We start from the raw sequence: 56,598 nt of genomic DNA on the forward strand, positions 1-56,598 counted from the left end.
CATCAATTTTCACCAAATCGAGCTGCTCATCGGCGTCCGGGAATTCGCCGGCAATCGCTTCAAAAACATCCAGCGGCGAAATCAGACCCTGCACATTGCCGAACTCATCAGACACCATCACCAGTGAGCCTTTTGAAGTGCGCAAAGTATTAATGGCGTCAATCACCTTCATTTTTTCAAAGATGTAGATTGGGCGGTGCTTCTTGATCAGGTCTTTCAGCTCCGCTTCATCATCCAGCACATCCAGCAGCTCTTTGGCGCGGACAATGCTGATGACTTTATCCATGCTGCCGCGGCAGACCGGAAATAGGCTGTGCGGCACAGAAAGCACCTGCTCGCGGATCTGCTCAGGCGTATCATTCAAGTTCACCCAGGAAATCTGGCTGCGCGGCGTCATAATCGAAGCCACCGAACGCTCGGCCAAAGTCAGCACGCCGCCAATCATATAGCGCTCTTCGTCCGCAAAAGCCTCCTGAGCCTGATGCTGGCCGTCTGCAGATTCAACCCTGCCGCCCATCAATTTCAAAATGCTGTCCGCGGTGCGGTGGCGCAGCGGAATTTTCGCTTCATGCTTCGCCATGTTGCGGCTGCGGAACTGGTTCAGCGCTTCCAGCAGGATCGCAACGCCAATGCCTGAGTAAATATAGCCTTTTGGAATATGGAAACCGAAGCCTTCGGCAATCAGGCTGATGCCGATCAGCATCAGGAAGCTTAAGCACAGAATCACCACAGTAGGATGGCGGTTCACAAAAGCCGTCAGCGGTTTGGATGCCAACAGCATCACAGCCATGGCAACGACCATTGCGGCCATCATTACATAGATGTTGTCCACCATGCCGATTGCGGTAATCACAGAGTCCAGCGAGAATACTGCATCCAGCACCACAATTTGCGCTACAACTGCAGTAAAGCCGGCATAAACCACATTCGCTGCAACCTTAACTTCAGGCTTGCCTTCCATTTTTTCATGCAGCTCGGCGACGGCTTTATACAGCAGGAATAATCCGCCGCCCAGCAAAATCAAGTCCCGCCCGGAGAAACTCAGGCCAAATATGTCAATCAGCGGCTTAGTCAAAGTGACCAGCCAAGAAATGGCGAACAGCAAGCCCAGGCGCATCACCAGCGCTAAAGACAGGCCAATAATGCGCGCTTTATCGCGCTGTTCAGGGGGAAGCTTTTCGGCCAAAATGGCGATAAAAACCAGGTTATCGATACCCAGTACAATTTCAAGGATAATTAAAGTAATTAAGCCGACCCACAAGCCGGGGTCTAATAAAAATTCCATCAGATGTTGTCTCCAAAACCATGTGTTTGAAGAGAATTAAGCAGATCTGCGCACGGCGACGGATCCATAAAAACAACCTTTACAGCCAAAGTTAATTTTATTATGCATAAACTGCGCATTTTGTAATGGATTTTTTGCATTTTTTAATAAATCCATGCATTTTTTTCAAAAATCCGGCAGATGCCGGCGAAAAGCATCTAACTATCGGCCAAAAGGCTGAAATTTTACAAATGCAGACTGCACAGTCATGCTCAGGTTTTAGCCCTTCAGTGCGCCAAATAAAGATCATAAGCAATTGTTTAACGTTAATATTTACTGAGTTCATGTGCGGCCTGCATTGCTTCAGGCACTTTATGGCCAGCCAGCCTGAAATCTTTCGCAATAAAACTGCGTTTTCAAATTTGAATTTTTCACTAAAATGAACCCATAGCCAAGATTGTCCATTCCGGCAATCTCTGGCTTAGTGCATATTCTCAGCCACCACGCTTAATTTGAAGCATTGGAAAGAAAATCTGAACGCAGGCTTCCTTTCTTTTATATATTTTAAAAATCTATTGATATTGGGCCATAATTTTTCATAAAATACTGAAACGCTCAAATAAAATTACAACAAAATCGGGGACCTCTCATGACGAAGAAATATTCAAAATTCTTGCCGGTAGGTGATAATTTCAGCTTGGAAAGCTTTCCCTATTATTGGGTGACGCAAGTGCATGCCCAGTACGTGCTGAACGTCGATCATGCATTGAAAAAATACGGCGTGGATAACTCTAGGCGCCGCATTTTGCTTGCGCTGAAATCCAAACCGAACGCAAGTGTCTCAGATTTATCTGAAATGATGGTTTCCAAGATGTCGACCACCACCAAAATCGTCTACCGGCTTAAGGATGAAGGCTTTGTTGACACCTATTCCTGCGAAGATGATGCCCGCATTACCCGGGTCATCCTCACTGAAAAAGGCCATCAGATGACGCAGAAAATTAACGACTTGACCAATGTGGTGCTTGAGCAGTCCTTTGAAGGCCTGACCCCGCTTCAGATTGAAAAAACCATGGAAAGCTTGAAGCATATCTTCAAAAACCTTTCACGTTAATTTGCAGCCAATATATCAATCGAAAAAATTCAGCTGGGGACTGATTTTTTCGATTTTTATTTTTGGCGCATGCAAGCATTCAAACTCATCTGCCGGAAAGCCCTCAACAAAGGGCTGAATATCCGGGCTGCTCCAGTTCAGCCATTCCGCCAAGCGCTGCTGCGGTATCACAATCACCGAACGCTTGACACTGCCCGGCGCATGGAACTCCTTCATCATGGGATGATCAATGGCATCCATAGTAATCATGCTGGCCGAACGGATGATTTCACCGCCTTTCTGGCAAATGTCATACAGCGCAGCGATATAGAACGCATTGCCGTCCTTGCGCCTGACGCCCCAGCGCTGCGGCTTATTGTCAATATATTTTGATTCATAAAACTCTGCAGCCGGCATGACGCCAAATTTGCATTTACTGACCGCGTTGACAAAGCTTGGCTTCTGCATCAGGGTTTCATTGCGGGCATTGTAGGTTTTCAGCGCAATTGATTTATCATCGGCCCATTTGGGAATCATGCCGAAATGCACTTTGCGCCATTCCAGCCCCTGCTGCGAATGAAACAGCAAAGGCAGTTCATAATTGGGATAGGCTTCATCCGCATATTCAAATTCTATCTCAGGCAAGCTCAACTGCTGCAGCTGCGCAATGGTCAGCGGTTTGAAATTAGCGCACATGGTTCAAGCCATTCAGAAAAGTACAAATCATCATAAGCACGCGCTGCTAAGAAGGTCAACTCAGCGCCGGATTAAGCGGGCTTCCGCCCGCTTGTGTGCACTCACAGCGGGAGCGTCATCCAGTGAGTGCGGGTGAATTCTTCAAAGATCCAGCGCCCATTGAACCGCCCTAGACCCGAGTTTCTCTCGCCGCCAAAAGGCGCATTGGCATGATCCGCCACGCTGATGCCGTTGATATGCGTCATGCCGGCATCCAGCTGGGCCGCAAAGCCGGCGCCGCGCTCCAGATCCCGGGTACACACCGCGCTGGACAGGCCGAAGCGCGTGCTGTTGGCCAGCTCTAAGGCATGCGCTTCATTTTCCGCCTGCAGAATAGGCAGGATCGGCCCAAAGCTTTCTTCCAGCGCCAGATCTGAAGAGGAATCGACATTGATAAAAATATGCGGCGCAACCAAATTGCCCTGAATCCCGCCATCATAAATCAGCTCTGCGCCCTGCTCTAGCGCAACTTGAATGATCTGCTGATGCTTTTTCACTTGCGCTGCATTGATAATCGGCCCGATCAATGTCGCAGGGTCATCCGGATCACCGACTGCAATCTGCCCGACTCGGGCCAGCAGCTTTTCAACATAAGCGTCATGAATCAAGACATCGGCAATCACCCGGTTGGTGCTCATGCAAATCTGCCCCTGATGCAGGAAGCGCCCCATGACGGTCAGCTCAACAGCCAAATCCAAGTCCGCGTCATCCAGAATCACCAAAGGCGCATTGCCGCCCAGCTCCAAAGCCAGCCGCTTCAAGCGTTCCCCGCCCACCGCCTTGGCCCCGACCCGCTGGCCGATTTCAGTGGAGCCGGTAAAGGAAATCATTTTAGGCACAGCATGCTCGGCAAAGTAATCGCCGATTTCACTGCCCGAACCGGCGACCACGCTGAGAACGCCTGCTGGCAATCCCGCTTCTTCAAACAGTTTCCCCAGCAGTGTTCCGCCGGTGACAGGCGTCTCGCTGGCCGGCTTGAGCACAACTGTGTTGGCGCAGGCAATCGCCGTCACCACTGAACGCATCGACAGGTGAAACGGAAAGTTCCAGGGGCTGATTACCGCAATCACGCCCAAAGGCTTGCGCAAAAATAAACTGCGCTTCTGCAGATCTTTACTTTCCAGTTCTTCTGCAAGCATTTGATCTGGAAAAGCGCCGGCTTCCTGAATAATGCCCAGCGCGGCGTCGACTTCTATATTGGCCTTAAGGCGCGTGCTGCCGGATTCGCGAATCAGCCAGCCGACAATCTCATCCCGCCTGGCGCGGATCAGGTCCTGCAACTTCTGAATCACCGATTTCCGCAGTTCAGCGGATTGAATCAGCTGGCCATGAAATGCCTTTTCCGCAGCGGCATAGGCGCTGTCGACATCGACAATGCTGGCGCCCTGCAGTGCAAAAATAAGCTGCTGTGTGTATGGATTGAGATTATGTATTGTTTTAACCGAAGTGCCGGCCTGCCAATGGCCGCCAATCAGCTGCTGATCCAAACCCTGATATGCATCCATACACTCACCTGTTTTTTATTCATTCAGACCACTGTATCTGTTTGAACAGATCATTTCCAGCATTCCGGCGCGCCGGTAACGTTTCGCAATCAAAATACCGCGGCCGCTGATTTTCATCTAATGATGCTGTAAAGCCTGGCAATCCTGTGCGCCCAAAGCGCATGCTTGAGGTAATGCTGATCAGTTAAGAAGTTTATGGTGAAACTTCTTAATTTTGGGGGCTATTCACGGCGGAGTCTTACCGTTTTTAAATCGAATTTTTGGAGCTCGTTTTGTTCCTTTCGAAACAATGTTTCTCATTCGCCAAAAGAACCAAAAACATTTGTCATCCGCGAAACCTGTTCACTTTCTGCACTTAAACAGCTTTCGTCGCAAAAACAGTCCATTTCAAAGACCACCGCTTCGCCTTACGCTTCGAGCAAAAGCAGTGCTTTTACTCTTGCTCAGGTTGCGGATGACGCTTCCGCGTATCAAATAAAGTCTAGAATTTAAAAAGAAAAAGCCAGTCAGTTTCTTAACTGACTGGCTTTACCGCTACAGCGGGCTTTTTTGCAGATTTACAGCTGAGGATTAGTCACCTGTATAGCCTTTCAGCTTCAAGCGCGCCGCGTGAAGCAGAGGCTCAGTATAGCCAGAAGGCTGTTCGCCGCCTTTGAATACCAAGTCATAAGCTGCTTGGTAAGCATAGCCGTCAAAACCAGGCGCCATAGCGGTATATTCCGGATCATTGGCGTTCTGCTCATCCACAATTTTCGCCATGCGCTGCATCACTTCTTCAACCTGCGCTTTGCTGACAATGCCGTGGCGCAGCCAGTTTGCAACGTGCTGAGAAGAAATACGCAGTGTTGCGCGGTCTTCCATCAGGCCGACGTTGTTGATGTCAGGCACTTTAGAACAGCCTACACCCAAGTCTACCCAGCGAACCACATAACCCAAGATGCCTTGCAGGTTATTTTCCAGTTCTTTGGTTTTCTCTTCTTCAGTCCAGCTGGTGTCCGCCGCTAAAGGAGGCGTCAGCAAGTCATCCAGTGACAGCGGCTGAGTGTTCAATAATTCTTTTTGACGCTCAGATACGTTGCACTGATGGTAATGGATTGCGTGAATTACCGCGCCAGACGGAGACGGAACCCATGCGCAGCTTGCGCCCGCTTCCGGATGCTCAATCTTGGTTTTGTACATGTCTAAAAGCATGTCCGGCTTCGGCCACATGCCTTTGCCGATTTGCGCTTTGCCGCGCAGGCCAGCCCGCAGGCCGATCATTACGTTGCGGTTTTCATACGCCGGGAACCAGATTTGAGATTTCACTTCGCCTTTGCGGACGAATGGGCCAGCTTCCATGAAGGTATGGATTTCATCGCCTGTACGGTCCATGAAGCCAGTGTTGATGAAGATCGTGCGGTCTTTGGCTTGCGCAATACAGTTCTTCAGGTTGACTGAAGTGCGACGCTCTTCATCCATAATGCCGATTTTCAAAGTTTTCGCCGGCAGGCCAAGCGCCTGTTCAGAACGCTCAAACAGCTCCACTGCAAAAGCGACTTCTTCCGGGCCGTGCATTTTCGGCTTCACGATGTACATTGAGCCTTTGCGCGAGTTCTTAATGGTGTTTTCGCCTTTGATGTCTGCAAAAGACAGCAATGGAGTAATCAGCGCATCCATGATGCCTTCGTAGATTTCAGCGCCATCTACAAGGATTGCCGGATTGGTCATTAAGTGGCCAACGTTGCGCAGAAGCATCAGCGAGCGGCCGTGCAGCTTGGTTTCGCCGCCAATTAAGTTCTTATGCGTACGGTCTTGGCTCAATTTGCGGGTAACGGTTTTGCCGTTTTTCTCGATAGACTCTTCCAAAGTGCCTTTCATCAGGCCAAGCCAGTTGCGGTAGCCTTCAACTTTTTCTTCAGCGTCTACAGCAGCAATCGAATCTTCCAAGTCCTGAATTGTAGTCAATGCAGATTCAAGAACCAGGTCTTTTACGCCGGCTGCGTCTGTTTTGCCAATCGGGCTGTTCGCATTGATTTCAATGATCACGTGCAGGCCGTTGTTCAGCAGAACGATTTCAGTTGGCGCAGCTTCTTCGCCGTTAAAGCCGACGAATTGCGCTTCTTTGGCCAAAGCCGCTGTTGAGCCGTCTTTTAAAGTAACGGCTAATTTCTTGCCTTCAACCGCATATTTAACTGCATCGGCATGCGAGCCATGTGCAAGCGGGAAAGTTTCATTGAGGAAGTTTTTAGCGAATGCGATAACTTTTTCGCCGCGGACCGGGTTATAGCCCTTGCCTTTTTCCGCGCCGCCGTCTTCAGGGATCACGTCAAAGCCGTAAAGCGCGTCGTATAAAGAACCCCAGCGCGCGTTCGCAGCATTTAAGCAGTAGCGCGCATTGCGCACAGGCACAACCAGCTGCGAGCCTGCCAGCAGTGCAATTTCTTCGTCTACATTTTCAGTGGTAATTTGGAAATCTTCTACTTCTGGTACCAAGTAGCCAATTTCTGTAAGGAAAGCTTTGTAAGCTTCGAGTTCAAATTTGTTGTTGCGGTGCCATTCATCAATTTTCGCCTGAATGTCGTCACGCTTAGCCAATAGTGCTTTGTTCTTTGGGCTAAGATCGACAACGACTTGTTCAAAGTTTTTCCAGTATGTTTCACTGTCCAAACCAGAACCCGGAAGTGCTTCATTTTCGATGAAATCGTAAAGTTCTTTAGCAATCGCTAACTTGCCTTTTTGAATACGTGCAGTCATTGTCTTTCCTGATATTGCTACTTTTTATAACAAGAGATTCCAGTATACCTATTTATACTTAGCTGAATAGCACTATCACATTACTAAATAGCGATCATTTTCCATTAAACCAATACCCTTATTATTTAATGAAATGAAGATCAGAAATGCGACATCATCATCAGCTTGAATGCTCTCAAACAGTTTATAAAGTTTTTGAGATGCCGAAATTAGACTTAAGTGCAGAATTTTGCCTCAAAACTGTACAAAATATCCATTTTCAGTCTTAGGGAAACTAGATTAAGCCATGAAAAATGAGAAATGTCGATAAATTCGCCAGCCTATTTTGCATAAAAAAAGCGCCGGATTGCGGCGCTCATTTTGTGCAGTTTTTTTGCCTATTCAGCATTCTCAGGCGCATTAATCTGGCGGTGCGCCGCGTTCAGGTAATCATCCGACTGCATTTCCAGCAGGCGTGAACGCGTGCGTTCAATTTCAAAGGCTAATTTATCACCCTGATAAAGATCAACAATCGAATCTTCTGAGGTCAGCAGCAGCTTTACCCCGCGGTCATAGAATTCATCGACCAGATAAATAAAGCGGCGCGTGCCTTCAGACAGGTAATCGGTCAAATGCGGCACGTTGCTGACCAGCACGGTATTGTAAATATTGGCAATTTCAATAAAGTCCGCAGGGCTGCGCGGCTTCAGGCACAGCTCTGAATATTCGCACCACAGCACGTCTTCGGTATGGCCAATGGTTTCAACAATGCGCTTATTGATGATGATCGGCTCTTGCGACTGCAGCTGAGTCTGGGTCAATGCGCTGAAGCGCTGCGCCATCCAGACTTTATTTTCATGGGTTAAAGGCGACTTGAACAGCTGCGCCTGCTTCAGCACGCGCAGGCGGTAATCCACACCGGCATCGACATTCAGCACCGCGCAGTGCTTTTTCACCATTTCAATGGTTGGAATAAAGCGGTCACGGTGGATGCCGTTCCGATACAGGCCGTCCGGCGCAATGTTTGAGGTTGCCACCAAAGTCACGCCGCGGGCAAACAGCTTCTGGAACAAATCGCTCAGGATCATTGCGTCGGTGACGTTGGAAACAAAGAATTCATCAAAGCAGATCACCACGGCTTCTTTGTAAATCTGGTCCGCCACCATCTCCAGCGGATTGCGCTGGCCGGACAGCTTATTCAGTTCACGGTGCACATACTGCATAAAATGATGGAAATGCATGCGGGTTTTGCGGCGGAACGGCACAGATTCGTAGAACTGATCCATCAGCCAAGTTTTGCCGCGGCCGACGCCGCCCCACATATACACGCCGCGCGGCGAGCTTTGGCGGCGGAAACGGCGGAACGCTTTTTTAGAAGCCTTAAAGCGCTGCAGCAGCTCCTGCCAGACCCGGTCCAGCTCATGCACCGCCTGCGCCTGCGCGTCATCCGGCAAAAATTGTCCAGAAGCCAGCGCCTGCGCATAGCGCTCTGCCGGTGAAATTGGAGTAAAAGCGGTGCTGTGTGGAGATTGAAAGTCTGACATATCATTTAATACTATTTTAGGCTATAGAAAAGTATAGCGAAGATTGAACCGTAATATATAACACTTTGGCATTAATATGCTTAGGCTATTTTGTATATTGGCGCGGGCTTTGGCCAAACCAGCGCTTGAACGCATGGTTAAACGCCGCAGGCTCTGAGTAGCCTAGAAGTTCCGCAATCATCTCAATTGAATACTCCTTATATTCAATCAGGCGCAATGCCTTGTCCTTAATAATCTCTTCCCGGATCTGCTTGTAGCTGGTGTCCAGCTGCTGCAGCTGATGGCGCAAAGTGCGCTCCGGCATATTCAGCGCCTGCGCAGTTTCCGCCATGCTGGGCATCGCCCCGCTCTGCAGCTCCAGATAATCCTGAACCCGCTGCACCAGCGAAGGCGCATCTTCATCTGCCTTCAGGCGCTCCAGCTCGGCAATGCATTTAGATTCATACAGCTTGAAGGTCACCGGATCTGCCGAAGGGATTTTCACATCCAATACTGCCTGATCCAGCCCAAATGATGCAAACTGCGCGCCAAATTTGACCTGCACGCCGTAATAGCCGTGATAAACCGCCAGCTGCGCCGGATCTGCCGGCTGCAGGAACGGCAGTGCAATCTGCACTTGCGGCGCAGCCAAGCCCATCATTTTGTACAAATCGCGGATAAACTTGTAAGTGCCGGATATTTCAGCCTGCGCCAGCAGCAGGCCCAATGCAGTATGTATATCTTGAGGCTTGTAGCGCAGCGTGGCGCGGCGTTCAGAAAAATCCAGCGCCAAGCGCCCGGTTAAATGCGTCAGCTGCTGAAAGCGGATGCCCTGATCCAGCACGGTGCGGATGTCCGGACTGGTGACCAGCAGCATCAGCAAGGGGCCATAGCCCGCCAGCGCATAGTGCTGTCCAATAAACAGGCCCTGTTCCGGCGCCACGCCTTCACCAATGACTTTCAGCACATCCCATTCTAAACTGGGATGAATCACCGAAGCCGCGTCCAGCGCATCTATGCGCAGCCCAATGCCCTGCAGTTTTGAATCGACATCTATCCCTGCCTTGCGCATGCCCTGCACCAGATACATCAAGCTTAGAATAGATCGCTTCATAGCCGCACAAACCCATGAATATTTTTACCTTTTGTACTATAAAAAGCCGGGCTTGCAAATTGCCGTTTAGATCAATTTTCCTGTCAGGCGGATCATGGCGCTGCAGCGGCCGGCTGCTTTATGCTAGGCAGCATAAGGACAATAAGAGCTTAAAATCATGCACAGCGCACAGCAGCACCCCTCCATGCAAAAAAACCGGATTGCAATCATCGGCGGCGGCTTTGGCGGCATCGCCATGGCGATCCGCCTGCTGCAGAACAATATTCAGGATTTCATCATTTTAGAAAAAGCCGCCAGCTTTGGCGGCACATGGCGGGAAAACCGCTACCCCGGCGCGGCTTGCGATGTGCAGTCGCATATGTATTCGCTGTCTTTTGCCCCGAAAGCCGGCTGGTCAAGGCGCTATGCCGAAGCGCCTGAAATTTTCGATTACATTCAGGGCTTAATTGCTGACTTTGACTTAGCCCGGTATGCGCGGCTGCAGTGCGAGGCGCTTTCGGCGGCTTATTTGGAAGATGAATGCCAATGGCAGCTCACATTAAGCGATCAAAGCACCTTAATGGCGCAATATGTCATTTTTGCATCCGGCCCGCTGCATGTGCCGCAGATTCCGCAGATTGCTGGCATCGAAAAATTCAAAGGCAAAGTTTTCCATTCTTCGCAATGGGATCATCAATACGACTTGCATGGCAAAGCCGTCGCCTCGATTGGCACCGGCGCCAGCGCCATTCAGTACATTCCTGAAATTGCCCCGCAGGCCAGGCAGCTGTATGTATTCCAGCGCACCGCCGCTTGGGTGATTCCGCGCGATGAGCGCCTGTACAGCAGCATTGAAAAGCGCCTATTTGCAAAGTTTGACTGCCTCAGAAAGCTGCACCGCGCGCGCCTGTACTGGTCGAATGAATCCCGCGCTGTGCCGATTATGCAACCAATAATCATGAAATACGCGCAGAAACTGGCGGAAGCCTATATCCGCTTTCAGGTGAAAGATCCAGCTTTAGCCCAAAAACTCACGCCAGATTACCTTATGGGCTGCAAGCGGATTTTAGTTTCCAGCAAATACTTTCCTGCATTCAACCGCAGCAATGTGGAACTGGTGACGGAAGGCATTCAGGCCCTGACTGAACACAGCATTTTAACCCAAGACGGTAAAGAGCGGAAAATCGACTGCCTGATTTACGGCACAGGCTTCATTACCGACCCGCGCATTTATTTAAAGCCCTTTCACTGCACGGGGCTGCATGGTATTGAATTAAAGGATGCATGGAAGGACGGCGCGGAAAGCTACTATGGCATCAGCACAAAAGGCTTTCCCAACCTGTTCCAGCTGCTGGGCCCGAACACCGTGCTGGCGCATAACTCCGTGATTTTCATGATTGAAGCGCAAGTGGAATACATTCTGCAAATGATGCAGCTTGCCGAAAGAACCCAGACTCAAGCTATTATGGTGAAAGATCAGGTGCAAGAGCGCTTTAATCGGCAGATTCAGCAGATGCTCAGCGGAACAGTCTGGCAATCCGGCTGCGTGAGCTGGTATCAGCAGGATGGCGGCAGAAATTTTGCGCTTTGGCCAATCTATACCTGGAAATACTGGCTGAAAACCAGAAAACTGAACCCTGCGGACTATGTTCTTTTGTCTAAATCCAAAGCAGGCCGTGCAGCTTAAATCTGAACAGGTCATAATAGGCAGGTGTCCTTCACCTGCCTATATATGTTATGCAATCGCTTTGGCTGATTTTCCAACTTCTGTTTTGCCTTTTTCTCGGCTTCGCCCTGGCCCGCAGGCTGCCACAAAAAATTGAACAATTCTGCTTTAAAATCCTGCCCTATTTCACCTATGTGCTGCTGATTGCGATTGCCATCGAGTTTTCGCAGACACTGCACAGCATCAGCAGCCCTGCGCAGATTTTGCTCAGCGCGCTCAGCATTGCATTGGCAACTTCAGCAGGCGCTTTTCTCTGCTGCTATGCCCTATTCAAGGCGATTGGCTATCAGCCGATGCAGGGCAAAGTATCGGCAGATTTGCTGGCCGGCTCCCTGCTGAACATCAGCTACGCTTTTTTTGCGCTGGCGCTGGGCTACGGCATTGCGGAACTCTCCGCATATTTCTCCATCAGCTTCCATGTCAGCACATGGCACCTGCTTTTAGCCTTTATGTATTTGATCGGCTTAGATTTAGCCTATTCTCCGCTGGACCGCTCATGGCTGAACTGGAAGATTCTGCTGATCCCACTGGCCTGCATTATCGGCTCAACCTTAGGCGCGGCGGCGGTGTCTTTCTTCCTGAGCGAGATCAGCCTGAAAGATTTAATCATGCTGTCCCAAGGCTATGGCTTTTATTCCATGACCGGCATTGTGGTCACTGAGCTGAAAAATGCGCATCTCGGCAGCATCGCCTTAATTAATGATTTATTTAGAGAAATTTTTGCGATTTTATTTATGTATTTAATTGGCTGGCGCTATCCTCGCTCGGCGATTTCTTCTGCAGGCGCAACCGCCATGGATGTGACCTTGCCGATGGTCAAGCAGGCTTGCGGCAATGATTTCATCCCGCATGCCATGGTCAGCGGTTTTGTTTTATCTGTGCTGGCGCCGATTGCGGTGAGTGTGCTGGCGGCGCTTTAACCGCCACCACTTCAGCCCCCTTTCAAGAAGAGGGCTGAACAGAATTCATTCCGCCATAAAGATCCTCTCTCCCTCTGGAAGAGCGTTAAAGAGAGGGTGAAATTACAGCGATGCTAAAATATCTTTCAATGTTTGGCGCATATTTTCCGACTGCGTAATTGGGCGGCCAATCACCAAATGCGTAGAACCGTCCAGCATGGCCTGTTTCGGCGTGACAATGCGCTTTTGATCATCTGCGCTTGAACCCGCAGGGCGGATGCCCGGAGTCACCAAGGCAAAGTCCTGACCCAAAGCGTCACGCAGCATTTTCGCTTCCTGCGCAGAACACACCACGCCATCCAAGCCGCTGTCTTTAGTCAGTTTCGCAAGGCGCTGCACCTGTTCAAACGGCTCAATATCCAGGCCGATATCACGCAAGTCTTCACGGCCCATTGAGGTCAAAACCGTTACCGCGATCAGCTGAGTTGCATAGTTTCCAGCCTTCAAGCGCTCCACGCAGGTTTCCATCATCTTACGGCCGCCTGAGGCATGCACATTCACCATCCACACGCCCAAGTCCGCAGCTGCGCACACCGCCTGCGCCGTCGTGTTCGGAATATCATGGAATTTTAAATCCAGAAAAACTTCAAAGCCCCGGCCATGCAAGGCTTTCACCACGCTTGGGCCTTCATGGGTAAACAGCTCTTTGCCCACTTTTACTCGGCATAATGATGGATCAAGCTGATCTGCTATTGTTAAGGCGTCATATTGGCTTTTGGCATCCAAGGCAACAATAATACTCACGAATCTCAGTTCCATCCCATAAAAGTGGACCAATTATAAAGTGATTAACCAGATGAACAAAGCAGCAAAGCGCCGCTCATGAAAAAAACCTGATGATTTGATGCATCAATATGCGCTAGCGCTGTTCAGAAATTAAGATGGCGCGGGTATCAGGCTCCAGCGCCTCAAAAATATGCGCCTGATCTGCAGGATAAAAAATATAGTCCCCAGCATTCAGCAATGCCGGCTGGCTGGCCAAACCGACCTTGGCCTGCCCTTGCATGATGATAATATGCTCCGCACTGCCGATGGGATGCGGCTGGCTGCAGCGCGGCTCCCCGGGGTTGACCGTTAAAATATACACATCCCGCCTTGCGTTGGGCGGACACGCCGCCAGCAGCACCGCCTGATAATGGGCAATGTCTGAGGCGACTGCAGGCCCTTCCCCGTAGCGGATCACCTGCGCAGCCTGTATTTGCGTTTCCATCAGTTTTGCAAACGGGATATCCAGCGCAACGCATAAAGACCACAAGGTTTCCAGACTCGGATTTCCCTGCCCGGACTCCAGCTGCGAAAGTGTTGACTTCGCAATGCCTGCCCGACGCGACAGCTCCCCCAGAGATAAACCCGATTTATGCCTTTCTTTCTGCAAATTGCTTGCAATTATTTCAATAGGTAAACTCATCAATATCTCAAAATGCACAACTGTTCGATTTGACGAACAATACAAATACTATTACCATAAAAAACGTTCGTTCAATTTAAAAAACACCCTATCTGCAAAATACCGGCGCCATAAATGAACAGTGAAAAAATTAAAACACTTCCCAAAGCATTAATAAAGTCCATTTTAATGCTCTGCCTTGCCACCGCTGTAATCGGCGTTTCATTAGGCTCATTGGCCGCGGCCTATGAACTGCCCTTATGGATTCCTGTTCTGCTGGCAGCCACCGTGCTTGCCGGCGCAGCGGAATTCACATTTATAGGCATGATTGCTGCCGGCAGCAGCCCGGTAACAGCAGCGCTTGCCGGGCTTGTAATCAACCTCCGGCATTTGGCCTTCGGCTGCGCCATTTCAGGATTCATTGCGTCAAACCGGCTCAAATTCATCGCCTGCCACATTATGAATGATGAAAGCGTCCTCTTTGGCCTAAGCCAGCAATCCATAGAACTGAAAAGGGCGGCCTACTGGCTCTGCGGCATCGGCATTTTATTTGCCTGGCCGGCCGGGGTGATACTCGGCTATTTTCTAGGCAGCAGCCTGCCTTATGCAAAGGCGCTGGGCATTGATGCAATTTTTCCGGCGGTACTGTTTGCGCTCACTTTCAAAGCCTTGAAAAGGATGGAAACCCGCAAATCCGCAATCTCGGGCGCGCTGATCAGCATAGCGGCATTTCCGCTTCTGCCTGCAGGGCTGCCTGTATTGGCTTCATTGCTCGGCCTGTATATCGGCAGGAAATAAAATGAATCAGCAGCTTTTGATTTTTATCGGGATTTGTATTTTAGCCGCCGGCACCTATGCCATCCGCTTTGCCGGCTTGACGCTGACCCAGCATTTCATCCTCAGCCGGCAGCAGGAGCAGCGCCTGAGCGATGCCGCCACAACTTTGCTGTTTACCATTGCGGTGCTGGACACTTTATTCAGCGGTTCCGAATGGGCTGGCTTAAGCCGTTTATTGGGCGTCGGGGCGGCCCTATACTTGATTTGGAAAAACTATTCCTTATTGAGCATTATGGCTGCCGCTGCAGGCATCACCGCGCTAAGCCGTTTCTGCGGTTTCAGCTAGCGCGCAATCAATACGCTGAAAAAAAAGCTCTTTACTGCCAAAACAGTAAAGAGCTTTAGAAACAGCACAGCGATTACAGAGGGTGTGAATTCTTATCTTCCGGGTGGATATCCAAGACAGTTTTTTCATGCCTTGTATGCGCAGCGGCCTCAGCAGCGGCCAGTTGCGCCGCATGAATCTGCTCTTTGCGCAGGTGTTCAATGTCTTTACGCAGCCTTTTGATTTCCCAATTGTTTTGAAATACGCGGAATACCTGAACTGCAAGCAGCAGCCCCAGCACAATACCTAAAGCTAAAGTCAGCAGCAGCAGCAGGCCTAAGCGCATTGCAGGCACTTGAGTAAACAGCAAATCTACCGACAGTTCTGTTCCATTCTGCAAAACCAGGAACAGCGAATAGCCAAACAAAACAATAAGCAATACGACTAAAACGTAGCGCATAAACACCTCTGAATGAATCTTAAATTATTCTGAAGATTCGTTTACTGCATCACGCAGCGCTTTGCCAGGCTTAAAGTGAGGCACTGCTTTTGCAGCAACTTCAACCGATTTGCCGGTTTTCGGGTTACGGCCAACGCGCGGTTCACGGTGATGCAAGGCAAAACTGCCAAAACCACGAATCTCTATACGATTGTCTGATGAGAGCGCTTCAATCATCTGATCAATCATAATCTTAACAGCTTCTTCAACCAGCGGTTCTGCTAAATGCGGGTTTTTAAGAGAAATACGCTCTATTAAGTCTGACTTATTAAGTGCTTCAGTAGTCATCTGCGACCTCTTTAATTATCAAGCTACTTGGAATCGATTCCTAATAATAACCTGTTTAAATACAAAACGGTAGCGCAATAATGGCTTACTGCGCTACCGTTTACAGTAATTGTTCAAAAAGTATTGTTTAATTTACATTAACAATACAAATCAAATACTTACTTAGTGGTTCATTTGAGCTTTGATCAAGTCACCAATAGTCTTAGGACCATTGTCTTGAGAAGTAGCAGCTTGACGTAAGTTAGCTACAGCTTCTTTCTCTTCAGCTTCGTCTTTCGCTTTGATAGACAAGTTGATAGAGCGTGATTTGCGGTCAACGTTGATGATTTTCGCTTCAACTTCTTGGCCAACTTCTAAGAATTTAGTTGCATCTTCAACGCGGTCGCGGTTGATTTCAGATGCTTTCAGAGAAGCTTCAACTTCGTCAGCCAGCTTAACAGTCGCGCCTTTAGCGTCAACTGCAGTTACAGTGCCTTTAACCAGCGCACCGCGTTCGTTAGCAGCTAAGAAGTCATTGAACGGATCGCTGTTCAATTGCTTGATGCCAAGGCTGATACGGTTGCCTTCAGCGTCAACTGAAAGGATAACCGCTTCAACTGTGTCACCCTTCTTGTAACGGCGGATAGCGTCTTCGCCTTGCTCGTTCCAAGAAATGTCAGACAAGTGAACTAGGCCGTCGATGCCGCCTGGCAAGCCGATGAAGATACCGAAGTCAGTGATAGATTTGATCGTACCAGAAACTTTTTCGCCTTTGTCGTGGTCTTTAGCAAACTCTTCCCACGGGTTAGCGCGAGTTTGTTTGATACCCAAAGAAATACGGCGGCGTTCTTCGTCAACTTCAAGAACCATAACGTCAACTTCGTCACCGATCTGAACAACTTTAGACGGGTGGATGTTTTTGTTCGTGTGGTCCATTTCTGAAACGTGCACTAAGCCTTCAACGCCTTCAGCGATTTCAGCGAAGCAGCCGTAGTCAGTCAGGTTAGTAACGCGTGCTTTAACGATAGAACCTTTAGGGTAACGGTTCATGATCGCTAACCATGGATCTTCGCCTAATTGCTTAAGGCCTAAAGATACGCGGTTACGCTCTTTGTCAAACTTAAGTACTTTAACAGTAACTTCTTGACCCACTTCAACAACTTCTGAAGGGTGCTTGATGCGTTTCCAAGCCATGTCAGTGATGTGAAGAAGACCGTCAATACCGCCCAGATCAACGAATGCGCCGTAATCTGTAAGGTTCTTGATTGTACCAGTAACTGTTTGACCTTCTTCAAGCTGAGCAAGAAGAGCTTCACGGTCAGCTGAAGATTCAGCTTCCATAACAGCGCGGCGTGAAACAACAACGTTGTTGCGTTTAGCGTCAAGCTTGATTACTTTGAATTCCAGCTCTTTGCCTTCAAGGTGAGTCGTGTCACGGATAGGGCGAGTGTCTACCAAAGAACCTGGCAGGAACGCGCGTACTGGACCGATGTCAACAGTGAAACCGCCTTTAACTTTACCAGAGATAACACCAGTAACGATTTCGCCGTCTTCAAAGATTTTTTCAAGTTTAGTCCAAGTTTCAGCACGCTTCGCTTTTTCACGTGATAAAACAGTTTGGCCCATACCGTTGTCGAGAGCTTCAACAACAACATCAACAGTGTCGCCAACTTGAACTTCAAGTTCGCGTTGTTCATTTAAGAATTCAGCGCGGTCAACAATGCCTTCAGATTTAAGGCCAGTGTCAACTGTTACCCAGTCAGAGTCGATGCTTACTACAACGCCTTGGATGACTGCACCCTTTTCAACGTTGAGGTTTAATTCGCTTTCTTCAAAGAGGGCTGCAAAAGATTCGGTCATGATATTTCCGATAAAGTCAGCGGTCTTGGATCAGACAAGGCCGGTTTAATTAAGCGTCTACATAGTCCGTATAAAACTGATCAAGCTATGCTTTTGCTGAAAAATTCTTTAGTTCGCTAATTTCCGGTCGATATATGCGGTCATCAGATTGAATACTTCATCAATGCCCAGAGCTGAGCTGTCAATGATGTAGGCGTCTGCGGCCGGCTTGAGCGGAGCGGCTGTGCGCCCCATATCACGCTTATCGCGGGCTTGGATATTAGCTAAAATGTCGTTTATTTTAGCATCCATGCCCATGCCCTGCAACTGATTTACGCGGCGCGCTGCCCGCGATTCAGCCGAAGCGGTCAAATAAATCTTCGCCTGGGCCTCCGGAAAAATTGCAGTGGCCATATCACGGCCATCTGCCACCAGGCCCGGCGCTTGCGCAAAAGCGCGCTGGCGCTCCAGCAATGCAGCTCTAAGCGCTGGAATTGCAGCCACTTTTGAAGCCAGCTCGCCAACCCGTTCGGTGCGGATGGTTTGGGTTACATCTTCGCCATCCAGCAAAATCTTCGTGCCCGCCTCAGCGGTCACAAATTTTATGTCTAAATTTGCTGCAATTTCGGCGCATTTTTCCAGTTCAGCATCCAGCTTTTCCAGCAAATCCCGCTTATGCAATGACAAGCCCAGCAAACGGTACAGCGCGCCAGAATCCAACAGGTTAAATTGATAATGCGCCGCCAGCTTGGCCGCCAATGTGCCTTTGCCTGAACCGCTTGGGCCATCAATCGTAATAATATTTACCGTCATTGCTCTTCCGTCATTACCTATACAGTTTTTGCGAGTTTTGAAAAACCCAGCTTAATCGCTGATTTCAGCTGGGCAAGAATGAATTTGCTGACAAACGGCGCGCGCGCCTGCAGTTCAATGGTATATGTGACAAGGGTTTTTCCTGCATCGATCGGCTGAAACTCAATAATGCCGAGATGATGCTTCACCAATGGATTTTTAATAATTTTATATTCGATGCGCTGATTCGGCTCCAGCAGGGTAATCTGTTCCTGCAAAGGCTTGATTGGGCCTAAGCCCAAGCGGCGCACGGAACCCAAGCCGTCCGGACGCTCAGGGTCGGCAGAGTCTTTCACCCGCACAACCTGAATTGGCGCAAATGCCACGTTATAGGTCGAATGCTTGGACAGCAGTTCAAAAACCTGCTCTACAGGCGCATTAAATTCTTTTTTAACAGTAATCTCGTTCATTTTTTATCCTTAAGAGTGCAGCGTGATTTTTGCCAAAGTTTACCCGATCTCAGGCGGCTGGTTTTAATCATTTAAGGACTTTTCTTGTATTTTTTGCTGACGCTTCTGTTCACGGCGCATCTTGAAGAATGCGCTGAGCTGCTGCGCGCACTGCTCCTGCAGGCAGCCCGCCTCAAATTCAAAAAGATGATTGTAATATCCTGTTTCCAAAAGCTGGCGCGCGCTGACCAATGAACCAGCCTTAGGCTCTGCAGTGCCGAACACCACCCGCTTAATGCGCGCATGCACCAGCGCCCCGACGCACATGGTGCACGGCTCCAAAGTGACATACAGCGTTGCATCATCCGGCAGGCGATAATTTTGCAAGGATTCGCAAGCTTGGCGGATGGCCTGAATTTCAGCATGCGCGGTTGGATCATTCAGCGTAATCGGGGCATTAAAGCCTGAACCGATAATCTGATTTTGACTGACAATTACAGCGCCAACAGGAATTTCTCCTTTCAGCGCTGCCGATGCAGCCTGCGCATAGGCCTGCTGCATCCAGTATTCATCACTGTACGGCTGTTCCTGACTCATGTATCAGCCAATCACACCGTATTGCTTCAGCAGGCTGTTCCAGCTTTCAATGCTGGTTACCGGCGGATTGCTGCCCAAAATGCCTTTCAATGAAGCATCCGCGCCGGTTTTCCACTCCGGCGACAAGTCTTTATCCACCAGGCGCGCGCGCACGCCTTCAACAAAGTCCGGATGGCGGATCTTCCAGTCTGAGATTTGCGTTTCCAGCTCAAAGATTTCATTCCAGGAATGCACCTGCTTGCCCCACTGCCACAGCAGCCAGGTCAATGCCGCAGTCACCGGCGAGCCTTTCTGCAAATTTTCGCTGGCTTGGCGCAGCCAGTCGCTGCGCGCATCGCTCAGGCCAATAATCGAGGCATAGTCATGCTCAAAGTTCACGCCGCGGCAGACGCTTTGAATCACGTCCAGTGAGTTCTGCAGCGGGCCCGGCCCCACCGGGCGGTGCATGCTGTTCAGCGTATCATCAATGGCGCGGAAATCGCCGGCCGGGTAATGATCCCAGTCAATATTCACCACTTTGCTCAGCACCGTATCGCGCTGCGCATCGCAGATATGCGTGGCCCAGCCGATGCCGTAAGCGCCGGCTGCCGTCATGATCGACCCGGTCAGGCCGGTAAACAGGCCAATCGCGCCACGGTCCGCCAGGAAGCGCGTTGCGCCAACGTCCGGATACAGGCCGATATTGATTTCAGGCATGGCCAGGCGGGAATACGGCGTCACCAGGCGGAATGGCGCAGCCATGAACAGGCCCAAGCCGCCGCCCATCACATAGCCTTCGCCCCAAACCAGCACCGGCTTGGCATAGTTGTGCAGCAGCAGGTCTAAGGCGTATTCCTGCTCAAAGAACCGGTTTGCCGCTGCAGTTTCGTCATTAATTACCAGCTGGCGCAGCTTGCGCACATCGCCGCCGGCGCAGAATGCTTTCGGCGTGGTTGAATCCAGCCAAATGGCCTTGACGCCGGCATCGGAATGGAAGTCCTGAAAGACTTCCAGCAGTGCCGAAACAATGGATTCATCCAGCGCGTGCAAAGATTTAGGACGGTTCAGGCGAACAATGCGCCAGCCGTTTTTCGCTTCTTCTACAATCAAATCCGGATGATAGTTTTTAGAAATGGGAGAATATGTCATGCGTCCAGCTGCCAATCTACAGGCTCAATGCCATGTTGTTTAAGATAATTATTGGATTTTGAAAATACTTTGCAGCCGAAGAAACCGCCCCGGTTTGCAGCCAATGGAGATGGATGCGCTGCTTTCAGCACCAGGTGCCGGGTTTGGTCAATCCGCTGCCCTTTACGCTGCGCATATGCTCCCCAAAGTATAAAGACAATATGCTCGCGCTGTTCGTTCAGCACATCAATCACGCGGTCGGTGAAATCTTCCCAGCCGCGCTTTTGGTGAGAAGTCGGCTGCCCGGCTTCTACAGTCAGCACGCTGTTCAACAGCAGCACGCCCTGCGCTGCCCAATGTGACAAATCGCCATGCTTTGGAATTTCAATGCCAAGGTCACTGTGCAGCTCATGAAAAATATTACGCAAAGAAGGAGGCAATGCAACCCCTTTCTGCACTGAAAAGCTTAATCCATGCGCCTGATTTGGCCCGTGATACGGGTCCTGGCCTAAAATCACCACCTTTACATTGGCGATAGGCGTGGTGTTCAGCGCATTAAAAATTAATGGATTCGGCGGATAAATCACTTTATTGGCGTGTTTTTCCTGAACAAGGAAGTCTTTTAATGCATCCATTTTAGGGCTAAGCAGAAAATCGCTCAGGCCATATTTCCAACTCGCATCAAGCTGCACCTTTTCCAGCTGCGCCTGCTGCTGTTCAGTTAAAGACATACTTGTTTCCTAATTCCTTTTTTAGCTTACAGCGGCAAAGCTGCATTAAAGTTTAACCTGCAGATCCACACTCGGGTTTTGAAATCTTAGTCCCTGCTTTAATTTTTCATACATCTCAGGGTCAGCCCACTCCGACTTAACCTGCTCTGAAAATACGATCTGATCCAGATGCAGAATGCCCATCTGCGCATTTTCAATATCTTCAGCAAAGCTTTGCGCATAGCCGGTGTCGGTTTCATGCACAATCACCGAATGCACTTCAACATCGCCTTCGCCATTCTGCGTTTCGGTCGATGCCAGCACCTGCTGCGCCAGATAGAAGAAAATCCGTGAAAACTGCTCCGCGGACGGCGATACCGGCAGGGAAACCCAGCGGGCGCTGAAGTTTTTGCAGGCCTGCATGTATTCAGCATCGTCCTGCTGCCAGAAACAGATGGCATGGTCAAAACTGTCGAACAGCTCCTTAATCACACCTTTCAGCAGCCCGAAATCATATACCATTTGACCGTGATCTAATTTCGAAGCTTTAAGCAGTAACTCAACTTTATAGCTGTGCCCATGAATCGAACGCTTGCAGCGGTCCGAAGTGCAGTTCCGCACAATATGAGCATTTTCAAACTTAAATAACTTACGAATTAACATATGCCTTAATTCAATCAAAATCTGCGAATTTATCGGGATTATAAAGCAAAACTAAAACCTTGAGCATTAATTTTACAGTTCAATGCAATTGATAAAACACATTGGCTTTCAGCCGGCCAGCATCAAAAAGGCGCTGCGCTTCTGTAAGCCACGTAGACTTCTTTATCCTTGCGCACCAGTTCAGATGAAAACTGGCGCTTCCGGCCACTCAGCTCAATTTCTATCCGGGCCTTAAAATAATTGGACTGCACGCCCAGCAAAGCATTGACGGCGCTGCGCGATGCTGGATCAATCTGCGAAAAAGGCGCTTTCTCCCAAAGCGCTGCCACGCTGTCAAAATGCTCCAATTTCGCCTGCTGCTGATCCTTCAGCTGCTGCACGGCATCGACATCCAGCGTTGCATCTATGCTGGCCAATACAAAAGCCGGCGCAGTATTGATATTGACCAGGGTTTCATTGCTGGGCAAGGCGCTGACATAAGGCGCGATCAGCCTGTATTTTCCCTCCTCAAAGCCGCGCACCAGCTTCAGCTCTTCCACGCTGTGGAATTTGGCATTCGGCGGCAGCGGCGCATTCTGCAGTCCGCCGTAATAGCCGGATTCCGCGCCCATCGCGCCTGCCGGCTCGTCATTTTCATCCTGCCAGTCTATGACCGCTTCACTCAGCTGCGCCGGCAGGCCTGCGCGCGTCAGGAGCTTTTCAAACCATTTCTTAGCGCTTTCGTTTACGCTACCGTCTGCAGTGAGCAGGCTGTTCAGGTTGAATTTACCGGACTCATCTTCAAGCACGCCTGAAACGTAGCCGTCATCAACCGGAAAAGCCGGCATCGGCTTGGCCCAGTTTTCCTGCAGATGGTCAACGCCGCCGGCATTCTCCGCATCATCCTTCAGCAGCGCAGCAAAGAATGTTTCGGCGCTTTTGGCGTACAGCAGGGACTGATTCTGGCGCATGAGATAAGCGGTCGCTTCCGCGGTATTGCTTTGGCGCTTGGCAATGCTGGCAGCCAGAATGGTCGCCAAAGCCACCATCATTAAAATAGTCAGCAGCGCAATGCCTTTCTGAGGCTGCATAACAGGCTTCATCCAGACACCTCCTGCTTGCCGTCTTTTGGATTGCCGCCGCCTTTTCCACCCGAATTGCCGTCCTGCTGCAGGAAGTCGGTATTCAGCAGGCTGAACAGCCATTCATATTCGACTTCATTTACGCTCAGCTTAATTTTCAAGCCGCGCGGCAAGCGCTGCAGCCCGCTGCGCTTGCTCAGGTCCGCTGAAGGGTCAGGCCAGGCGCTTAATTCTTCAGGATTCAGCACGCGGATTTCAAACTGCTCAACATCGGCCAGCAGCACGCTGGAATCCGGCTGATCATGCCCTGACTGATTAATATTGCGGTATTTCAGCCGGTAAAGCTTTTTATCCGCAGCATTATATTGGTATTCCACCCGCTCATCCGGCGCGATGCCCTGATTGAGCGGATCGGTTACGCCGGTTTTGCTGAAGTTGAAGCGCCCATTCTGCAGCACCATCGCGGGCTGAATGTCGCCATTGATATTGGCCGTCAGCGGCACCGCCTGCAGGGTATCACGCAAAATCTGCTGATAGGCTTCCTGCAGCTGCGAAAGCCGGACTTCATGCATGCTGTTGCGCTCTTTGACCTTTGAAATATAGTCAAAAACTTTCCAGCCCAGCGCCGACAGCACAGCAAAAATCGCAATGGCGACCAGCAGCTCAACCAGCGTAAAGCCTTGGCGCCTGCTCATGAGTTTTCCGCTTTGGCGTTGAAGAACACCAAACTGGCGATGCCCGCCTCAACTTTTCCGGTATCAGCATTCATCAGGCTGACCTGCACATCAATGCGCTGCACATCCGGGCTGACGGTCGGCTGCGCGGATTTGTCAATCTGCCAGGTTTCGCCCTGCTGGGTAATTTGCTTAGACGCGGTGCCGCTCATCCATTCCCGCTTCATTTCCATTGAGGCGATTTCATTCAGCGCAACAAACTGCGCCTTGGTTCTTAAAACCGCATTGGCGGTCGCCTGCGTATACTGCATCGCCACATTGCTCAAGGCGATGGCCGCGGTTGCGAAAATCGCCAGCGCCACCATCACTTCCAGCAGGGTAAAGCCTGAGCAGTGATGGGCGGAACGCTGCTGCGCCGCTGCGCAAGGCGCAAAACCGCGCTTTAAGTATTCAGCTTTCATTCATTTATTTTGCCTAGATGGTCAATTTCAATTTCATTTCCTACCGGCCGCTCTTCAAAATAGAACTGAATGCGCACCGGCTTGACCTCGCCGTTGCCCAGCCAAATCAGCTTTGGCGCGCTTTCACCCAGCAGCTCGCTGTTATTGGCATTTTCATAGCGCTGCTCCAAGGGCTGGATGCTGAAGGCCACCTGATCGGGCAGCGTCCGTTCCGGAAAGTCTTTATATTTTTGCCAGTTATTATTCTGATTGAAAACTGCTGCATTTTTCTGATTCGGCAGGTATTCCAGCACATCATACTGGAAGCCCGCCACATCTGTCGCTGGATGCGCGCTCAGCGCCAAAATCCGCGCCTGATCATTGGATTCACGCAGGAGTTTCTGCACATCCATAATGAACACTTCACGCGCCTGCATGGCTTTGCGCTGATCTGTGCCGCTCATATTGAGCAGCACCAGAGACGCCATGATGCCCATAATTACAATGACCACCATCAATTCCACCAGGGTGAAGCCTCGAACTGATGAGGGCCTGATTTTCATAGCCTGCCTTTAAGCGAACTGAACCGCAGCATTGACCTGCTTCGGCAGCGCCAAAGCCTGATCAATATAGGCAACCCGCAGCGTATCCCTTGAGCCTAAATAGCGCTGATAGAAGCTGGAATTCAGAATCGCCGCTGCGCCATGCGTCAGCGACCAGATGGACGCCAGATAATCCCGCACCGGCATTGCGCTCTGAATCAGCTCCAGATACCTTTCCGTCATGCGGATAATCAGGCGCAGGCGCTGCTTGCGCACCTGATACAGTTCACTGAATAAATGCTGAATGCCGGCGCCGGTGGTTGACAGGCGCTCTTCAATTTGATGGAACAGCACAGTGCGCTCGGGGTGGTGCAGATGATGCAGCATGAAGAAAGCCAGATGTTCAGGAAACTGCTTGTCTGTGTCTTTAATCATTTCCAGCAGCATGCGCTCATTGCGGATGATCAGCAGCATGTACAGCTCATCCTTGCTTTGAAAGTGCTTATAGAGCGTGCCTTTGGCAAGATCCAGCTCCGCAGCCAGCGCATCAAGCGTCATGCCTGCTTCGCCGTTTTCCAGAAGGAGCTGCTCTGCAACTTGAAAAATCAACGCTTCTCTTGCTCGAAACTGAGCCTGACGATCCATCTTCACCCTATACTCTCTTCTGCGCTTATATCAATTCAAATTATTTACTTTAAATTGAGAAGGTTTTCAAAGTTCTGCTTCGTAATAAAAGCCACCTCTTCAAGTGACTTATCATATACATCACTTAAGGCTTTGGCTACATAAGGAACATATTTTGGTTCATTCGGCTTGCCGCGGTACGGCATCGGCGCCAGATAAGGGCTGTCGGTTTCAATCAGCACGCGGTCCAGCGGCACCTGCCTGGCGACATCGCGCAGATCCTGCGCATTTTTAAAGGAGATGATGCCGGAAAAGGAGATGTAATAGCCGCAGTCCAAAACCGCTTTGGCGGTTTCCCAGTCTTCGGTAAAGCAGTGCAGAATGCCGTGCGTGGATTTTTCCGCGCGGATAATATCCACCGTGTCATGCTTGGCGGCGCGAGTATGCACCACCACGGGCTTTTTAACAATTTGCGAAGCATGGATATGGCGCGCGAAGCATTCCTTCTGCTCCTGAATAAAGTCCGTGCTGTGAAAATAATCCAGCCCGGTTTCACCCAGCGCCCAGGCTTTTTCAGGCTGCGCAAGCTCAACCAGACAGTCTGTGGTTGCGCGCGCCATCACTGCCGGGTCTTCACACGGATGCACGCCGACTGAATATCCGACATCGGCATGCCGGGCGGCGATTTCCGCCAGCTGGATGTGGTCATCCAGATCGACAGAGATGCTCATAAAGCGGGAAACGCCCGCTTCACGCGCCTGCGCCAAAGCCAGATCCAAATCTCCGCCATAAGGCGCAAGATCAAGCATGGTTAAATGACAATGGGTATCAGTAAACACTATAAGCACCTATGCAAAGTAAGCTGTAACCTACATAGTGTAACTTCTGCGCCCTTCAGTTTTAAGGCCTGTCAGCAGCCGTTCCGCTTCAGATTTGAAATAAACGCCTTTTTCTCCAGCAAGCTGTATGCCGAAGCCCTGCGGCTTAATGCCATTCTGCTTTTGCGAAATCCAGATCACCTTGCCTGTCAGCGGAATTTTCTGCGACTGATCCGGCAGCGTAGTCAGCACAAATACTTCATCACCCATTTTAACCGCCTGCTTTGACGGGACAAACAGGCCGCCGCCGGCGACAAAAGGCATATAGCTGGCAAACAGTGTTTCCACATCTGGAATATTGGCCTGAATAATTCCGCCCATGCGTGGCTGCATTGCTGTTCCCCTTATTTTAAATATTCATCAGTTTAATGCACAGCTGATCCAGCGCTAAATTTGTCTGCACGTTCTGTTCGATAAATTTTTTGGACTGCTGAAGTTCTGCATAAATGCCAAATAATGATTCCAAATCATACTGATCCGGCAGATCACTAAAATTCAGGTCGATATTTTTTATGGCCTGATTCAGCTTGACACAAATCAAATCAGACAACAAGTATTCAAACATTTGACTGAAGTCACTGAAGCTCAGCGCTTTGTTCCACTTGGTCGCAATTGCCATCGGCATATTTTTCTGCTTGACTAATTTTTGCCAGTCATTGACAAAGTCCTGGCGCAGATTCAGCCATCCGCTTTCCGCCAACTCCACCGCCTGCAGCGGCATATGATTGGACAGGTTCATCAGCAGCTGATGCGCCTGCAGCCCGCTGTCCGGCAAATTTTCATGCAAATAGGCTTCAGCCTGCGCAGCGCTGATGCGGTCAAGGGCAAAATGCTGCAGGCGGCTGCGGATGGTCGCCGGCAGCTTCAGATAATGCGCCGCCAGCAGGATAATCACAATGCGGTCGCCCGGCTCTTCCAGCGTTTTCAGCAGCGCATTGGCAGAGGCGGTATTTAAAGCCTCCGCCGGCTCAATCACCACCACGCGCCAGCCATCCACGGTCTGCTGCACAAAAGGCAGCAAATCCCGGATTTTTTCAATTTTAATTTTGGCGTTCTGCTTTTTATTGTCATCATCGGTGCTGATATGCACATAGTTGGGGTGCGTGCCCGATTTCAGCCACTGGCAGCTGCCGCATTCGCCGCAGGGCTGATTCGCCGCATGGCGGTTCTGGCATAAAACCCACGCCAGAAACTGCTGCGCGAAAGCCTCTTTGCCGCAGCCTTTTTTGCCGTAAAACAGCAACCCATGGCCCAGCTTCGGAAAGCGCCCGGTCAGCGTATCCCAAACCTGCTGCTGCCAGGGGTAAATCCGCGCAGTCACTTCATTTGACATGGATGCAGTCCTTTATTCAAAGCAAGAAACATCCATTTGATTCAGGCGCTCCAAATCGGCCGGGGTATCGACACCCGGCGGCAAGTTCGCTTCGGCCACGGCAATGGCGATGCTGCGGCCATTTTCCAGCACGCGCAGCTGCTCCAGGCTTTCCAGCTTTTCCAGCGCGCCCATCTCCCAAGTGACATAGTCCTGCAGCAGCTTGACCCGATAGGCATACAGGCCCAGATGGCGGTAAGCCTGAGCAGGCAATTGCGGTTCCGCCTGTTTCGCGCCTTCGCGGTCATAGGGAATAGCCGCGCGGCTGAAATACAGCGCCTGATTGCGCTTTGACATCACCACTTTCACAATGCTGTCGCGCTGAAACTCTTCCAGGCTGTGAATCGGCTCGCACAAGGTCGACATGGAAGATGCCGGCTGATCCTGCAGCAGCTGCGCCACCTGCTGCACCAGCAGCGCCGGCAGCAAAGGCTCATCGCCCTGTACATTGACAATAATGTCCTCAGCAGCCCAGCCTTTAATGCGCGCCACTTCACTGAGGCGGTCCGTGCCGGACGGATGCTCCGCCGAGGTCAGCACCACATCTACGCCTTCCGCGCGGCACACCGCTGCGATGCGCTCATCATCTGTCGCCACGCAAAGATCATCAAAGCCTTCAACTTTCCGGGCCTGATCCACAACACGCAGAATCATCGGGCGGCCGTGAATTTCCAGCAATGGCTTGCCCGGCAGGCGTGAACTGGAAAAGCGGGCAGGAATAACAATATGTTTCATCAATGAGAGCCTTCATGAAGTATAATGCCTAGCTGCCCCAGCTGCTGATGCAGCGTTTCATAGCAGGCCGGCGACAGTACAGCCTCTACCGGCACCACCCAGATTTCGCGCTGAAAATCCGGATGGCGCTTGAGCAGAGGCAGAATTTTAACTGCATCTTTTTCTGTGGTAATAATGGGATTGCTGTCTTCAAACTGCAAATCATCAATTGCGTAGTCATAATGGTCTGGAAATTCATGGCACTGAAACTGCCGAATGCCCATATTTTTCAAAGTCTGGTAAAAGCGCTGCGGAAAGCCGATGCCAGATACCGCGTAAAAATCCGCTTCAGGATTGAATAATTTCGCCGCATTGCCATTCAGCAAATACGGTTTGGATTCTTCCAGATGCATGTTCAGCGGAAGCTCAGGCGCGGCGGCATGCTCAATCACCGTGCCGCTTTTCAGCCGGCTTTTCGGCTCACGCAAGTAGCCTTCCGGCAGCAGTTTTTCATTGCCCAAGCCGCGGTTATTGTCCAGCACAATCCATTCCAGCTGGCGTTCAAGCGCCCAGTGCTGCAGGCCGTCATCGCAGATGATTAAATCCAGGGCATGCCGGGACAGCAGCAGTTCAATGCTTTTCTGCCGGTTAGGGCCTACAGCCATCGGCACACCCGTTGACTGCACAATCAGCAGCGGCTCATCCCCGACGGCTTCAGCCGCTGCAGCTGAACCGACATAAGCCGGAAACGGCCCTCTGCCGCCATAGCCGCGGCTGATCACGCCGACTTTCACCTGCCGGCTCTGCAGGTAATTCACCAGATGAATCAGCAGCGGGGTTTTTCCACTGCCGCCAACGGTGATATTGCCAATCACCATGACCGGCACAGGCGCAGTATAGCTCTGCTTCAGGCCCGCCTTATACAGGCTCTGATTCAGCAGGAATCCGCCGCGGTACAGCCATGACAGCGGCCTGAGCACAATAAGCCACTTCGCCTGCCTGTTCCAGGCATTCTGAATGAACTGCGCCGCGGACATTTACTGTTCCTCAAAATTGCGCTGGTGCAGCTGGAAGTAGGCACCGCGCTTTGCCATCAGCTCTGCATGCGAGCCCTGCTCAACAATCCGGCCTTTATCCATCACCACAATGCGGTCGGCATTTTCAATCGTGGACAGGCGGTGCGCAATCACAATCGTGGTGCGGTCGCGCATGGCGGCGTCAAAGGCCTGCTGAATAAAGTACTCAGATTCATTGTCCAGCGCGCTGGTCGCTTCATCCAAAATCAGCAGCGGCGCGTCTTTCAGAATGGCGCGCGCAATCGCGATGCGCTGGCGCTGGCCGCCCGACAAATTCAGGCCCTGAGCGCCAAGCGGCGTGTCATAACCTTGCGGCAGGCTCATAATAAAGTCGTGCGCATAGGCCGCTTTAGCCGCTGCAATCACCTGCTCGTCGGAAGCGCCTTCCAGCTGGCCATAGGCAATATTTTCACGCACGGTGCGGTTAAACAGCACCACCTGCTGATTCACCATGGAAATCTGCTGGCGCAGGCAGTCCAGCTCAATATCATGGATATCCATGCCGTCGAATTTCAGCTGGCCCGAACTGACTTCCTGATAGCGCAGCAGCAGGTTCACCAATGAGGTTTTGCCTGCGCCGGAACGCCCTACCAAAGCCACGGTTTCCCCGGCATTGACCTTTAAATCAAAGTCGTGCAAGGCATGGAAGCCGTCAGAATACACCAGATTGACCTTGCTGAATTCAACATTGCCCTGCAGCACAGGGGTCAGCGCGCCAGTATTGGCTTCTTCCGGCAGATCCAGTAGCTCAAAGACTGAATGGGCCGCCGCCATGCCGCGCTGAATTTTTTCATTCACGTCAGTTAAGGCTTTGATCGGCTTGCTGAGCATGCCGGCCGCGGTAATGTATGCGACAAACTGGCCGGCCGAAGTGTCCTGCATGATCTCCGGGCGCAAGGCGATATACATCACAATCGCCAATGGAATTGACATGATCAGCTGTACAACCGGACTGTTCAGCTGCTGCACCACCACCATTTTCATGCCGCGGCGCAAGTTTTCCATAGACTTGTCATAAAAGCGCTGCTGCTCATACTTATGCCCGGCAAAGCCTTTCACCACCATGTTGCCGTTGACAGTTTCCTGTACCACATGGTTGACGTCCCCCATAGTGTTTTGCACTTGGGTAGACAGTTTGCGCATGCGCTTTGAGGCTTTGCGGATCAGCAGGCCAATCAGCGGCGTAAAAATCAGGATAATTAAAGTTAAGCGCCAATTGCTGTAAACTAGGTAGCCAATCAGCCCCAAGGTAATCAGCCCCTGCTGAACGATTGTCCGCAGCGACTCTGTCGAAGCAGCCGTCAGCTGCTCAACGTTATACATAATCTTAGCGGTAATATGACCGCTGGAATTGTCCAAATAATACTGCGAAGGAAGGCGCATGAGTTTTGCGAACACTTCCTGGCGGATATTGAAAATCAGGTTGCGGGAAATGACTGCCGTGAAATAGCCGCCGATGAATGTCCCCAGTCCGCGGAAAAACATCAGCACCACCACAAGAAGCGGAAACACAGAGGTAAAGCTCTGATCGCGGTGCTGAATCGCATTAATGATGCGCTCCAGCAGCTTGGCGACAGATACTTCAGTCGCAGCGTTAATTGCGAAGCCGATGACTACAAATACCGCCAAGCCCCAAAAAGGTTTTAAATAACTTAATAGCCGCAGATAGACCTTTAAATCGTGCTTCACTAATAACCTCGAGTGGGTACTTTCGTACTAATATTGATATTTACAAAGCCCAGCTGGCCGGCCACATCCATGACGCGGATCACGTCCTGATGCGCGGCTTTTGCATCGGCCGCAATGACGAACATTAAATCACGGCGCTCATTTGAAATCTGTTTAATTGCAGTATTTAAATCCGCGGCTTCTTTGCTTGCCAGAGACTGGCCATTGACAGAATAATGCCCGGACGAATCCACCACAACTTCAATTTTATGCTCATACTGCTTCGGCGGCACGCCTTGCGCATCCGGCAAAGTCAGATTCATCCGGCTCAGCTGATTAAAAGTGGTGGATAGCAACAAAAACACCAAGATGAACAATAGGCAGTCAATCATTGGCGTTAAGTTTATATGAACATCTTCAACTTGCCTGCGCTTGAATTTCATTGCACGGCCTCAGCTTGCTTTTTGCAAATCCTGCTGTTTTTCATCAGCCGGATTCTGGTAAAAAAGCGCAGCATGAAACAGCGTCGACTGCTGTTCCAGTTCAGCAATGTATTCCTGCACCAGGCGCTGAAAATAGCGGTGCGCGAACAGGGCTGGAATTGCAATGAACATGCCGGCCGCTGTGGTAATCAGGGCTTTGGAAATGCCGGGCATCATCAGCACCGGATCGCTGTTGGTGCCGATGTCGATCATTAAAAATGACTCAATAATCCCGATGACCGTTCCCAGCAGGCCCAGCAGCGGCGCAACCGCGCTGAGCGTGCCCAGAAAGTTGATATTCTTTTCCAAATAGCCGATTTCTTGAGACGCAGCCACTTCCATCTGCGCGCGCGTGTACTGCTCGCTTTGATTTTTGCTGCGCCAGCCGGCTGCAAAAATCCGGCCCAAAGTGCTGCGCTGCAGGTTTTGATCCTGCTGCAGCTGCTGCGCCGCCTGCTCTGCCGTTTGATGGTGATTCATCAGCAAGGCGGCCGGCAGCACCGCCGGCTTTCTCAAGCGGATAAAGCGCTCAATTGCAATCGCGATGGTAAAGATTGAACACAGCACCAGCGGAAGCATCAGCCATCCGCCGGCTTTGACTAATTCCCACATTTGATTTTCCCCAATAAATCGAATTCTAAAATTAATCAGCTAAACAGATATTCAAAATCCCATCCAGCTCTTCCAGCGAATGGTAATTAATCACGAGCTTGCCCTTGCCTTGCTTATTATGGTCTATTTTGACATCTGCGCCGAAGCGGTCAGACAGGCGCTGTGACAGCTGCTGAATATCTGAAGGCAGGCCTTGTTTTTCTTTTGCCTGCTTAGGCGTATTTAAGTCGCGCACCAGCTGTTCAGTTTGGCGCACAGACAGGCTCTTTTCTATCACCAGCTCAGCCACCCTCAGCTGATCTTTAGCTTTCAGGGTCAGGATGGCGCGCGCATGCCCCATATCCAGCAGGCTTTGCTGCATAAAATCTTTTACCGGCTCTGCCAGAGTCAGCAGGCGCAGCAGGTTGCTGATTGTAGTACGCGCCTTGCCTACGGTATCGGCAATTTCCTGATGGCTGAGGCCAAATTCTTCGTGAAAGCGCTGCAGGGCCATAGCCTGATCAATCGGATTCAGATCCTGGCGCTGAATGTTTTCAATCAGGGCCAAAGCAATGGCAACCTGATCGCTCAGGTCACGGACAATGGCCGGAACTTCGGTTAAGCCCGCCAGCTGGGCCGCGCGCCAGCGCCGCTCGCCGGCAATGATTTCATAGGGATGCTTGTCATCATCAACCGGGCGGATGACGATCGGCTGCATGACGCCGTGTTTTTCAATGGAAGCCGCCAGTTCCTGCAGATCCTGCTCATGAATAAAGCGGCGCGGCTGGTACTCCCCGCGCTGCAGCAAATGAACATTAATCTGCTTCAGCTGGCCATGATCTAAGGACTGCGCTTCCAGCTGCAGTTTTTCTTTTTGGATTGATCCAAGCAAGGCGTCCAGACCGCGGCCTTTGGCTAATCCGCGTTTTTTTGCGGTCATGCTTTACTTCCTTTTTTCACTTTGCTTTTTTTCAGCAGTTCAGCCGCCAGATTCAAATAGGCCACTGCGCCTTTCGAGCTTTTTTCAAAATAAATCACCGGCAGGCCGTGCGCAGGCGCTTCTGCAAGGCGCACATTGCGCGGAATCACCGTGTCATACAGCTTTTTGCCGAAGTACTGCTCCAGTTCTGCTGAAACATCACGGGTTAAAGCATTGCGCCCGTCAAACATGGTCCGCAGCACGCCAACAATCTGCAAGTCCGGATTCAGCGCCTGCTGAATGCGGTCAATGGTTTGGGTTAAATCCGCCAAGCCTTCCAGCGCATAGTATTCGCACTGCATTGGAATCAGCACGCTGTCTACCGCAGCCAGGGCATTCACCGTAATCAGGCTCAGGCTCGGCGCGCAGTCCACAATAATATAGTCAAACTTGTCATCGACTTCCTGCAGCGCTTCACGCAGGATGAACTCGCGCCCGTCCTGTTCCGCAATCGCCAGCTCCACGCCGGCCAAATCGCGGTTGGCGCCTAAAACCTTATAGCCGACTTCGGCTTTGGCAATCGCAGTTTCAATCGGCATTTCGCCCAGCAGCACATCTGTGACCGAATACAGCAGGTCATTCTTCTGAATGCCTGAACCCATGGTCGCATTGCCTTGCGAATCCATGTCTACAAGCAATACGCGCTTTTTCAATACGGCTAATGATGCAGCCAAATTTACTGCGGTTGTAGTTTTACCGACACCGCCTTTCTGGTTTGCAATTGCAATAATCTGTGCCATGGCAGCCCCAATTCTTAGAAATAATTAAATACGTTTTAATAAAAGCAAATGGCGCTGTTCGTCCAAGCGGGGAACCTGCAGCGCAATAATCTCGCAGCTGAACTCAGCCTTGAATGCATCCACCTCTTCGCTTGGAATCAGGCCTTTCATTGACGCAATGATGCTGTGCTCATGCATAAATGGAACTGATGCATTGATAAAATCGGTCAAAGACGCAAAAGCGCGGCTGGTAATGACATCAAACTTGCCCAGTTCCGCAATGCTTTCGGCATTTTCGACGCGTGTCTGCACCGCAATCACATTTTTTAATTTTAGGTCAGCAATAAACTGCTTCAAAAAGCGGATTTTCTTGCCGTTTGAGTCCAGCAGCACGCATTCGCGCTCCGGCTGGCACAGGGCAATAATCATGCCCGGCATGCCGCCGCCTGTGCCGATATCTAAAAGGCGGCCCGGCGGCAGGTCTTTTAAAATACTCAAGCTGTCCAAAAGATGCTTCACCAGCATTTCTTTCGGATCACGGATGGCGGTCAGGTTATAGGCTTTATTCCACAGCACCAAGGCGTCCTGATACTTGAGCAATAAATTCAAAGCTTCATCGCTCAGCTCCAAGCCCAAGGCCTGACTGCCCTGCTTAAGTTCTTTAAAAAACGCGTGCATACAATTAACGCCTCGAAAAATTTAGCTGGAAGTATACCGGTTTATCCTGCGTGTCACAGCAGCAGCTGTTTAGCGATTATGCACTTAGGCGTACATGCCTTCGCGAATCTGCAGATCCAGCGCGGTTAAGCGCTCCGGCGTGCCGACATCCACCCAGGCTGCCTGCATTTTTTCCGCAGATATCCGTCCATCCAGCATCGCCTGCTTCAGCAGCGGCGCCAGCGGCCTTTTTCCAGCCTCCAGCCCGTCAAACATTGCAGGATCAATCACGGCAATACCGCTGTAGGTCAGCGCTTCGCCGCTGTGCGCCTGATCGAAGGTATAAGCGCGGCCTTTGCTTAAGGTGAAATCGCCATTTTGATGCTGCGGCGGATTGGCGGTAAAGACCAGATGCGCCAAATCCTGCCCAAGCTGCACATTCAGCAATGCTTCAAAATCAAAAGTTGTCCAGACATCGCCGTTTACCAGTATAAAAGGCTCAGTTCCCAGCAGCGGCAAGGCATTGATAATGCCCCCGGCGGTTTCCAGGCCTTCATCTTCACGGGTCCACAAAATCTTCACGCCGAACTTTGAACCGTCGCCCAACGCGCCAATCAGCACATCGGCCAGCCAGGCTGAATTGATCACAATTTCAGTCACGCCTATTTCTTTAAGCTTTTCAATATGCCAGACAATCAGCGGCTTGCCGCCCACTTCAAGCAGGGGCTTGGGCTTATACAGCGTCAAGGGGCGCATGCGGCTGCCTAGGCCGGCAGCTAAAATCATCGCTTTCATTATGCAGCTGCCTCATAAGCGCCGTATTTGGCTTCAAATTTCGGCATGACTTTAGCGCGCATAAACTGCATGAACGGCTGCAGTTCGGCATAAGGCTGGCTTTCTTCCAGCAAATACCACATCACGCGCGGCAAATCCTTCAAATAGCCTGACTTGCCGTCACGCTCAAACAGGCGCACAAAAATGCCGAGAATTTTAATGTGGCGCTGAACCGCCATAAAATCGGCATCTTTCTTAAACTGCTCAAAACTTCGGCCGTCTTTGGCGGATGCCGGAAGCAGATCATAGAAGGCCTTAAACCAGCTGTAGACGCGTTCAGGGCTCCACTGCACATAGGCGTCGCGGGTAATGGAAATCAGGTCATAGGTGTCTGCGCCAATCACGGCATCCTGAAAATCAATGACGCCCTGCTCCTGCTCGCCCGCCAGCGCCATCAGGTTGCGGCTGTGGAAGTCGCGGTGCACAATCACCTGCGGCTGGGCCAAAGCCGCGTTGGCTAAAATGGCAAAAGTGCGCTTAATCAAAGCGCTTTCATCGGCAGTCGGCGCAACCTGCAGTGACGGCAGCATCCAGTCAGTCAGCAGGGCCATTTCCGCCATCAGCTTTTCATAAGAATAGGCAGGGAAATGGCCTGTGCCGTCAACAGACTGCAGCTGAATCAGCTGCTTAAAGCTCTGCGCATAATGCGCATCTACAGTCGATTCATCCAGCAGGGAAGCCAGCAGCACATCGCCAAAATCTTCCAATAAAAGAAAGCCTTGCTCAAGGTCTTTGGCAGCGATATGCGGCACGCGCACGCCATGCGCATCAAAAAATTCGTCAATCGTCACAAAAGGCACACAATCTTCTTTTTCTGGAGGTGCATCCATGAGCATAAATGTTTTATTATTCAATTTGATTCGTGCATAACGACGGAAGCTTGCATCGCCTGCTAAAAAATTAATTTCAAATTGATCTGAACCAAGTACAGACGCAATCCATGATTGTATCGATTGTTCACGTTGTGTATTCATTTGCGATAAATTCTAAGACAGGCTGAGTTTTTAAAGTGCTAAGTGTAGCTACTTATCAACTTTTTCTCTATGATGCGACAATAATTAATTGCGATAAAGCATTCTTGGTTAATGAGACAAATGAAGCATCAGTTTAAATTTAATCCTTTAGCGACTGCGATCTTCACCCTTTTATGCGGCGGCTCGGTATCCAGCTATGCGGCATCGCCGGCTTTTGCCGAAGCTGACACAGCGCAATTAAAACAAGCAATTTCTGAGGCCTATCCCGGCCAGCAGTTTTTTGAACAGTATTATGTAGACAAGTCTGCGCCGGAAGCGCAGCAGCGCCAGGGCAGCCGGCTGAGCTCCGCCTACTGCCAAGGCGCATGGGTTACGCCAGTCGCGCCGGACGCCAAATCTATTCCAGCGGATCAGGTGACTTCTACCGTTACAGCGGATTACGGCCACTTTGACCCGAATGGCGACTCTGTGCTTGAAGGCAATGTGGTGATTGACCAGCAAGGCCGTCAAATCCGCGCTGACCAGATTAAAATTGATAAAACCCAGACCTACGCCAAAGCCTCCGGCCGCGTGCAAATGGCGCAGGCTGGCCTGCTCTCTCAAAGCGACTCTATTAACTACAATTTAAAAACCCAGCAGGGCGATTTAAGCAACAGCCTGTATATTGCCGAACAAAGCCATGCGCACGGCAGCGCTGCAAAAATTGCCCGCACTTCCGAACAGACCGTTGAGCTGGAAAATGCGACCTACAGCACCTGCCCGCCTGGCGAAACGCCAACCTGGAAAATTCAAGCCAATAAAATCAAGCTGAATCAGGAAACCGGGCGCGGCGAAACCACAGGCACCAAGCTGTATGTTAAAAATGTGCCGGTCATGGCCGTACCGTATTTCAACTTTCCGATTGATGACCGTCGCACTACAGGCATTTTGACGCCGAGCTTCGGCTTCACCAATGACGGCGGGGTTGAAGTTGGCGTGCCGGTTTATTTAAACCTTGCGCCTAATTATGACGCCACATTAACGCCGCGCTACATCAGCGACCGCGGCTCAATGCTGGAAGGCGAATTCCGCTATTTAACAGAAAACTTCGGCCAAGGCATAATCTGGGGCGGCTACCTGCCGTCTGATGAAAGCTACCGCGATGAAGACCGCAGCGACCTGCATTTCCTGCATCAGTGGAATATCAACAAGCAGTTTTCAACCAACTTAGAATACAACTACGCCTCAGATAAAGACTATTTCACCGACTTAAACAACAACCCGAACTCTAAAACAGATCTGAACCTGCGCCGCGCATGGGAGCTTAACTACAGAAACGGCATTCCCGGCCTAAAAGCGCAGCTGAAAGTTGAAGAATTCCAGACGCTGGATAAAACCGTTAAGGATGAAGACCGCCCTTACGCGCGCCTGCCGCAGTTCCTGCTGAATTACAAAAACGGCAGCCCTTTAGGCCTGCAATATGAGTTCAATCACGATACCGCGTACTTCAAGAAAGATATTTCCGACTTCAACAGCACAAGCGCGGAGCCTAGCGGCACGCGGATCTACAATGATTTCGCAGTCCGCTACAATCACCTCACGCCATGGTCTTTTGTCATTCCGGAAGTATCCGTCCGCAGCATCAACACTTTCTATGATCGGGACACCATCAACGCGCAGAACATCAGCTCTTCAAATGAAAGCAAATCGGTTGTTGTTCCGCAGTTCACTTTGGATACAGGCCTGATCTTTGAAAAAGATGGAAAATTCCTTCAAACCCTGACCCCGCGGCTGTTCTATGCCTATTCACCGTATAAAAATCAGGACGGCAGCCCGAACTTTGACTCGACCACAGCCTCCATCAATTATGACCAGCTGTTCAGCCCGCGCCGCTTTTACGGCCATGACCGGCTGGAAGACAACAACTTTGCATCGCTGGGCCTCAGCTACAGCCTGTTTGACAGCATTGGCCTGGAGCGCTTAAAAGCCGGCGTGGGGCAAAGCTTCTATTTCGAAGACCGCCGCGTAACGCTCAGCAATACCGCAGATGACTTTGACCGCGAGCGCCGCACAGGCCCGATTGTCAATTTATCCAGCCAGCTGTCGGAAAACTTCAGCGTCAGCGCGAACGGCGCCTGGATGTCTAACGGCGACAACGCCCAGCGCGACGTGCAGATGTACTACACCGGCAGCAAAGGCAATCTGTACAATCTGGGCTATTTCAACCGCAAATACCTGCCGAACCGCCAGGATGCCTACGATCAGGTGGTTGCATCATTCATCCAGCCTGTGGACAACAACTGGCGCATTATCGGCCATGCGCAGTACGACCTGGACAACAGCGTAGCGCGCGAATATCTGCTGGGCGTAAATTACGAATCCTGCTGCTGGGGCGTGTCGGTGTACGGGCGCTCTTACTATAATGACCTGGACAATGTGAATGATGACGGCGTCAGTCCAAAACGCGCAATTATGGCGGAATTCACGCTGAAAGGCCTGGGCGGCTTCAACAACAAATTCTCATCTCTGCTCGAAAACCGCATTCTAGGTTTTAAAAACATTAATCAAACTTGGACAGAACGTTAATGAAGACATTACAGTTAAAACGCGTTTTTAAAGCGACAGCGCTTGCTCTCTGCCTTTCCGCATCATTGCCGGCCTTTGCTGCTCAGCCTAAAGATGAAGTTGTAGCTGTTGTTGACAATAGCGTCATTCTGCGCAGCGATCTGGAACAGAGTATTGCCGAAGTCAAGCATCAGCTGCAGGCGCAAGGCAAAACCGCGCCGCCGGAGCAATTTCTGCAGCAGCAGGCGCTGGAGCAGCTGATTATCCGCCAGGCGCAATTAGAGCAAGTCAAACGCTACAATATCAAGCCAGATGAAAAAGGCCTGAATGAAGCAGTGCTAAAGGTAGCCAAGGATTCAGGCGCATCAAGCTTGGAAGCCTTTCAGCAGAAGCTGGATGCGATGGCGCCGAATACCTACGCTGCGCTGCGCGGCCGCATTGCAGAAGACTTGGCCATCAACCGCCTGCGCCAGCAAATTGTAACTTCGCGCATTCAAATCAGCGATTCTGACGTTAAAAACTTCCTGAACTCGCCGCAGGGCCAGGCTGCGGTCGGCAGCCAGGCGCATGTGCTGCATATGCGCATTTCAGGCGATCAGGCCGCCGCCGAAAAAACCGCAAAAGATGTCCAGGCTGAGCTGGCGAAAAGCAATGATGTCAAAGCCATTGGCCAGAAGTTCTCCACTAAAGCTGTGAAAGTTGAAGGCGCAGACATGGGCTACCGCAGCCTGTCGGACATCCCTGCTGAACTGGCGGCGCGTGTAAGCACCCTGCAGGCAGGACAGACCACAGAGCTGATTGCTGTCCGTGACGGCATTCATGTGCTGAAGCTGGTGGAGCGCAAAGGCGGCGACCAGAAAGCCATTGTGCCGCAGTTTCAGACGCGCCATATCCTGATTCAGCCTTCTGAAGTGGTCAGCCCTGAGAATGCGAAACAACTGATTGACAGCCTGTACAGCCGCATTCAAAAAGGCGAAGATTTTGCGGTGCTGGCGGCCACCTACTCCAATGACCCGGGTTCAGCGCGCGACGGCGGCAGCCTGGGCTGGGTAACGCCGGGTGTTATGGTTCCGGAGTTTGACAGCAGAATGAAAAGCACGCCTAAAGGCCAAGTAAGCGAACCGTTCCAGTCGCAATTCGGCTGGCATATCCTTCAAGTCACCGACACGCGCCAGCAGGACATGACCAAAGAATATCAGGAGCGCATGGCGCGCCAAATCTTAGGTGAACGCCAGTTTGATGCGGAATTGGACACATGGCTGCGTGAAATCCGCAATAATGCTTTTGTGGACATTAAAGACCCGAATCTGGACCGCAAGAAAAAGTAAATTTTAAAAGCCAGAATAAATAAAAAACCGGCGCCCGCGCCGGTTTTTTTATTCTGTGCAAATAAGCCGGAAAAAAAAGAGCCTCCCGAATGGGAGGCTCTTTTTCAGCGCTTAATTAACGGTTGTTTTCGTCATCTTGAGCATCTTCAAATTTAGGTTCGCCGTCAAAGCCTGCAGACTGGCCGCCGAAACCGCCTTGACCACCAAAGCCTTGGCCTTGACCGCCGAAGCCGCCCTGACCGCCGAAGCCGCCCTGACCGCCGAAGCCTTGGCCTTGACCGCCGAAGCCGCCTTGACCGCCGAAGCCGCCCTGACCGCCGAAGCCGCCCTGACCGCCGAAGCCTTGACCGCCGAAGCCGCCTTGACCTTGACCGCCGCCGAAGCCGCCTTGGCCTTGAGCGCTAGCAGGAGCGCCAGCTGGACGCGGGTTGCGCGCAGGAACAACGGTAGAAATCGCGTGCTTATAAACCATTTGGCTTACAGTATTTTTTAATAAAACCACATATTGGTCAAATGATTCGATATGACCTTGTAATTTAATGCCGTTTACAAGAAAGATAGAAACTGGAATGCGTTCTTTACGGAGAGAATTTAAGAACGGATCTTGTAAAGTTTGACCTTTAGACATGTTATAACTCCAAAAATAATTAAAAATCAGCGCAAAAACTGCCTTTATTTTTCAATTAAAAATTATAAAAAAGGCAGTAGCTAAATTTTGCTTTATCCGTAACAGTTTCGCAAGTCTTCTTGGGCCTGCTCTGCTGTAAAATATGTAGTAAATTTATGCCGTTCTTGCAAAGATCTTAACCAAGTATATTGACGTTTAGCAAGTTGTCGTGTCGCAAATAGCGCCTTATCCTCCATTTCACGCTGCTTTTCGCCACTTTGCTCACTATTTTGAAGAAATTCGAGTGCTTGGCGGTAACCTACAGAGCGCATTGAGGGCAGATTCTCATCTAAATCGTATTTTATCATCAGATTTTTTACTTCATTTAAAAATCCGATGCGCCACATAATTTCTAATCGTTTTTCTATGCGCTTATGCAATTCTATACGATCCGGCATCAAAGCATAATTATGAAATTTGTATCTATATGGTAAATTTTTAGGCTGCTCCGCCTGCAGCTTGGTAATCGGCTCGCCAGTCAGCTGATAGACTTCCAAAGCGCGGATGATGCGCTGCCTGTCGCTGGGCTTGAATTTCTGCCCCGCCAGCGGGTCTGCGGCGCACAGCTCGGCATATACGGCTTCCCAGCCGTCACGTTCCGCCCGGGCTTCGATTTCCGCCCGCACGGCATAATCCGCGCTGGGCAAATTGGACGACAGGCCTTCCAGCAGCGCCTTAAAATACAGTATGGTGCCGCCCACCAGAACCGGGGTTTTGCCGCGCGCATGCATATCATCAATCAGTGCGCTGGCGTCATCGACAAACTGGGCAGCCGAATAGACTTCCAAGGGGCTGATGATGTCGATTAAATGATGCGGATAGCGCGCCAGCTCCTCTTTGGTGGGCTTGGCGGTGCCGATATCCATATCCCGGTAAACCAGCGCAGAATCGACTGAAATCAGCTCAAAATTACCCTGCTCATACAGCGCGCATGCCAAAGCGGTTTTGCCGCTTGCAGTAGGCCCCATTAAATTGATGACAGGCAGTTGATTTGACATGTACAGCTACTCTCCCCGAGCAAATAATTTATCTAATTGAGCCAATGGAAATGCGCGCCATGTCGGTCGCCCATGATTGCACTGGCTGGCAAATTCGGTCTGCTCCATCTGCCGGAGCAAAGCGTTCATTTCAGACAGGCTTAACAGCCGGTGCGCGCGCACTGCGCCGTGGCAGGCCATGCCCGCCAGAATCTGATCGCGCTTCTGCAGCAGCCCCTGCGCCTGATCATTCGGGTCTAAATCATTCAGCAGTTCAGGAATCAGCGCGTCAAAGTCCGCCTTGTGCAGAATTGCCGGCACGCCGCGCACAATCACCTGCTCATCGCCATACTGGTCGATGTCCAGCCCTAAGCGCGCCAGCTGCTCTTTTAAGTCTTCAATCCGGGCGGCCTGCATCCGGCTGATGGCGACCACTTTAGGAATCAGCAGCTGCTGCGAAGTCCAGAACTCCGGCTTGTCCCAGGCGGCTTTCATCTGCTGCAGCACAATGCGCTCATGCGCGGCGTGCATATCGACAATAATCAGGCCTTCGGTATTCTGCGCCAGAATGTAAATGCCGTGCAGCTGCGCAATGGCGATGCCCAGCGGATGCTCATCCACTTTGGCTGCGATATGGCTTTCCAAAGAGGATGGATTCTGCAGCGCGTCTGCAGGCGCGTCACGCAAAGGCGCCAGATAGCTTTGCAGGGCATTGTTCAGCTTTTGCGAACCGGCATATTGTGACGCATAGCCGGAAGCATAGCTGCCGGAAGAGGCAGGCGCAGCATAGGAAACCTCCTGCGGCTGGGCCGCGCTGAAATCCGTCAGGCCATCGGCCGGCATGACTGCTGCCGGCTCAGGCGCCGGGGCAGCATCCGCCTGCTTATGCAGCTGGAACTGCTCCTGATGGCGCGGCTGCGGCTGATGCGCTTCCTGCACCAGCGCGCCTGCATCCGGCTTCATGGCGGATGACAAGTCCGCAGAGGCCGTTTGAAACTGCGATAAAACCGCTTTGGCGTAATGGCGCACAAACTCATGCACTTCGCGCTGGTTCAGAAAGCGGATTTCATGCTTGGTGGGATGCACATTGACATCAATATTTTCCGGATCGACCTGCAGGAACAGCAGATAGGCAGCATGCTGATGGCCATGCAGAATGCCGTCATAAGCCATGCGCAGCGCGTGCGAAATGGTCTTATCCTTCACAATGCGGCCATTCACATACACATACTGCACATCGGCCTGCGAGCGCGCATCGGAGGGATGGCCCAGCCAGCCGCTGAGGCGCATATTGACGCTGTCGGCATCCAGCCAGTAGGCATTTTCCGTAAATGACCGCCCAAGCAGCTGCTGCACGCGCTGGAAGCGCAGCGCACCGCTGTCTGCAACCGGCAGATTCAGCTTGATGCTGCTGTTGTGCTCCAGCACAAAGCGGATGTCAAAATGCGTCAGCGCCAAGCGGCGGACGATTTCTTCAATATGGCCGAATTCCGTGCCCGGCTTCTTTAAAAATTTGCGCCGCGCAGGCACATTGAAAAATAAATCCTGCACCCGGATTTGCGTGCCTTTTTGCGCTGCAACCGCCTGAATCTGCTGATGATCAAAGGCGGTGCCGTTGACTTCAACCTGATAGCCCACGCCTTCATCGGCTTGGCTGCTGGTCAGGGTCAGGCGCGACACAGCGGCAATCGAGGCCAAAGCTTCGCCGCGGAAGCCCAGGCTGACGATTGCATGCAGGTCATCGGCGGTCTGGATTTTGCTGGTGGCGTGGCGCATCACCGCCAAAGACAAATCATCCGGATGAATGCCGCGGCCATTGTCAATAATTTCGATCAGCGTGCTGCCGCCCTGCTCAACACGGATGATTAATTCCGTTGCGCCGGCATCAATGGCATTTTCCAGCAACTCCTTAACCACCGAAGCCGGGCGCTCAATCACTTCGCCGGCGGCGATCTGGTTGGCCAGCGCCGGATCCAGCGTGCGGATGCGGCGCATGCTGCGCTCTTCCATCATGCGAAGCGGCGCTCCAAAGCCTGCTGCAAAGCTTCGGAAGAGAAGCTTAAAGCCGCAGTGCGCGCCAGATCATCTTCCGATTTTTCAATATTGATGATCAGATCCGCCTTTGGAATTTCATCGCCGCCTTTGGACGGCCATTCAAACAGAAACAGCGCATCCGGCGTTTCCAAATAATCGCGGATGCCCATCAATTCAAGCTCATAGGGGTCATTCAGGCGGTACAGGTCGAAATGGAAAATATCCTTGCCGTGAATGCTGTACGGTTCAACCAGCGTATAGGTCGGGCTTTTCACCGCGCCCTGATGCCCCATGGACTGCAGCCAGTAGCGCGTCAGCGTGGTTTTGCCTGCGCCCAAGTCGCCAATTAAATAAATAACGCCTGCGGTAAAATGCTGCGCCAAAACTTGCGCCAAGTTTTGCGTATCTTCTTCATTGTTTAAAACCAGATTAAATGAATACTGCATAATGCCCGCGACATGAACTTAAAGAGCAAATATGATAGCATCGCGGGGCCTGAAAAGCCTATTGCCCCAGCCCGGATTGTGCATTTTTTACTGCGCCGGCCGCCCAACTTCAAATCAATCAAAGTGCTGACATGAACCCTGCAGAATTTACCCCGCCCATGATCAACGGCGTCAGCGCCAGCAAAGTTTTCCTGCAGCCGGCGGCTGCGGCCTTTCCGACCGTCTACGCCTGCCTGTGCGCGCAATTTTCGCATATTGAACAAGCGGAATGGCTGCAGCGCTTTGAAGATGGACTGGTGTATGACGCTGCCGGCGCAAAGCTGAATATTCACAGCCCCTTTCAGGCCGGCAGCTGCGTATTTTACTACCGCTTTCTGGCGCATGAAATTCATGTGCCTTTTCAGCATCAGATCCTGTTTGAAAATGAGCACTTGATGGCGGTTGATAAGCCGCATTTCCTGACCATGAGCCCGACTGGCCAGTATGTGCAGGAAACCCTGCTGGTTCGGCTGAAAAATCAGACCGGCTTGCAGGATTTAAGCCCCATCCACCGCCTGGACCGCGAAACCGCCGGCGTGGTGCTGATTTCAAAATGCCCGCAATCGCGCGGCGCATACCAGCAGATGTTCGCCGCGCGCAGCGTGCAGAAAACCTACCATGCTATTGCGCCCTATGCGCCGGAACTCAATTTTCCGCACACAGCCCGCCTGAAAATGGAAAATGGCCAGCCCTTCTATACCATGCAGGTGCAGGATGGAAAGCCGAACAGCGAAACAGAAATCCAGCTGCTGCAGCACAGTCAGGCTTGGGCCAAATACCTGCTCAAGCCGCATACCGGCAAAAAGCACCAGCTGCGCGTGCATTTAAGCCACTTGGGCCTGCCAATCAAAAATGACGCCTTTTATCCGGCGGTGCAGCATAAGGCCGATGATGATTTCAGCGCACCGCTGCAGCTGCTGGCCAAGCATATCGCTTTTAAAGACCCGATCACTTTGCAGGACATGCATTTCAGCTCGCAGCAGGAACTGACACTGTAATAGCCTTGTCATTACAGAATATTCAGAATTAATGCGTTTAATTGTTGAAATCCGGCGGTTTTTGATTAAAATAAATGCGAAAAGTTAAGCAATTTAAAGCTTTGTAAAATTATGAGAAAAACTGAAGTTTATCAAATCCGCCTGGACTCCCAAGAGAAGAAACAGGCCTTTGCGGTATTCAAGCACCTGGGCATTACGCCGGCTCAGGCGGTCCGCCTTTTTTTCAAGCAGGTTGTGCTGACCAAGTCCATCCCTTTCTCTATTGAAAATCAGAGCATTAATCTGGAACAGCTGATTAAGCTGCGAAAATTGAAGCAGCAGGATGCCAAAGCCCTTGCGCCGGAACTGATCGGCGCGCTGGATCAGGACGTCCTGCACAGCGAAATCCTGCTTGATGATGAGCATCTGGACCTGTTTGAAGAGCTGAATGCCATTTTGGGTGAAAGTGACAAAAAGTAACACTGTTGCATTTATAAACAATTTAAAAATCAGCCAATTGTGATTTTTCGCTATGCTTCATGCAAAGACTAAAAAAATGCATGGAGAAAGCAATGATTGTTAGACGCGCCGCCGAAGATGATTTACAGCCGCTTGCCGTGCTATTTGATGAATACCGCCAATTTTACGGCGCTTCCTCCAATCTGGAATTATCCTACAGTTTTCTGAAACAGCGCTTTGACAATAAGGAAAGCGTGTTTTTTATCCATATTAAAGATGACGTATTTACCGGCTTTGTGATCCTGTATTTAGGCTTTTCATCTGTCGCCTGCTCCACCTACTATATTCTGGACGATGTGTATGTCAGGCCCGCCTGCCGCCGGCGAGGCTCGGCGAAACAGCTGATTGATACCGCCATTTTATTTGCCCGCCATGAAAATGCCCTGCGCATCACGCTGGAAACCCAGAAAAGCAACTATCAGTCGCACCAGCTGTATGAAAAAATGGGCTTTGTGAAAGACGATGAATTTCAAACCTATCACTTTTTCTTAAGATAAGGCGCGCAGCAGCATAACAGGCGGTTCAGCAGCTCAGCTGGATTCCGCCCTGAACTTCGCCAATGCAGCCTGTTCCGCCGAAAGATAAACCCACTCGCCTTCCGCCAGATCATTTAAGCTGCTGAAATCCAGCTGTCCAATCTGGACACGGCGCAGCTGCTCGACCTTGTTGCCGACCGCCGCCAGCATGCGCTTCACCTGATGATATACGCCCTGATGCACCGTCATCTGCAGCTGGCATTCAGCCAGGCGCTGCACTTCCGTCGCCGCAAAAACGCCTTTTTCATTGCGCAGCTCGACGCCCTGCTGCAGCCGGGCAATCTGCTCATTGGCCACCGGATCTGCCGTATGCATTTGATACACCTTCGGCACATGCTTTTTAGGATGGGTCAGCGCCTGCAGGAACTGGCCGTCATCGGTCAGCAGCAGCAGGCCTGAGGTATCCTGATCCAAGCGCCCCACGCACTGCAGGCCGCGGTTCAGCAGCACATCATCAAATAAATCAAATACGCTGAAATGATGCGTCGCCTGATGCGAGCACTCATAGCCTTGCGGCTTATTTAGGGCAATATAGACTTTTTCTCGGTACTCAAAGCGCTCACCGTAAACCGAAAACGCCAGGCCATTTAAATCCAGCTTATGCTTCGGGTCGGTGACGGCTTCGCCATGCACGCAGACAGCGCCATTCTTAATCAGCTGCTGGCAGTGCTTGCGCGCACCGAAACCTTGCGACTGGAGCATTTTTTCCAACAACATAAACGCGACTCAGGTCAATTTGTGAATTAAGCGCATTCTATACTGAAATGGCGCCAATGCAGCGCTAGGTCAGGCAAATTCAGCTTTACTGCCTGCCAAAATGTGAAATAGGCTACAATATGAGTATTCTCTATTCTCCCCACGGCATTTCATGTCCCAGCTCGATTTAAATTTAATTGTCCTTCTAGTTTTACTGGCCTGCGGCATTTTCAGCCACAATACGGCTGTCACCATTGCAGCCGGGGTATTAATCGTTTTCCGGATTACGCCCTTGAGCGAGTTTTTTCCCTATCTGCAGCAGCACGGCCTGAACATCGGCATCATTATTTTAACTATTGGCGTGCTGACGCCGATTGCCAGCGGCAAAATTCCCGGCGAAGCCATCTTTAAATCTTTTTTAAGCTGGAAATCGCTGCTGGCGATTGCGATTGGGGTATTTGTGGCGTGGCTGGGCGGACGCGGCGTAAAGCTGATGTCCAATCAGCCGGACATTGTTGCCGGCCTGCTGATTGGCACAGTCGCGGGCGTTGCCGTGCTTCGCGGCGTGCCTGTCGGGCCTTTGATTGCAGCCGGCATACTTTCCCTGCTGGTGGGCATTGGCCAATAAAGGCATCCGCAAAAACTGCTGATGCATCTGGCACACATGGCGGATTGGGCACTGTAAATGCGCAGGGAATAAAAAGCTAGATTAGACTCATTCTGCGCATCTGTCATGCGCTACTGACCCCAAAGCCAAAATGATACGTCCATTGCGGCGTCTGATCAGCATACACCGGCAAAGACAGCTTGCAGCCCTCTTCCTTACTGACCTCCATTTCAGCGCACAGCGCTGCCAGCTGCTCAGGATGCAGGCTCAGCCAGGCATTTTCCGGCGCTGCCTCCGATGCAAATAAAACCTGCTTGACCGCCTGTTCATACTTTCCGGTTTCGGGGCTAAATTCCACCGTATTTGCAGGATAATGATAAATCTTCAGCTCATCATCCGCATAATCAAAGCTGTAAACTTCCTGCTTCTGCATATCGCGCAGGCAGGTATCTTTATAAATCTGCTCGGTCATTAGGCAGGCATTGGCATGTTCATCTGAAAACAGCTGCTCGCCTGAAGATGCAAAAAACATGCTGCTGAAATGCTGAATCTGCGCATCATCGAATTCGGCAAATTGACACTGTCCGGTATCAAATCTTAAACGGGCATCAACCACCAAGTCCTTTTGCTCAGACCACGGCAATAAGGCTGCTAAGTCCTGCGTCCTATAGCGGCTGTTTTCAGAGGCATAGCCCTCATAGCCCGGCTTAGTAAATACCGCCTCTTTTTTAGGCTGCGCCCTGTCCTGATTTTGGCAATAGCGGTAATTAAACTGCGGAATTACAATATTCGGGCTTTGCACGGCATTCAGGCGGTGGCGGTTGACCCGGCCGGCAGCCTGCACAATTGACTGAATGCTTGACGCATCAATCACCGCCCAGTCAAAATCATGATCCCGCCCGACTTCTTCCACAGGGGTTGCAATCACAATAAAAGGCACATCTGCAGATTCAGACTTCCTTACAATTTCAAGAATTTCATCATCATTAAAAATATGCTCATTGCCTGTGGGGCGCTTGGTGCCATTTTTATGGCGGGTCAGCAGAAAATCCAGCCGGCGCTCTTTGTGGAAGCGGGAAATCAGCCAGTCATTGGCATGGTAGCAGGCGATTTGCGCATGGCGGAGCGCTGCGGATAGATGCTTAGCCAATGCAATGGCATGCTTGATATTGGCCACCCGAATCAGCCCAAAAGACACTTTTTTGCCAGCCTTTTTAAATGTCCAGCTGTGCTGCTGATGCAGGCTTTCAGCCTGTTCAAGAATGGTCTGCTTCCAGCCCGCCACAGAAAGCTGATCAATGACGGCCAGCTTCGCCAGGCGGTAAGGCTGCTTCGCTTTTTCCGCTAAAACTGCCTGCAAGTCCGTTAAATGCTGCTGATAGCTCTGCATAAAATCGGCTGGGCGGTCTGTGCTTTGCAGTGAAATTTTTGGCTTTAATTCATTATCCGCAATCGCGAGAATGAATTTCTGCGGCGCTTTCAGCAAGGCTGCGCGCATTTCAATGCCGGATTCAAAAGCGCGGTAGACACTGTCCGCGACCGCCGCTGAAAGGGTTGCCGATGAGCAGATCACATGCCGCCCGTACATGGCCGCCAGCTGCACCAGCCTCAAAACCGCCATTAATGACTTAGGCTCATAGCCGTCAATTTCATCTAAAATCAAATCGCTGCTGATGATTCTAAGCAGCGCTTTGACATGATGCCCCTGCCGGTGCGGTTCTCCCGCGGCAATTAAATAGTCAATGGTTGAAACCAGCAGAGGCGAAGCCAACACAGTTTGCGCCGTTTTATCGGCGGTTTTTCTGCCTTTGACCTGTTTGGTGAATAATGGATGCAGCCATGCAGGAATCTGCAGCTCCTGCCCATAGGCATCAAACACAGGTTCGGCCAGATTCTCATCTTCATCTGCACCTTTCTCATCTTTTTTGCGCTGATTGAACAGATGCTGGCTGACCTGATCGCCAATAATGACGGCAATTTCATCATCCGACAGGTTCATCGCGCTTTTTAACGCCTCGCCTGTCTGCAAAGTCAAGGAGCGCAAATTCAGCGCAATGGCAATCCGCGGGTCTTCAGGCCGCAGGATGCAGGCAGCGCGCAAATTCATGCGGGTTTTGCCGCTGCCTGTTCCTGCAATATTCAGCATAAGGCATGGAGCATCAGGCGTTTTGCTGATCTGCTTCTGCAAGGCATTGGCCGCATGGTTTTGCCACTGAAAGCGTGGCAAGGCTGAAGGCTGGCAGATATATTCCACAGTTTGCTGGCTCAGCCCTGCCAGATTCAGATCTGTGGCCATTTTCGCTGCAATATAGGCAGAACGGTCACCGACCTGCTGCAAGTGCCAATCCAGCGGCTGATCCTGCATTCTTGCCTTTTTGCCCTGCGCTGTATTTTTTATTTTAGTATTGGCGAATAAGCTGACATTTTCAGGCTTGGCTTCAGAATACTGTTCTGCTGAAACTATATGATCGGCATGAATGAGCGCTGCCCGCGCATGCAAGGACAAGGCTTTCCAATACAGCGTATTGTCCTGTACAGATTCGGCCATTTTGCTTAAGCGCGCCATGCGGTGCTGATGGCTTTTAAAAATGCTTTCCTTGATTTCTCCCGCGCAGCTCAGCTGTTCAATGCAAGGGTTATTTTCCCGCACATGCAGGGATGCATTTGGATACCAGTCCCCTTTAGCATCGCCCAATAGTCCATGATGCGTGACAACCAAATAATCCACCGCCTCCAATTCATTCAGTAAAAATTCTTTTTTAATTTTCTGGCGGTTTCCCAATGTTAAATCTTTGATATTTCGATCAAGACTTTCCCAAGCCTGCTGCCAATTCCAGCCATTGCGGCGCAGCTGCTGCAGCAGTTTCATTGAAAGCCATTCATGGCGGACATCGTCCCGGACTATTTGCCCCGCCATACTGGGGCTGAGCTTGTTCTGAAAATGCCGCGATGCTTTGCCAATATCGTGCACATCGCCCGCTGCCCCTGCGAGCAGGCTGGCGGCCCGCACCCATTCTTCAATTTGGAGCTGCTTTTGCTGTTTGGCGGTGGATGCGACAGGATAAGCGCCCTCTAAATTAAATTTGTGTTTTGAACCGACAACCCAAGCCAGCTTCATGCGGCGCATGCCGTAATTGACATAGGCAGCAACGGCAGTTTGCCGGGTTGCTGTTTTTTTTAATGCCGCGCGGATTTCCTTTAGCCCTTCTACCGTCATTGGAGCTTGCCATGAGCTTTGCCCTGTCCGGATGGCATAGCTGTCTAGGACTGCACGGGTCTTTTTTAAGGCTCTTTTTTCGCAGGCGGAGATAAATATTGTATGCATAATCTATATTCTAAGAAATATTTAAAACTATGTTTATCAATTCTTTCTAAATTTCAAAGGCTTTGACGACATATATTGTCGCCTTAATCCTTAAATCTGGTTGCTTTCATCTTCAGACTCCGCTATTAATAATTTAAATATAATTTTTAATAACTTAGAGTAAATCATGCTAAAAGATACAGGGGAAAATATATATCAGCAAGCACTTGCTGAATCTGTTCACTTCAGTTTAAAAACCACAAATTCCAATATCGAAAAAGGCGGCCTTCGGCTCGCTCAAAGCCAAGCTTTAGACTTACCCTATATTTCCGCCCGAACTTTATTGGCAGATAATTTACTCGTTCCAACTGACTACCAAGCCAATGCAGGAAAAACCGCCACAATTTTCAAAGCGGTTAAAGCCGCCCAGCTGAATGAAGATCCATCAGAAGCAGAGGATGAATTTAAGCGCAATGCAGCAGCCCTCAAACCGCACTTAAAAACAGCTTTTTCCCAGCCCTTTTCAGCCGGCTTGGACAATATTGACATCCGCATGCGTCAGCTGCTGATTCCTAAAGATGGCGGATACTGCTCCATCAGCCCGCTTTCAGCTGCCGGAGTGAATCTTTTACTGAATGCAGAAGTCGATGCGCTCAAAGAGCAGCACAAAATTGCGGGAAAAAACTCAAAGCTTAAAAATATACAGACCGCTGTTTTTGGCATTGGCGGCTCCAATCCGCAAAATGTCGGCAGCTTAGTGCGGGCCATGCAGCGCCCGATTGTTTTAGCTTCTCCAAGCTTAAAACCTGAAACGCGCATGGCCTTCCAGTACTTCTATAAAGGCTTTGATTATGAGATTTCCAATGCCTATATCAATCATGAGATGTATATTGAACTGACGGACTATGCCAGCAAGCTGATTGAACAGCAGAAATTAAGCAAAGCGCTTGGTTTCCATGATGCTGGCGTTTATGCGCCTTTCTCCACAATGGAAAAGCGCGGCGAAGAGCTCTCCACAATCAGAAAAGTACTTGATGATGTATTGGCACAGGGCCAGCGCATTTTAGCCATTTTAAAAACTGTTGAAGATCAACTGCCGGCACATAACGCGCTGGAACGCAAGTCTTTCTGGAGCCATCCGCGGGTTTCCACGCTTGCTCAGGGGCTGATTAATCCGGAGCTTCAGCAATTTGATGACTGGAAAATTTTATTTGCCGATGATCTTGCAGCGCGGATTATCAAACACCGGTATTGGAAAAAAGAGATAAAAAATAATGTGGAGATCACGCTGTCAGAGGCGGATGCAAAAAGCTTTCTGTCACGCCAGATTCAGGAGCTTTTGAAATGAGCAGCTTTATCGTCATTCCCTATATTAAAGTTCAGGCTGCCAACTTTCAGAGCAGCGGCTTAATGATGGGCGGCGCACCGCTTATGGCTGCGGCGATGTTCAGCCACAACCTGGCCCGTCAAATCGGCTGCGATGATGAAGGCTTTCATTATGTTCATCATGACATGCAGCGGCTTGGCGGTGAAGCTTATGGACGCTTTACCCCCGCGCAAAGACGCGGCGCGGCGTTTATTGGCAAAACGGACTATTCCTCTAAAAATAAATATGCATTGTCGCTGCAGCCTACGGCCAGCTGCCACTTGCTGTTCAGTCTGGTAATTCAATTCAGCACCCGGCGGCCAGACATAGATACACTGGTTCAGACACTCAAACGCAGTAAATTTGCGGGCGGCCATATTCTTGAATTTGGCCAGGTAAAAAAATTTACTGATGCGCAGGAAGCGCTGCAGCAGATCCGCTCGGGCTTTTTAATCCGTGACCGCCATGACCTTTTGCAAAGCTATCAGCAAGCCTATCAGGTCAGCCGCCTGCAGGCATTTACTCAATTGCTGGCGCATCGCCCGCAGGCTAAAAACAGCGATACGCCTGTATTGGAACATTTGCCCAATGAAACACTGGCGTGGCTATCCGCCGCAACTTTAGGCTATGCCCTGCTGGAACAGCCGACAGCTGAACGCTCAGGCATCCGCCATGCCGATGATCAAGAACAGACCACGCATGCCTATGCCGAACCCCTGACAGGGCTGATTCAGTATCAGTCGCTGAATCATGTCCTGAATGAAACCGGCCTGCAGGACTCGATTTACTCTGAAGATTATCTGGATCAGCTGCAGTGGTCACACGGCTGGATTCAGGATGACGTTTTTTTATTACAGCAAGCACAACACACTGAAAATTAATTGAAATTTAAAAGGAATAAGCATCATGTCCAAGACTGAAAATTTTAAAAAACTGCCAGGCAGCCTGTCTTTGCAGCGCGGCACTTTAATCAGCGATGCAGCTTTTTACCATCTGCATGCAGATGGCGCTGAACAGCCCCTGCATGTGATGTATCACGGCATCCGCGGCACGCAGAACGTTGCAGGCAATAAAGAAAAAGGCGCGGCAGCCGGCAATTCAGTCGCGCGTGAAGTATCAAATATTCAAATGACCGAATCAGCTAAGCTGCTGCCCAATTCGAAGCTGCTGGTAAAATGGGATTTGCGCTTTATTGACCTGCAGCATATTTTATTCGCCTGCGCGTCTAAAGCCGGTGCAGACAAGCAGGATGAAAAGGATTTCCGTGAAGGCTTTAAAGATTTCGTGGAAAAAGCCAAAGACAGTGAAGGCATTCAGGAAGTTGCGCGCCGCTATGTGCGCAATATCGTCAATGGCCGCTGGCTGTGGCGCAACCGCAGCATTGCTGAGCATATTTTAATTAAAGTCAGCGAAACGGTTGAGCATGAAAACAGTCAAACTGTAAAAAACTATAAAGCAATTGCTGAATTCAGCGCCTTAGATTATGGCTTAAAATCGTTTGATGATGCATCCAAGCAGGAACAGCTGCTGGCGGATATTATTGTAAAAGGCATGCGCGGCGATGTCAGCGCCGGCTTGCATATAGAAGCGGTTATTGACTTCGGCATGGGCGGTGTAGAAGTATTCCCTTCACAGAATTATCTGGAAGATAAGCCTAAAGGCTTTTCACGCTCACTGTATCAAATTAACCCGGTAAAGCCCGAGCGCCAGGCAAAAGACAATCAATTTTTAGGGCAGGCTGCCATCCGTGATCAGAAAGTCGGCAATGCGCTGCGCACCATTGACACGTGGTATCCGCGGTTTATTGAAAATGATTCCAAGCCGATTCCTGTAGAGCCGAATGGCGCCAACTTGGATGCGCAGGACTTTTTCCGTGTCGATAAAGGCAAAAAAGAATCCGCTTTTGACATTTTAAAAGAAGTCCGCACCTTAGACCCGAACAGTGACCGAGGCATGTTCCTGATTGCCTGCCTAGTCCGCGGCGGCGTTTACTCTGAAGGAGAGTAAGCATGCAAGCGAATTTTTATCTTGATATCCGCATTATGGACAGCGCAGATGACGGAGAGCTGACCCTCGCCCATCTGCGCAATCAGATTTACGGCATTGTTCATGCTGTTTTCCGCCAAATGCCGGCCAAATTTGCGCTGGCGCTGGAAATATCGCCGCGCCAGCAAAGAAAAATGCAGGCAAAAGAGCTGAAATACGGCTATCCGGCGCTTCCGCATTATGATGTTCTGCGGATTTTTGCTGCGGAGCAAAATGACCTGGAACAATTGCTTGAAAAGATTAAAGGCCACTGGAAGATTCGGGATTATGCGGTTTTGAATAATCCTGCAGCTGTTCCGGCTGCAAAAGTGACGGGGCTGCGCAGCTATTTCCGCTTCCGCATACCGACTTTAAAAGCGGAGCGTCATTTGCAGAACAATCCGGTGCAGGAAAGCCTGCATGCACGGCGCTTAAAAGAAGCCAAAAAGCTGCCTTATTTTAAAGTGGCCAGCCAAAGTACAGGCCAAACATTTACCGTGCCTGTCCGCTTGGAAGATACTGCAGAAACAGGCCAAGGCCTGCCTGATGGCTATGGCTTGGCGCGCCAAAGCCAGCCCTTTGCCCTGCCTGTATTTGAGGTGAATTAAAATGAGCGATCTCCGTCAGCAGCGCAGCCGCGCATTAATGCTGTCCAAACGCGCCTGCGTGTTTTATCTGGAACGGGTGCGCGTGGCTCTGAAAGATGACCGGATTGTCTATCTGACGGAGAACCTGCAGCCGGTTGAGCATTTTTATAATATTCCTGAGAAAAATACCGCGTTTTTATTACTGGGCAAAGGCAGCTCGCTCACTGACGCTGCGGCCCGGCGCCTTGCTGAGTCTAATGTGATGGTAGGCTTTTGCGGCTCAGGCGGTTCGCCTTTATTTTCATCGCTGGATTTAACTTTTCTAGCGCCGCAAAGTGAGTACCGCCCAACCGAATATATGCAAATCTGGATGAAAGCATGGCTGGATGATGATGCGCGCCTGCTGATGGCTAAGGTTTTACTGTCTGAACGGATTGCGATTGTCGAAAAGGCTTGGAGGTGGAATCCTGTTTTGATTCAGCATGGCATTGCTTTGGATGCAATTTCCAAACAGCGCTTTCAGCAGGATATTGACGCCGCCAAAGATCAGACGGAACTGTTGGCTGCCGAAGGCCGCTGGGCAAAATCGCTATACAAGCAATTGGCAGCTGGCTTCGGCTTTGAATTCAGCCGTGAAGAAGGCAAAGCGTCGCATGACTCTATGCGCGATGTTGCTAACAGCTATCTTGATCACGGCAATTATATTGCCTATGGCTATGCTGCGGTAACCTTGAATGGGATGGGCATCAGCTTTGCCCTGCCGATTTTACATGGCAAAACCCGCCGCGGCGGTTTAGTTTTTGATATTGCAGACTTGGTAAAAGATGCTTTTGTGATGCCTCAGGCTTTTGCATCTGCAAAATTTGGCCATAATCAGAAAGAATTCCGCATGCAGCTGATTGAGAGCTGCCAGGATAATGATGTATTGGATTATATGTTTGGCTTCATTTCCGACATCTGCAATAAAATTAAGTAATTTCAAATATTTAAGAAATTATGCTTTTTTGATCTATTTTCACTCTTTAAAAGCTTATATTATTGTTATCTAGAGTTTTTTTAGGTAAAGGCTCCAGTTTGCCATCGCATAGATGGTTTAGAAGTTTATTAACATAAGACTTATCTGCATGTTTTGGTTTGCCATCGCATAGATGGTTTAGAAGTGACGGTTTCATTTCCACCTGGCCCATGTCGTGTTTGCCATCGCATAGATGGTTTAGAAGTGAATGATCAGGCGCAGTCTGAGCGCGAAGCCGTTTGCCATCGCATAGATGGTTTAGAAGTTTAGAGTTGGTGAAGGCAATAATCACGAGGAGTTTGCCATCGCATAGATGGTTTAGAAGTCTATAATCCAACCGACCCCCTCAACAAGTGCGTTTGCCATCGCATAGATGGTTTAGAAGTTTGTCTTATCAAAGAAAGATTTATTTTGAGCGTTTGCCATCGCATAGATGGTTTAGAAGAATATGATTTGGTTAAAATATAAGATGGCTTTGTTTGCCATCGCATAGATGGTTTAGAAGTTTAGGTGTTTTAGGAACACTTGAATTTGAAAGTTTGCCATCGCATAGATGGTTTAGAAGGTACTTATCAAACCAAATCAAAGAACATGACTGTTTGCCATCGCATAGATGGTTTAGAA

57 protein-coding genes and 1 CRISPR repeat array (2 of these 58 cut by a window edge) are annotated in these 56,598 nt (G+C 50.5%); of the genes, 16 read left to right on the forward strand and 41 right to left on the reverse strand.

The annotated features are described in order from the left end of the window. A protein-coding gene (locus tag BEN74_RS03565; RefSeq protein ID WP_068912394.1) for a TerC family protein crosses the window boundary here: on the reverse strand, positions 1-1,285 show its 5' portion. Its footprint begins 230 nt before the window's first position; 1,285 of the gene's 1,515 nt are visible here — the first part of the coding sequence; its start codon is at positions 1,283-1,285; its stop codon lies off the left edge, out of view. 628 nt (positions 1,286-1,913) lie between these two features. Between BEN74_RS03565 and BEN74_RS03575 the strand changes: the two genes are divergently transcribed. Beyond that, positions 1,914-2,378, forward strand: a complete 465-nt coding sequence (locus BEN74_RS03575) for a MarR family winged helix-turn-helix transcriptional regulator (protein WP_068912390.1) — start codon at positions 1,914-1,916, stop codon at positions 2,376-2,378. A 15-nt stretch (positions 2,379-2,393) separates the two neighbouring features. On the opposite strand, the gene BEN74_RS03580 is transcribed toward BEN74_RS03575, so the two are convergent. From BEN74_RS03580 to BEN74_RS03600, 5 genes are all read right to left on the reverse strand, one after another. After that, entirely contained in the window at positions 2,394-3,053 is a 660-nt protein-coding gene (locus BEN74_RS03580) for an SOS response-associated peptidase family protein (protein WP_068912388.1), read from the reverse strand. A gap of 101 nt (positions 3,054-3,154) precedes the next feature. Continuing rightward, positions 3,155-4,597 carry an aldehyde dehydrogenase family protein gene (locus tag BEN74_RS03585; RefSeq protein WP_068912386.1) on the reverse strand — a complete coding sequence of 481 codons (1,443 nt, stop codon included), beginning with the start codon at positions 4,595-4,597 and terminating at the stop codon, positions 3,155-3,157. 570 nt (positions 4,598-5,167) lie between these two features. Next, positions 5,168-7,330 (reverse strand): malate synthase G, encoded by a 2,163-nt coding sequence (locus BEN74_RS03590; RefSeq protein ID WP_068912384.1) that lies wholly within the window; start codon positions 7,328-7,330, stop codon positions 5,168-5,170. Positions 7,331-7,707: 377 nt separating this feature from the next. Then, positions 7,708-8,853, reverse strand: a complete 1,146-nt coding sequence (gene zapE, locus BEN74_RS03595) for a cell division protein ZapE (protein WP_068912382.1) — start codon at positions 8,851-8,853, stop codon at positions 7,708-7,710. 85 nt (positions 8,854-8,938) lie between these two features. Further along, the gene (locus BEN74_RS03600; protein WP_068912380.1) at positions 8,939-9,946 is read right to left on the reverse strand and encodes a helix-turn-helix domain-containing protein; all 1,008 of its coding nucleotides are present in this window, start codon (positions 9,944-9,946) and stop codon (positions 8,939-8,941) included. Between the two features lie 157 nt (positions 9,947-10,103). On the opposite strand from BEN74_RS03600, the gene BEN74_RS03605 reads away from it, so the two are divergent. Further along, the gene (locus BEN74_RS03605; protein ID WP_068912377.1) at positions 10,104-11,612 is read left to right on the forward strand and encodes a flavin-containing monooxygenase; all 1,509 of its coding nucleotides are present in this window, start codon (positions 10,104-10,106) and stop codon (positions 11,610-11,612) included. Positions 11,613-11,662: 50 nt separating this feature from the next. After that, entirely contained in the window at positions 11,663-12,571 is a 909-nt protein-coding gene (locus BEN74_RS03610) for a lysine exporter LysO family protein (RefSeq protein WP_068912375.1), read from the forward strand. 102 nt (positions 12,572-12,673) lie between these two features. Here the strand turns inward: BEN74_RS03610 and pyrF are convergent, their stop codons facing one another. After that, entirely contained in the window at positions 12,674-13,369 is a 696-nt protein-coding gene (pyrF, locus tag BEN74_RS03615; protein WP_171404879.1) for an orotidine-5'-phosphate decarboxylase, read from the reverse strand. 100 nt (positions 13,370-13,469) lie between these two features. Next, entirely contained in the window at positions 13,470-14,018 is a 549-nt protein-coding gene (locus tag BEN74_RS03620; protein ID WP_068912373.1) for a helix-turn-helix domain-containing protein, read from the reverse strand. A gap of 114 nt (positions 14,019-14,132) precedes the next feature. Here BEN74_RS03620 and BEN74_RS03625 point away from each other — a divergent pair, with 114 nt between their 5' ends. Together BEN74_RS03625 and BEN74_RS03630 are read left to right on the forward strand one after the other, a co-directional pair. Next, positions 14,133-14,795 (forward strand): AzlC family ABC transporter permease, encoded by a 663-nt coding sequence (locus BEN74_RS03625; protein WP_068912371.1) that lies wholly within the window; start codon positions 14,133-14,135, stop codon positions 14,793-14,795. 1 nt (position 14,796) lies between these two features. After that, positions 14,797-15,120, forward strand: a complete 324-nt coding sequence (locus BEN74_RS03630) for an AzlD domain-containing protein (RefSeq protein ID WP_068912368.1) — start codon at positions 14,797-14,799, stop codon at positions 15,118-15,120. 73 nt (positions 15,121-15,193) lie between these two features. Here the strand turns inward: BEN74_RS03630 and BEN74_RS03635 are convergent, their stop codons facing one another. The 27 genes from BEN74_RS03635 to BEN74_RS03765 all read right to left on the reverse strand — a co-directional run bounded on the left by BEN74_RS03635 (position 15,194) and on the right by BEN74_RS03765 (position 36,307). Further along, positions 15,194-15,559 (reverse strand): lipopolysaccharide assembly protein LapA domain-containing protein, encoded by a 366-nt coding sequence (locus BEN74_RS03635; RefSeq protein WP_068912366.1) that lies wholly within the window; start codon positions 15,557-15,559, stop codon positions 15,194-15,196. 24 nt (positions 15,560-15,583) lie between these two features. Further along, a complete protein-coding gene (locus BEN74_RS03640) occupies positions 15,584-15,886 on the reverse strand; it encodes an integration host factor subunit beta (protein WP_068912364.1) in 303 nt (100 codons plus the stop codon). 162 nt (positions 15,887-16,048) lie between these two features. Further along, positions 16,049-17,725 carry a 30S ribosomal protein S1 gene (rpsA, locus tag BEN74_RS03645; RefSeq protein ID WP_068912361.1) on the reverse strand — a complete coding sequence of 559 codons (1,677 nt, stop codon included), beginning with the start codon at positions 17,723-17,725 and terminating at the stop codon, positions 16,049-16,051. Positions 17,726-17,833: 108 nt separating this feature from the next. After that, a complete protein-coding gene (cmk, locus tag BEN74_RS03650; protein ID WP_068912359.1) occupies positions 17,834-18,517 on the reverse strand; it encodes a (d)CMP kinase in 684 nt (227 codons plus the stop codon). Positions 18,518-18,534: 17 nt separating this feature from the next. Further along, positions 18,535-18,966, reverse strand: a complete 432-nt coding sequence (locus BEN74_RS03655) for an SRPBCC family protein (protein ID WP_068912357.1) — start codon at positions 18,964-18,966, stop codon at positions 18,535-18,537. A gap of 63 nt (positions 18,967-19,029) precedes the next feature. After that, positions 19,030-19,542, reverse strand: coding sequence for a tRNA adenosine(34) deaminase TadA (gene tadA, locus BEN74_RS03660; RefSeq protein ID WP_068912355.1), 513 nt, complete (start codon positions 19,540-19,542; stop codon positions 19,030-19,032). 3 nt (positions 19,543-19,545) lie between these two features. Next, a complete protein-coding gene (locus BEN74_RS03665; RefSeq protein ID WP_068912353.1) occupies positions 19,546-20,670 on the reverse strand; it encodes an enoyl-CoA hydratase/isomerase family protein in 1,125 nt (374 codons plus the stop codon). After that, positions 20,667-21,380 (reverse strand): uracil-DNA glycosylase, encoded by a 714-nt coding sequence (ung, locus tag BEN74_RS03670; protein ID WP_068912351.1) that lies wholly within the window; start codon positions 21,378-21,380, stop codon positions 20,667-20,669. The genes BEN74_RS03665 and ung overlap by 4 nt, the downstream gene beginning before the upstream one ends. Before the next feature lie 45 nt (positions 21,381-21,425). Continuing rightward, positions 21,426-22,022: a 6-pyruvoyl trahydropterin synthase family protein gene (locus BEN74_RS03675; RefSeq protein WP_068912349.1), complete on the reverse strand. Its 597-nt coding sequence runs from the start codon at positions 22,020-22,022 to the stop codon at positions 21,426-21,428. Positions 22,023-22,144: 122 nt separating this feature from the next. Beyond that, positions 22,145-23,104, reverse strand: a complete 960-nt coding sequence (gspK, locus tag BEN74_RS03680) for a type II secretion system minor pseudopilin GspK (protein WP_228200388.1) — start codon at positions 23,102-23,104, stop codon at positions 22,145-22,147. Next, on the reverse strand, positions 23,101-23,778 hold the full coding sequence (gene gspJ / locus BEN74_RS03685; protein ID WP_068912346.1) for a type II secretion system minor pseudopilin GspJ: 678 nt from the start codon (positions 23,776-23,778) through the stop codon (positions 23,101-23,103). Before gspJ ends, gspK begins: the two co-directional genes overlap by 4 nt. Then, positions 23,775-24,218, reverse strand: coding sequence for a type II secretion system minor pseudopilin GspI (gene gspI / locus BEN74_RS03690; RefSeq protein WP_068912344.1), 444 nt, complete (start codon positions 24,216-24,218; stop codon positions 23,775-23,777). The genes gspJ and gspI overlap by 4 nt, the downstream gene beginning before the upstream one ends. Further along, on the reverse strand, positions 24,215-24,760 hold the full coding sequence (locus tag BEN74_RS03695; protein WP_068912342.1) for a pilus assembly FimT family protein: 546 nt from the start codon (positions 24,758-24,760) through the stop codon (positions 24,215-24,217). Before BEN74_RS03695 ends, gspI begins: the two co-directional genes overlap by 4 nt. 9 nt (positions 24,761-24,769) lie before the next feature. Further along, a complete protein-coding gene (locus tag BEN74_RS03700) occupies positions 24,770-25,384 on the reverse strand; it encodes a TetR/AcrR family transcriptional regulator (RefSeq protein WP_068912339.1) in 615 nt (204 codons plus the stop codon). A 44-nt stretch (positions 25,385-25,428) separates the two neighbouring features. Then, positions 25,429-26,202 carry a TatD family hydrolase gene (locus tag BEN74_RS03705; protein WP_068912337.1) on the reverse strand — a complete coding sequence of 258 codons (774 nt, stop codon included), beginning with the start codon at positions 26,200-26,202 and terminating at the stop codon, positions 25,429-25,431. Positions 26,203-26,232: 30 nt separating this feature from the next. Then, complete coding sequence (locus BEN74_RS03710; protein ID WP_068912334.1) at positions 26,233-26,574, reverse strand: PilZ domain-containing protein; 342 nt, start codon at positions 26,572-26,574, stop codon at positions 26,233-26,235. A gap of 16 nt (positions 26,575-26,590) precedes the next feature. Further along, on the reverse strand, positions 26,591-27,574 hold the full coding sequence (locus BEN74_RS03715) for a DNA polymerase III subunit delta' (RefSeq protein ID WP_068912331.1): 984 nt from the start codon (positions 27,572-27,574) through the stop codon (positions 26,591-26,593). A gap of 12 nt (positions 27,575-27,586) precedes the next feature. Further along, complete coding sequence (gene kdsB / locus BEN74_RS03720; protein ID WP_068912329.1) at positions 27,587-28,348, reverse strand: 3-deoxy-manno-octulosonate cytidylyltransferase; 762 nt, start codon at positions 28,346-28,348, stop codon at positions 27,587-27,589. Next, positions 28,348-29,364: a tetraacyldisaccharide 4'-kinase gene (gene lpxK, locus BEN74_RS03725; RefSeq protein WP_068912327.1), complete on the reverse strand. Its 1,017-nt coding sequence runs from the start codon at positions 29,362-29,364 to the stop codon at positions 28,348-28,350. The genes kdsB and lpxK overlap by 1 nt, the downstream gene beginning before the upstream one ends. After that, entirely contained in the window at positions 29,365-31,092 is a 1,728-nt protein-coding gene (gene msbA, locus BEN74_RS03730; RefSeq protein WP_068912325.1) for a lipid A export permease/ATP-binding protein MsbA, read from the reverse strand. Beyond that, positions 31,092-31,514, reverse strand: coding sequence for an ExbD/TolR family protein (locus BEN74_RS03735; RefSeq protein ID WP_068912323.1), 423 nt, complete (start codon positions 31,512-31,514; stop codon positions 31,092-31,094). The genes msbA and BEN74_RS03735 overlap by 1 nt, the downstream gene beginning before the upstream one ends. Positions 31,515-31,523: 9 nt before the next feature. Next, on the reverse strand, positions 31,524-32,165 hold the full coding sequence (locus BEN74_RS03740; RefSeq protein WP_068912313.1) for a MotA/TolQ/ExbB proton channel family protein: 642 nt from the start codon (positions 32,163-32,165) through the stop codon (positions 31,524-31,526). 31 nt (positions 32,166-32,196) lie between these two features. Continuing rightward, positions 32,197-33,084 carry a ParB/RepB/Spo0J family partition protein gene (locus BEN74_RS03745; protein ID WP_068912311.1) on the reverse strand — a complete coding sequence of 296 codons (888 nt, stop codon included), beginning with the start codon at positions 33,082-33,084 and terminating at the stop codon, positions 32,197-32,199. Beyond that, positions 33,081-33,863 (reverse strand): ParA family protein, encoded by a 783-nt coding sequence (locus tag BEN74_RS03750; protein ID WP_068912309.1) that lies wholly within the window; start codon positions 33,861-33,863, stop codon positions 33,081-33,083. The genes BEN74_RS03745 and BEN74_RS03750 overlap by 4 nt, the downstream gene beginning before the upstream one ends. A gap of 24 nt (positions 33,864-33,887) precedes the next feature. After that, complete coding sequence (gene rsmG, locus BEN74_RS03755; RefSeq protein WP_068912306.1) at positions 33,888-34,520, reverse strand: 16S rRNA (guanine(527)-N(7))-methyltransferase RsmG; 633 nt, start codon at positions 34,518-34,520, stop codon at positions 33,888-33,890. 84 nt (positions 34,521-34,604) lie between these two features. After that, a complete protein-coding gene (gene murU / locus BEN74_RS03760; RefSeq protein ID WP_068912303.1) occupies positions 34,605-35,294 on the reverse strand; it encodes an N-acetylmuramate alpha-1-phosphate uridylyltransferase MurU in 690 nt (229 codons plus the stop codon). Further along, positions 35,294-36,307 (reverse strand): aminoglycoside phosphotransferase family protein, encoded by a 1,014-nt coding sequence (locus tag BEN74_RS03765; protein WP_068912300.1) that lies wholly within the window; start codon positions 36,305-36,307, stop codon positions 35,294-35,296. The genes murU and BEN74_RS03765 overlap by 1 nt, the downstream gene beginning before the upstream one ends. A gap of 120 nt (positions 36,308-36,427) precedes the next feature. Here BEN74_RS03765 and BEN74_RS03770 point away from each other — a divergent pair, with 120 nt between their 5' ends. Together BEN74_RS03770 and BEN74_RS03775 are read left to right on the forward strand one after the other, a co-directional pair. Next, positions 36,428-38,872 carry an LPS-assembly protein LptD gene (locus BEN74_RS03770; RefSeq protein ID WP_068912298.1) on the forward strand — a complete coding sequence of 815 codons (2,445 nt, stop codon included), beginning with the start codon at positions 36,428-36,430 and terminating at the stop codon, positions 38,870-38,872. Further along, a complete protein-coding gene (locus BEN74_RS03775) occupies positions 38,872-40,179 on the forward strand; it encodes a peptidylprolyl isomerase (RefSeq protein ID WP_068912296.1) in 1,308 nt (435 codons plus the stop codon). Before BEN74_RS03770 ends, BEN74_RS03775 begins: the two co-directional genes overlap by 1 nt. A gap of 115 nt (positions 40,180-40,294) precedes the next feature. On the opposite strand, the gene hfq is transcribed toward BEN74_RS03775, so the two are convergent. The 4 genes from hfq to tsaE form a co-directional block, all read right to left on the reverse strand. After that, positions 40,295-40,807, reverse strand: a complete 513-nt coding sequence (gene hfq, locus BEN74_RS03780) for an RNA chaperone Hfq (protein ID WP_068912294.1) — start codon at positions 40,805-40,807, stop codon at positions 40,295-40,297. A gap of 92 nt (positions 40,808-40,899) precedes the next feature. Next, complete coding sequence (gene miaA / locus BEN74_RS03785; protein ID WP_068912291.1) at positions 40,900-41,844, reverse strand: tRNA (adenosine(37)-N6)-dimethylallyltransferase MiaA; 945 nt, start codon at positions 41,842-41,844, stop codon at positions 40,900-40,902. A 6-nt stretch (positions 41,845-41,850) separates the two neighbouring features. Next, on the reverse strand, positions 41,851-43,836 hold the full coding sequence (gene mutL / locus BEN74_RS03790) for a DNA mismatch repair endonuclease MutL (protein ID WP_068912289.1): 1,986 nt from the start codon (positions 43,834-43,836) through the stop codon (positions 41,851-41,853). Then, complete coding sequence (tsaE, locus tag BEN74_RS03795) at positions 43,833-44,303, reverse strand: tRNA (adenosine(37)-N6)-threonylcarbamoyltransferase complex ATPase subunit type 1 TsaE (protein WP_068912286.1); 471 nt, start codon at positions 44,301-44,303, stop codon at positions 43,833-43,835. The genes mutL and tsaE overlap by 4 nt, the downstream gene beginning before the upstream one ends. A 131-nt stretch (positions 44,304-44,434) precedes the next feature. Between tsaE and BEN74_RS03800 the strand changes: the two genes are divergently transcribed. The 3 genes from BEN74_RS03800 (at position 44,435) to BEN74_RS03810 (ending at position 46,335) form a co-directional block, all read left to right on the forward strand. Continuing rightward, the gene (locus BEN74_RS03800; protein ID WP_068912283.1) at positions 44,435-45,340 is read left to right on the forward strand and encodes a pseudouridine synthase; all 906 of its coding nucleotides are present in this window, start codon (positions 44,435-44,437) and stop codon (positions 45,338-45,340) included. 111 nt (positions 45,341-45,451) lie between these two features. Then, positions 45,452-45,799, forward strand: coding sequence for a type II toxin-antitoxin system RelB/DinJ family antitoxin (locus BEN74_RS03805; protein ID WP_068912281.1), 348 nt, complete (start codon positions 45,452-45,454; stop codon positions 45,797-45,799). Positions 45,800-45,891: 92 nt separating this feature from the next. After that, a complete protein-coding gene (locus BEN74_RS03810) occupies positions 45,892-46,335 on the forward strand; it encodes a GNAT family N-acetyltransferase (protein WP_068912279.1) in 444 nt (147 codons plus the stop codon). 33 nt (positions 46,336-46,368) lie between these two features. Here BEN74_RS03810 and BEN74_RS03815 read toward each other — a convergent pair whose 3' ends face one another. Further along, complete coding sequence (locus tag BEN74_RS03815; RefSeq protein WP_068912277.1) at positions 46,369-47,091, reverse strand: pseudouridine synthase; 723 nt, start codon at positions 47,089-47,091, stop codon at positions 46,369-46,371. A 151-nt stretch (positions 47,092-47,242) separates the two neighbouring features. On the opposite strand from BEN74_RS03815, the gene BEN74_RS03820 reads away from it, so the two are divergent. After that, positions 47,243-47,698, forward strand: a complete 456-nt coding sequence (locus tag BEN74_RS03820; protein ID WP_068912274.1) for a DUF441 domain-containing protein — start codon at positions 47,243-47,245, stop codon at positions 47,696-47,698. A gap of 103 nt (positions 47,699-47,801) precedes the next feature. Here the strand turns inward: BEN74_RS03820 and cas3f are convergent, their stop codons facing one another. Then, positions 47,802-51,002: a type I-F CRISPR-associated helicase Cas3f gene (cas3f, locus tag BEN74_RS03825; protein ID WP_068912272.1), complete on the reverse strand. Its 3,201-nt coding sequence runs from the start codon at positions 51,000-51,002 to the stop codon at positions 47,802-47,804. A gap of 166 nt (positions 51,003-51,168) precedes the next feature. Here cas3f and BEN74_RS03830 point away from each other — a divergent pair, with 166 nt between their 5' ends. From BEN74_RS03830 to cas1f, 5 genes are read left to right on the forward strand one after another with little or no spacing between them, the layout of a single operon-like run. Beyond that, positions 51,169-52,329 (forward strand): type I-F CRISPR-associated protein Csy1, encoded by a 1,161-nt coding sequence (locus tag BEN74_RS03830; RefSeq protein WP_068912269.1) that lies wholly within the window; start codon positions 51,169-51,171, stop codon positions 52,327-52,329. Next, positions 52,326-53,228: a type I-F CRISPR-associated protein Csy2 gene (gene csy2 / locus BEN74_RS03835; RefSeq protein ID WP_068912267.1), complete on the forward strand. Its 903-nt coding sequence runs from the start codon at positions 52,326-52,328 to the stop codon at positions 53,226-53,228. The genes BEN74_RS03830 and csy2 overlap by 4 nt, the downstream gene beginning before the upstream one ends. Positions 53,229-53,253: 25 nt before the next feature. Then, a complete protein-coding gene (gene csy3, locus BEN74_RS03840; protein WP_068912265.1) occupies positions 53,254-54,354 on the forward strand; it encodes a type I-F CRISPR-associated protein Csy3 in 1,101 nt (366 codons plus the stop codon). A 2-nt stretch (positions 54,355-54,356) separates the two neighbouring features. After that, complete coding sequence (gene cas6f / locus BEN74_RS03845) at positions 54,357-54,980, forward strand: type I-F CRISPR-associated endoribonuclease Cas6/Csy4 (protein WP_068912263.1); 624 nt, start codon at positions 54,357-54,359, stop codon at positions 54,978-54,980. A 1-nt stretch (position 54,981) separates the two neighbouring features. Continuing rightward, complete coding sequence (cas1f, locus tag BEN74_RS03850; RefSeq protein WP_068912260.1) at positions 54,982-55,935, forward strand: type I-F CRISPR-associated endonuclease Cas1f; 954 nt, start codon at positions 54,982-54,984, stop codon at positions 55,933-55,935. 96 nt (positions 55,936-56,031) lie between these two features. Beyond that, positions 56,032-56,598: a CRISPR direct-repeat array (repeat unit 28 nt; unit sequence GTTTGCCATCGCATAGATGGTTTAGAAG); it runs 2,762 nt beyond the window's last position.

This window comes from Acinetobacter sp. WCHAc010034 (assembly GCF_001696615.3).
Taxonomy (GTDB): Bacteria; Pseudomonadota; Gammaproteobacteria; order Pseudomonadales; family Moraxellaceae; genus Acinetobacter.

Bases quoted from the DNA above. Each gene is read 5' to 3' on its own strand.
- BEN74_RS03575 (WP_068912390.1), top strand. From the start codon at position 1,914: ATGACGAAGAAATATTCAAAATTCTTGCCGGTAGGTGATAATTTCAGC.
- BEN74_RS03580 (WP_068912388.1), bottom strand. From the start codon at position 3,053: ATGTGCGCTAATTTCAAACCGCTGACCATTGCGCAGCTGCAGCAGTTG.
- BEN74_RS03585 (WP_068912386.1), bottom strand. From the start codon at position 4,597: ATGGATGCATATCAGGGTTTGGATCAGCAGCTGATTGGCGGCCATTGG.
- BEN74_RS03590 (WP_068912384.1), bottom strand. From the start codon at position 7,330: ATGACTGCACGTATTCAAAAAGGCAAGTTAGCGATTGCTAAAGAACTT.
- zapE (WP_068912382.1), bottom strand. From the start codon at position 8,853: ATGTCAGACTTTCAATCTCCACACAGCACCGCTTTTACTCCAATTTCA.
- BEN74_RS03600 (WP_068912380.1), bottom strand. From the start codon at position 9,946: ATGAAGCGATCTATTCTAAGCTTGATGTATCTGGTGCAGGGCATGCGC.
- BEN74_RS03605 (WP_068912377.1), top strand. From the start codon at position 10,104: ATGCACAGCGCACAGCAGCACCCCTCCATGCAAAAAAACCGGATTGCA.
- BEN74_RS03610 (WP_068912375.1), top strand. From the start codon at position 11,663: ATGCAATCGCTTTGGCTGATTTTCCAACTTCTGTTTTGCCTTTTTCTC.
- pyrF (WP_171404879.1), bottom strand. From the start codon at position 13,369: ATGGAACTGAGATTCGTGAGTATTATTGTTGCCTTGGATGCCAAAAGC.
- BEN74_RS03620 (WP_068912373.1), bottom strand. From the start codon at position 14,018: ATGAGTTTACCTATTGAAATAATTGCAAGCAATTTGCAGAAAGAAAGG.
- BEN74_RS03625 (WP_068912371.1), top strand. From the start codon at position 14,133: ATGAACAGTGAAAAAATTAAAACACTTCCCAAAGCATTAATAAAGTCC.
- BEN74_RS03630 (WP_068912368.1), top strand. From the start codon at position 14,797: ATGAATCAGCAGCTTTTGATTTTTATCGGGATTTGTATTTTAGCCGCC.
- BEN74_RS03635 (WP_068912366.1), bottom strand. From the start codon at position 15,559: ATGCGCTACGTTTTAGTCGTATTGCTTATTGTTTTGTTTGGCTATTCG.
- BEN74_RS03640 (WP_068912364.1), bottom strand. From the start codon at position 15,886: ATGACTACTGAAGCACTTAATAAGTCAGACTTAATAGAGCGTATTTCT.
- rpsA (WP_068912361.1), bottom strand. From the start codon at position 17,725: ATGACCGAATCTTTTGCAGCCCTCTTTGAAGAAAGCGAATTAAACCTC.
- cmk (WP_068912359.1), bottom strand. From the start codon at position 18,517: ATGACGGTAAATATTATTACGATTGATGGCCCAAGCGGTTCAGGCAAA.
- BEN74_RS03655 (WP_068912357.1), bottom strand. From the start codon at position 18,966: ATGAACGAGATTACTGTTAAAAAAGAATTTAATGCGCCTGTAGAGCAG.
- tadA (WP_068912355.1), bottom strand. From the start codon at position 19,542: ATGAGTCAGGAACAGCCGTACAGTGATGAATACTGGATGCAGCAGGCC.
- BEN74_RS03665 (WP_068912353.1), bottom strand. From the start codon at position 20,670: ATGACATATTCTCCCATTTCTAAAAACTATCATCCGGATTTGATTGTA.
- ung (WP_068912351.1), bottom strand. From the start codon at position 21,380: ATGTCTTTAACTGAACAGCAGCAGGCGCAGCTGGAAAAGGTGCAGCTT.
- BEN74_RS03675 (WP_068912349.1), bottom strand. From the start codon at position 22,022: ATGTTAATTCGTAAGTTATTTAAGTTTGAAAATGCTCATATTGTGCGG.
- gspK (WP_228200388.1), bottom strand. From the start codon at position 23,104: ATGAAGCCTGTTATGCAGCCTCAGAAAGGCATTGCGCTGCTGACTATT.
- gspJ (WP_068912346.1), bottom strand. From the start codon at position 23,778: ATGAGCAGGCGCCAAGGCTTTACGCTGGTTGAGCTGCTGGTCGCCATT.
- gspI (WP_068912344.1), bottom strand. From the start codon at position 24,218: ATGAAAGCTGAATACTTAAAGCGCGGTTTTGCGCCTTGCGCAGCGGCG.
- BEN74_RS03695 (WP_068912342.1), bottom strand. From the start codon at position 24,760: ATGAAAATCAGGCCCTCATCAGTTCGAGGCTTCACCCTGGTGGAATTG.
- BEN74_RS03700 (WP_068912339.1), bottom strand. From the start codon at position 25,384: ATGGATCGTCAGGCTCAGTTTCGAGCAAGAGAAGCGTTGATTTTTCAA.
- BEN74_RS03710 (WP_068912334.1), bottom strand. From the start codon at position 26,574: ATGCAGCCACGCATGGGCGGAATTATTCAGGCCAATATTCCAGATGTG.
- BEN74_RS03715 (WP_068912331.1), bottom strand. From the start codon at position 27,574: ATGTCAAATGAAGTGACTGCGCGGATTTACCCCTGGCAGCAGCAGGTT.
- kdsB (WP_068912329.1), bottom strand. From the start codon at position 28,348: ATGAAACATATTGTTATTCCTGCCCGCTTTTCCAGTTCACGCCTGCCG.
- lpxK (WP_068912327.1), bottom strand. From the start codon at position 29,364: ATGTCCGCGGCGCAGTTCATTCAGAATGCCTGGAACAGGCAGGCGAAG.
- BEN74_RS03735 (WP_068912323.1), bottom strand. From the start codon at position 31,514: ATGAAATTCAAGCGCAGGCAAGTTGAAGATGTTCATATAAACTTAACG.
- BEN74_RS03740 (WP_068912313.1), bottom strand. From the start codon at position 32,165: ATGTGGGAATTAGTCAAAGCCGGCGGATGGCTGATGCTTCCGCTGGTG.
- BEN74_RS03745 (WP_068912311.1), bottom strand. From the start codon at position 33,084: ATGACCGCAAAAAAACGCGGATTAGCCAAAGGCCGCGGTCTGGACGCC.
- BEN74_RS03750 (WP_068912309.1), bottom strand. From the start codon at position 33,863: ATGGCACAGATTATTGCAATTGCAAACCAGAAAGGCGGTGTCGGTAAA.
- rsmG (WP_068912306.1), bottom strand. From the start codon at position 34,520: ATGCACGCGTTTTTTAAAGAACTTAAGCAGGGCAGTCAGGCCTTGGGC.
- murU (WP_068912303.1), bottom strand. From the start codon at position 35,294: ATGAAAGCGATGATTTTAGCTGCCGGCCTAGGCAGCCGCATGCGCCCC.
- BEN74_RS03765 (WP_068912300.1), bottom strand. From the start codon at position 36,307: ATGAATACACAACGTGAACAATCGATACAATCATGGATTGCGTCTGTA.
- BEN74_RS03770 (WP_068912298.1), top strand. From the start codon at position 36,428: ATGAAGCATCAGTTTAAATTTAATCCTTTAGCGACTGCGATCTTCACC.
- BEN74_RS03775 (WP_068912296.1), top strand. From the start codon at position 38,872: ATGAAGACATTACAGTTAAAACGCGTTTTTAAAGCGACAGCGCTTGCT.
- hfq (WP_068912294.1), bottom strand. From the start codon at position 40,807: ATGTCTAAAGGTCAAACTTTACAAGATCCGTTCTTAAATTCTCTCCGT.
- miaA (WP_068912291.1), bottom strand. From the start codon at position 41,844: ATGTCAAATCAACTGCCTGTCATCAATTTAATGGGGCCTACTGCAAGC.
- mutL (WP_068912289.1), bottom strand. From the start codon at position 43,836: ATGATGGAAGAGCGCAGCATGCGCCGCATCCGCACGCTGGATCCGGCG.
- tsaE (WP_068912286.1), bottom strand. From the start codon at position 44,303: ATGCAGTATTCATTTAATCTGGTTTTAAACAATGAAGAAGATACGCAA.
- BEN74_RS03800 (WP_068912283.1), top strand. From the start codon at position 44,435: ATGAACCCTGCAGAATTTACCCCGCCCATGATCAACGGCGTCAGCGCC.
- BEN74_RS03805 (WP_068912281.1), top strand. From the start codon at position 45,452: ATGAGAAAAACTGAAGTTTATCAAATCCGCCTGGACTCCCAAGAGAAG.
- BEN74_RS03810 (WP_068912279.1), top strand. From the start codon at position 45,892: ATGATTGTTAGACGCGCCGCCGAAGATGATTTACAGCCGCTTGCCGTG.
- BEN74_RS03815 (WP_068912277.1), bottom strand. From the start codon at position 47,091: ATGTTGTTGGAAAAAATGCTCCAGTCGCAAGGTTTCGGTGCGCGCAAG.
- BEN74_RS03820 (WP_068912274.1), top strand. From the start codon at position 47,243: ATGTCCCAGCTCGATTTAAATTTAATTGTCCTTCTAGTTTTACTGGCC.
- cas3f (WP_068912272.1), bottom strand. From the start codon at position 51,002: ATGCATACAATATTTATCTCCGCCTGCGAAAAAAGAGCCTTAAAAAAG.
- BEN74_RS03830 (WP_068912269.1), top strand. From the start codon at position 51,169: ATGCTAAAAGATACAGGGGAAAATATATATCAGCAAGCACTTGCTGAA.
- csy2 (WP_068912267.1), top strand. From the start codon at position 52,326: ATGAGCAGCTTTATCGTCATTCCCTATATTAAAGTTCAGGCTGCCAAC.
- csy3 (WP_068912265.1), top strand. From the start codon at position 53,254: ATGTCCAAGACTGAAAATTTTAAAAAACTGCCAGGCAGCCTGTCTTTG.
- cas6f (WP_068912263.1), top strand. From the start codon at position 54,357: ATGCAAGCGAATTTTTATCTTGATATCCGCATTATGGACAGCGCAGAT.
- cas1f (WP_068912260.1), top strand. From the start codon at position 54,982: ATGAGCGATCTCCGTCAGCAGCGCAGCCGCGCATTAATGCTGTCCAAA.